This is a genomic window from Marinobacter sp. G5_S1_61_S3 (genome assembly GCF_054968585.1).
This window is the reverse complement of record NZ_JBQKUK010000018.1, coordinates 1-57671: the sequence shown is the minus strand read 5'-3', so window position 1 is coordinate 57671 and position 57671 is coordinate 1. Positions and strand designations below refer to the sequence as shown.

Sequence of the window (57671 nt, the reverse complement as noted above, 5' to 3'; positions counted from 1 at the left end):
GTGTTGACGCGGTTGTTGACCTGAGGCTCCGGGACGTAACTGTTCCCGAAGTTATGGATATCGCCAGTGACCTCTATGGCCTGGATATTCAGCGCAACGGGCGACTGTTTCAGGTAAAGGCCGAAAGCGTCCAGACTCGGATGTTCCCGATCGACTACCTGCACTTCAAGCGCAGTGGCGGCTCTGAAACCCGTGTCAGTTCAGGGCAGGTCAGCAGTTCACGTGACAATTCAACCGGTGCGGGCGCGTCGCAGGACAATTCCGACAACACTTCAACGGCGAATCTCGTTGGCACTCGCATCTCCACCGAGACCGAGTCCGATTTCTGGACCGATATTCAGCGCGCGCTGCAAATGATCGTAGGATCGGAGAATGGTAATCAGGTGATCATCAACCCCGGCGCCGGACTGGTGATGGTGCGCTCCGATGGAAAGTCCCTGGCGCAGGTGGAAGAGTACCTTCGCCGAACTCAGTTGATCATGCAGCGGCAGGTGGTATTGGAAGCCAAGATTCTGGAGATTGGTCTGAATGAAGGCTATCAGCAAGGGGTTAACTGGTCTGATATTCAGAGTGCCTCCTCGGTAACAGCGAGCGATGGCTTGCCGGCCGAGTTCACAGCCCAATCGCTGGCGGGGCAGGCGATACGGACCTCCGATATTGGGGGCTTGTTTTCGGCGACCTTCCGGGAAGGAACCTTCACGGCGCTTATTGAACTTTTGGGCGAGCAGGGCAATGTGCAGATTCTCTCCAGCCCCCGAATTTCGACCATCAATAATCAAAAAGCGGTGATCAAGGTTGGCACCGACGAGTTTTTCGTAACGGACATCGACTTCGACGACAACAACTCGGCAGTGACAGCCACTGACCGGACCTCCACCTCAGTGGAACTGACCCCGTTTTTCTCCGGGATTTCGCTCGACGTTACCCCACAGATTTCAGAAGACGGCGCCATTACCCTGCATGTGCACCCCTCCGTGAGCGAGGTGAATGATCAGGAGAAGGTGATCACGGTGGGCGACCGGGACGTTACACTGCCTTTGGCGCTCAGCACGGTTCGCGAGACCGACAGTGTGATCCGTGCCGAAAGTGGCCAGATTGTAGTGATCGGCGGGTTGATCCAGAACACCAGCGAGGACAACAACTCGGCAGTGCCCTTCTTCAGTGAAATTCCCTTGTTGGGAGAATTGTTTAAACAGCGACGGTTCCAGTCTCGCAAGAGCGAGCTGGTCATCCTGTTGCGCCCCGTGGTTGCCGGCAGCCAGCAGATGAATGCGGATGTATCGGCCAGTCGCGACCGGATGCGGGTTCTGCGGGAACTGCTGGAGTCTTCCGAATCTGTGAAACCCCAACCGGAGAAAGCCAGGCGCTAGCATGTACGAAGCTCATTTCGGACTGCAGGAAGCACCGTTTGCATTGACGCCCAACACCCGGTATTTCCTCCGGGCACGTAGCCACAGCGATGCGCTGGAACTGCTGTTGGTGGCCTTGCGTGAACGGGAAGGCTTTATAAAAATCACCGGCGAGGTTGGTACCGGCAAAACCCTGCTGTGCCGGTTGTTGCTCAATGAGCTGGAGCAGGACGCCCATACGGCCTACATTCCCAACCCGCACCTGACACCGGAGACCCTCTATGAGGCTGTGGCGGAGGAGCTGGGTGTGGACGTTGCGAGTTGCGCCAACACCCACCAGATACTGAAAGCTCTGAACGAGCGCCTGATTGCGCTGGCCATGGAGCAACGCCAGGTGGTGCTGGTGATTGATGAAGCCCAGGCCATGCCCGAGGAAACCATCGAGGCGCTGCGTCTGTTGACCAATCTGGAAACCGAAAGTACCCGGCTATTGCAAGTGGTGCTATTCGGACAACCGGAACTGGACCAGATACTCCAACGAGACAGCATGAGGCAGCTACGGCAGCGGATTACCTTTCAGTATCGCCTGGCACCATTGGATAAGGTGTCGGTAGCACAGTACCTCAGGCACCGCCTGTCCCAGGCCGGGTACAACGGCGGTGACCTGTTTGCACCCTCCGCACTGCGTTTGATTTCCCGCTCATCCGGCGGTATCCCGCGGTTGGTCAATATTATCGCCCATAAGTCCCTGTTGTCAGCGTGGGGCCGGGGCGACCAACAGGTCAGCCGCTGGCACGTGATGCAAGCAGTCAGGGACACTGACAGCGCCCGCGTGCCCAACCTTCTGGTGAGGTGGCTATGAGTTTGCTCAATGATGCTCTGCGGGCCGCCGAACAGCGCCAGGATCGGCCTGTGGCGCCCGGAGTCTATGCGGGAGGTCAGGCGCAGGCTGGCAATCGCAAGCGTGCGTTGGTGAGCGTGTTGGTGGTTCTGGCGATCGTAGTCGCTGGCCTTGGCGGCTACTGGCTGCTCTCCATCGACTCCTCTTCTGCCCCCGCAGAACTCGCGTCAGTTCCCTCTACCGATACTGCGCCCTCGGCAGATGAACCAAGTCAAGCCAAGGTAAGCGATGTTGCCGCTGACGTTTCGCGAGCGGAGCCCGAAGAACCAGCAGAAGCGGTGAAGGCCGTGTCGTCGCCCGCAATGGCTGAGCCGGAACCGGTTCAAATACAAGCATCCACACCGCGGACACCCGCGTCTCAAAACCCGGCACCAGAGCCGTTGTCACCGGAAACCACGGAACCTGATACCACGGAGCAGGAGCCAGCCCAGTCGCCCCCTGCCTCGGTGGCGAAAAGGGAAAAGGTTGAACCGTCATCGACGGAGCCAGAGAAAGAGGCAGAAACAGAAGCTAAGGAAACGGAACCAGAAAAGACTGCCATTGCTGACGTGAAACAGGTGCCGGAAACGCCGGCTGCGACCGATCGCAGCACTGCGAGGGAGCTGGAAAAATTGGTGGCGCAGGGCCGTATTACCGACGCAGAGCGCCGTCTTGCGGCCCTGACCCGGGAGCAGGACGCCCCCCGCAGCCGCTATGTGGTTGCCAGGGCATTGCTGGTTGATGGCAAACAGGATCAGGCCCTTGGCTGGCTGCCCGCGGAGGTTACCGCACAAAACACGGCTTTGCGTTTGCTGAGAGCAAGGGCCCTGCACGCCAACAATGATCTGGGTGCGGCCCTCAACACACTGACGTCGAGCATTCCGCCTGTGGAAGGACATGCCGAATACCGCGTTACGCTGGCAACGTTGCTGCAACAACAGGGTGACAGTGCAGAAGCCGCCCGGCACTGGGCGGCACTGATTGCCTGGGATGACAGCCAGGCTCCATGGTGGGTGGGGCTGGCAATTTCCCTCGAGACACAGGGCGAGCAGGCCGGAGCGGCCAGGGCCTACCAGCAGGCAGCCGAACTTCCGGGGCTGCCCCGGTCGTTGGCCGACTACGTACAGCAACGCCTGCAGGCATTGCGGGCAGGATGATCCATGGCTGAAGCAAAGAAAAAAATCCGCATAGGCGACCTGCTGGTCCAGAACGACGTCATCACTGAGCAACAGTTGATGACCGCCTTGCGTGAGCAGAAAAATACCGGACGCAAGCTGGGCCGTACCCTGATCGATCTGGGCTATGTGGAAGAGGACAACCTCCTCAACATCCTGTCACGCCAACTGGATGTGCCATTCGTTCAGTTGCGCCACTTCCAGTTCAATAACGAGCTGGTCAAGAAGCTGCCGGAAGCCATGGCCCGCCGTTTCCGCAGCATCGTATTGGCGGAACAGAGCGGCGAATTGCTGGTAGGTATGGCCGACCCGCTCGACATCTTCGCCTACGACGAACTGGTGCGGGTGCTGAAACAGCCGATCAAGCAGGCCGTTGTGCGGGAAAGCGAACTGCTGAATACCCTCGATCTGGTGTATCGCCGTACTGACGAAATTGCCTCGCTGGCGGAAGAACTGGAAGACGAACTGGGCGACGACGCCTTTGACCTGGCGGACCTCAGCGCCGAGTCTGAAAGCGCGGAAGCACCTGTGGTAAAGCTTCTGCAGACGCTGTTTGAAGATGCCGTGCAGGCCCGCAGCTCCGATATTCACATTGAACCTGATGAGACTGTGGTACGTATTCGCCAACGGGTGGATGGCGTGCTGCAGGAACAGGTGATGAAGGAAAAGCGGGTTAACTCCGCTCTGGTGCTACGCCTTAAACTGATGGCTGGCCTGAACATTTCCGAGAAGCGGATTCCCCAGGATGGCCGCTTCAATATCCGCGTAAAGGGCCGCAGCATCGATGTGCGGGTTTCCACCATGCCGGTTCAGTACGGCGAGTCGGTGGTCATGCGTTTGCTGGACCAGAGCCAGGGCATGCTGAACCTGGACGTCACCGGCATGCCGGAAACGCTGCTCGAAAACTTCCGCCGTATGATCAAGAAGCCCCATGGCATGATCCTGGTCACCGGCCCGACCGGTAGCGGTAAGACCACAACCCTTTATGGCGCGCTAACCGAACTCAACCGTCCGGAAGTCAAAATCATCACCGCAGAAGACCCGGTGGAGTACCGGCTGCCGCGCATTACCCAGGTGCAGGTAAACCCGAAAATCGGCCTGGAATTCGCCAGTGTACTACGCGCCGCGCTGCGCCAGGACCCGGACGTGATCCTGGTGGGCGAGATGCGGGACCATGAAACCGCCGAGATTGGCCTGCGTGCGGCGATGACCGGCCATCTGGTGCTCTCGACGCTGCACACCAACGACTCCATCAGCAGCGCCATGCGACTGATTGATATGGGCGTGGAGCCTTTCCTGGTGGCCAGTTCCCTGCTTGGCGTTGTTGCCCAGCGGCTGGTGCGCAAGGTTTGTGAGAACTGTCGCGAGGCCTACGAGCCCACCAGTCAGGAAAAAGTCTGGCTGAACCAGTTCGATCTTGATCCGCTCGACCTGGAGGCCGGGTTTGTACATGGTCGCGGTTGCTACCAGTGCAGCAACAGTGGTTACCGGGGGCGTCTGGGTGTGTACGAAATGCTGGAAATGAACGAGGCGATGCTGGACGCACTGCGCCGCCAGGACATCGCCGGTTTCACCCGGGAAGCGCGCAGGAGCCACCTTTACCGGCCGCTTGGTCTTTGTGCCATGGATTTTGCACTGCAGGGCGTGACCACTCTGGAAGAAGTGGCCCGGGTGGCGGCGACCTCTGAGGGCGACGTGTCCCTGGATGAGGTGCCGGTGCTCTCTCAATCCTCTGGTGATGGCGGCGCCGACAACCCTGCTCCCAATGAGGGAGGTGTCTGATGCAGTTTACGTACCGGGGTAAGGACAGCAGAGGAACCGTGCAACAGGGTGCGCTGGCTGCGCCGAGCCCCGAGGCGGCAGCGTCTGAACTCATGCGGCGGGGCATCACACCCCTGGCGATCCATGAGCAGGCACAAGGCGAATCCATCGGCGACCGGCTGAACAACTTGCCGCTGTTCCGCAAGAAAATCACCCTGGACGAACTGATCGTGTTCTGCCGTCAGATGCATGCGTTGACCAAGGCGGGCATCCCGTTGATACGAACCATGCGTGGCCTGGCGGACACGACGCGCTCGCCCGCGCTCAGCGAAGTGCTGGACGACGTAACGGATCGCCTTGAGGCCGGTTCCACGATGGCTACCGCCATGCAGGCGCATCCCAAGGTGTTTCCGGATCTGTTTATCGCCATGATCCATGTGGGGGAGAACACCGGGCAATTGGACGACGCCTTCAAGCGGTTGTCTGAGATCCTCGAGCTGGAGCGGGACACCAAGCGGCGTCTCAAACAAGCCATGCGTTACCCCACCTTCGTGATGATTGCCCTGTTTGGGGCGCTGATGGTTGTGAACTTCCTGGTGATTCCGAAGTTTTCGGCGGTCTTCAGCAAACTGGGTGCCGACCTGCCATTCCTGACCCAGGTACTTGTTGGTACCTCAAACTTCCTGTTGGGCTACTGGTACATCGTACTGTTCGGTATGGCTGCAACGGCGCTTTTGGTGAGGCAGTGGAAAAACACCGACCAGGGACGCCTGACCTGGGACCGCTACAAACTGAAAATGCCTATTATCGGACCGCTGCTGGAGTTGATTACCCTAAGCCGGTTTGCCCGTAACTTCGCCAGTATGCTGTCTGCGGGTATGCCCGTGACCCATGCGTTGACCGTGGTTGCAGACGCCACGGATAACGCCTGGATATCCAAGCACATCAAGGAGATGCGGATCGGTATCGAACGCGGTGAAAGCCTGCTGCGGACAGCCCGGCAGAGCGATATGTTCACGCCGCTGATCTTGCAGATGATTGCGGTGGGTGAGGAAACCGGTTCGGTGGACGACATGCTCGTGAACGTGGCGGACTTTTACGATGAAGACGTGGACTACGGCCTCAAGCGGCTGGCGGAATCCATCGAACCGATACTGATCGTGGCCATGGGTATCCTGGTTCTCATTCTTGCACTGGGCGTGTTCCTGCCCATATGGGACCTGGGAGCGGCCGCCATGGGGCGTGGGTGAATGACCGGCCAGAAGTATTCGGCGATGTCGGTGCTGACCAATTCACATCGCCTGAGGTTTCTGGTGGCCCTGTGCATCCTTTTTACCCTCTGGTGGGTATTACTGGGAGTTGTAGAGCGGGAAGCCGGCAGGGCGGAACAACAAGGTACACGGCTGATGATCAACCAGATCAGAAGTGTGCTGGTCGTAAAAGGGGCAGAGATTCGCCTGCAGGAAGGGGCCGACTTCAGGGCCTGGTCGGGCGGAAACCCTTTCGAATGGTTTGGATCAGAACCGGCCCGGTATGATGGGATTTGTCATGACGGGCTGCCGGAGCCCGGCAGGTGGTGTTTCAAGCCGTTACAAACCGGCGATAAAGGCTACAAAAAAGACACGGCAGGCGCGCAGGGACAGGTTATATTTCAACCACGCCAGCCGATAACCCTTGGAGACAGGCAGGGAAGCGGCGACACACCCATGGCCTGGGTTGTGGCGGTCGAGTTCACGGACAGGAACGGCAACGGACGCCTCGATGGACAGGATCTCCAGTCCGGGCTGAGGTTGCAGCCGGTGGAGACGCAGAATGATCGTGCCGAACATTGATAACAAGCCTCAGGGAGGCCACGCTATGAGGGCAATGACACTAAAAGCGCACCAGACAAAGGGGTTTACCCTGATTGAGCTGGTGGTGGTGATCTCCATACTCGCCATTCTTGCAGCCTTTGCGTTGCCAAGGTTCGCCGAACTGTCGGACGAGGCCCACCGGGCAAGCATCCAGGGCACTTCGGGCGCCTACGCCGCTGCTGTTGCACTGGTTCGTGCCCAGTGGACCGCCCGTGGCGCCGCTGGCGCACAAACTAATCTGCCCGGCTTTGGCGAGGAAAACGTCGACGTGAGTGCTGACGGTTGGCCAACGGGCGTAGGTGGCAACACCGACCCGACCGCCATGAGTGCCACAGAGTGCCAAAACCTCTGGCTGGCCCTGATGCAGTCAAACGCGCCGACCGTGGCAACCTCCGGCGACACAACGGATTACACAGTAACCGCAAGCGGGTCCGTTTGTACCTACGAGTACAACCTCAATGGTGGCACAGACAACATTCAATACGACGCCGACAGCGGCGAAGTAATTCGGGTTATCAATTAATCCATTTTAAAGCAGCAAAAGCAGGAGAAGACCATGAATATGATGAACCAGATGGCCGCAAGAAAAGAGAAAGGTTTCACCCTTATTGAACTGGTAATGGTGATTGTAATTCTGGGTATTTTGGCGGCGTTTGCGTTGCCTAGGTTTGCGGATTTGGGGAGTGACGCAAGGAGGGCGACATTGGAAGGTGCGCAGGGCAGTGTGAAATCTGCTGCGGCCATTGCTCATTCAAAATGGCTTGCTCAGGGCAGTACAGGCAGCGTCGAGTTGGAAGGGTCGACAACTGTGACCATGTCTCCAGAAGGATATCCGACATCGGATGCGGCTGGTATTGGCGCTGCAGCACAATTGTCAACCGAAGACTATACGTTGACAGACGGCACTGACGTGGCGGCCGATCCTGCGACAGTTTCTCCTGTCGGGGCAACCACCGCAGCTTCATGCATCTTCTCGTATGATCCGACGACCGGCCAGACGTCTGGCTTTGATGCGGACGGTTGTTAACTACAGACGTTGTTTAGACACGCATCATAGGTCGGATTACGCTTTTACTAACCCGACCTGCGTGCTGCGCTGGGGATACGGGCAATCCGGGAGTGGGGCATGAGAAAAAGAATCGCCCCGATGTCATCGGGGTTCACCCTTGTTGAGTTGGTCATGGTCATCATCCTGATCGGGGTTCTCTCCGCTCTGGGTGTTGGCCTGTTTGCCAGCCGCTCCGCCTTTTCTCCCTTGTTGGCTACCCAACAACTTGCCTCTGCAACGCTGCTTGCCCAACAAGCAGCGTTGGCAGGCAACTCTTCTAACAGTCTGACCATTTCACAGAGTGCAGAGCACTTCCGGTTTACCGTCGGGGCGAGGACGTTTGAGCTGCCACGGGCGGAAACGTCTTTGTCTGTTGCTAGTGGCTTGCCACTGACGGTGACATTCGGAGCAGACGGTTCACCAGGGGCCGGGACCAATATCGAGTTTGCCTTTACTGGCGACAGCACCTTTGAATCCTGCCTGAGTTCCCTCGGTGCGGTCTATCGCGGGAGATGTCAGCTGTGATGTCTGACCAGCGCGGTGCCACCCTGGTGGAGCTGGTGATGACCATTGTCATTATCAGTGTGGCCATTGCCGGAGTGGTGGGAGCGTTCGCCCTTATCAGTGGTCGCAGCGCTGATCCCTTGAACCAGACCCGGGCCGTAGAGCTTGCACAGCTGTACATGGATGAAATCATTACCCGGAAGTACGACGACTCAGTGCCTCAGGGAGGTATGCCGAAATATTCAGGCGGCTGCAATATAGGAGCAGAACCTGGTGAAGAACGCGGTACCTACGATGACGTCGATGACTACAACGACTTGACGGATAGCCCGCCGAAAAACGCCCGCGATAACGATGGTGAAGTTCTTGATGGCTATGCGGGCTTTTCAGTTTCAGTTTCGGTGGTTTGTGCTGGTGCTGATGTGGGACTCCCCGGTTCTGAGGCCAAAAGGGTCGATCTAACGGTTCTTGCTCCGGGAGGGCAATCGTTTTCATTTTCGGCCTACAGGGCAAATTTCTGATGAGGCGTGTGGCAGGGTTTACCCTTGTGGAGCTGGTCATCGTGATCGTTCTGCTCGCTATTGTTGCTACGATTTCGGTGCAGTTTGTAGCACTCTCCACCCGTGGTGCCATTGATGTGGGATCTCGTCAGCAGCGGGCGCTTACTGGCGTGGTTGTCAGCGAGCATATCAGCCGGGGGCTGAGGGAAGCCCTGCCGACTTCGGTTCGGACCAATTCGAGCGGCTCCTGTATTGAATGGATGCCGATCATTGCTGCGTCGAACTACGAGAATTTGCCCGGCGGGCCGACTCCTGATTCGTTTGAAGCGGTGCCGCTTCCGGATGGAGGTTCCGCAAGGGGCCGGGTTGTGGTCTATGGATACGGCAGTAATCTCTACGATGTGACCAATCCCGGCCCGGTGTCGCCGTTGGCGACTATGCCTGCCGGTGCTTCACCGGTGACGGTCACTCTGGACTCGCCCCATCGTTTTTCCGCTAAATCGCCTGAGAAGCGATTTTATGTTGTTGGTGACCCGGTAGCACTCTGCCAGTCTGGCCGCTGGCTATACCGATACAGAAACTACGGTATCAACGAGCCGGTGGCGTCCGGCTTGCCAATCGCGTATCCGGGGCGCGAGGTCCTGGCAGCAAACCTTGAGGCGGCATCACTGTTGTTTGAGGTTACGCCCCCTACCTTGCAGCGTGGTGCGGTAGTGTCCTTCCGTCTGGTGCTGGAAGATACTGGAACCGGAGAGTCCACCGCCATCAGTCAGGAGGTACAGATCCGCAATGTTCCCTGACAGATCTCGACATCATCAGGCTGGTGCAGGCCTGCCCGTTGCCCTCTTTGTTATCACCGTGCTGTCGCTGCTGGTTTTGGGCATGTCTCAGATGCAGCAGATCAGCGGTGAGTCAGTCAGCCTGCAGATTCAGTCACAGCGGGCATTCTTTGCGGCTGAGAGCGGTGCGCAGGTCGCGGTTCGTGACGTGCTCGAGGCCTCCGACTGCGCTGGGCTGAACAGCCCACTGGTTTTTAATGATGCAGTCGGACTGCAAAGCTGTCGTTCCCGCATGACCTGCGAGTCGGTAACGGCCAGTATTGGCGGTTCCGGTGGCAACACGGTGTATACCATAACCAGTACCGGGCAATGCGGTGCTGGGCCGGATGAATCAACCAGGGTGGTAGAGGTGCGTGTACGATGATGTCTGTTCTGCGCGAGTTACCACGGATCGTGGTTATTGTTCTGTGTTCGATGATTGCTCCATTGGCGTATGCGGCACAATGTAGCGATGTGTTCAGTCAACCGGATGGTGTCAATGACAACCTGCAGGCATCGGGAAACACCCTTGACCTTACCGGTGTGAACTGGGCCAACGGAACCTGGCCTCCCTCAGGAGTTCCCCAATTGGGAGGTGAGGAATATGTCTCCTCTCAGCCAGGACCTAGCTATGAGCTTGTGCTTCAGCCCGGGGCGCAAAAGGTCATATTCGTCAACGGCAACCTGACAATTGATCGCGGCACTCGGTTGAACGAATCCGGCTCTCCGGACCAACTGCTTATTGTTGTGCGCGGAAGCCTCAGCATTGCAGGTGGCGGGAATAGTGCAAACAACCGGGTTGTGATTAATGGTCTGATATACGCAGCTGACTCGGCGTCGATTGGGAACAACGTCTACATCGACGGTGCTGTAGCCGCCGGAGGGGCGATTTCCACTGGAAACAGAGACGTAGAGTTTTCTGACTCTGACGTCAATACGGACCTGTTGGAAGGGCTGTGTGATTCAGGAGCAGCGGGGCCCGTGGATTTGTCGGCCAACGGTGAGTCAGTGGGCCCAGTGTCGATAGGCGTCGACGATAGCGTTTCGTTTTCTGCTGATGTGGCAGGTTGCCCTCCAGTGCCGACTCTCTCGACTCAGGACTGGCGTGAAACATGGTTGGTCGATGGACAGCAGGTGGCTCAGTCTGTATCTGGATCATCCAGCTGCTCAAGGTCGCCGCTTATCCGGACAGATACGTTCGATACGGAAGGACAGTACGCGGTCCTGTTAACGGTTGAGTACCGGAACTGTTTTTTAGGCTTCTTTTGTGGTGGGTGGCAGGAGCATGGTGGCGACACGATCACTATGGATGTGAGCGACGACGATGCGCTCACCTGCTTCACTGATGATTATCTTGATGGCAGCCTGTCTGCAGACGATTGGGTGACATCCGTGTCGAGAGGAAATTTCACGCCAAGTATTGTGAACGGTCGTCTTCGTATGACAGAAGCCCGTTCTAACCAGGCCACGGCTGCAACTATTCAGCGCGAGATTCCGGGTGCGGAAAATCTGGTGATCATTGAATTCGATTACTACGCCTATGGGGGAAATGGCGCGGATGGTCTGGCAGTCGTACTTTCTGATGCGAGGGTGACGCCTCAGCCTGGAAGTTATGGCGGGTCCCTGGGGTACGCCCAGAGGAGTAATGGAGATCCGGGATTTGCCGGCGGGTGGCTTGGTATAGGTCTTGATGAGTTTGGTAATTTTTCTAACTCCAACGAAGGCCGTGTTGGAGGGGCGGGATTCAGACGGGATGCAGTCGCCGTCAGGGGGGCAGAGCAGGGTGGGTACCGGTATTTGCGGGGAACCGGCAGTGTATCTCCGGGTATTGACCAGCCGGGAAACAATCCGTCTGCCCATCGTTACCGGGTCACCGTAGATTCACGTGTTTCCGGCGAGGCCCTGGTATCGGTGGAGCGTGATGTGTCCGGTACTGGTGACAATTACCAGATCCTTGTGGAAAGTTTTAATGCGCTGAACGAACCTGGGCAGCCCGCTGTGCCAGAAAATTTCCTGTTGTCGTTGACGGGCTCCACCGGCGGTTCTAACAATATCCATGAACTGGACGGCTTCCAGTTGTGCGCCCTCAAGCTGAACCCGGTGGGCGCCCAGGTTGATCATTTTGAAATCCTTCATGATGGCGTGGCGCTGACCTGCCAGCCAGAAACGGTCACCATCCGTGCCTGTGCCACTGCAGGGTGTAACGACAACGAACTCTTTACCGACCCGGTTGAGGCAACGCTTGAGCCTACTGAAGGCTGGCAGGGCGGCAATCCGGTGACGATTGTTGGTGGGACGGGCGAGTTCGTATTGCAGAACACAGTCGCCGGTGAGGTCTTCCTTGATGTGGTGGGCTCGCAGCCATCAACTCGTCCTCAATCCGTAACGCTGTGTCGGCGCGGCAGCAGTCCTCTGTCTTCTGAAAACTGCAAGCTGGAGTTTTTTGAGTCAGGGCTGGCTTTTGATATTCCCGATCTGACATCCCACAAGCCTTCGGGCCCGGTGCAGGTTCAAGCCGTACGGCAGGACGATACAAGCCAAGCGTGTGTTCCAGCGTTTGAAAACGCTGAGCGGGAAGTCCATTTCTGGTCAACGTATGTGGATCCCGGCCCGGGAGGCCGTCCTGTTGATCGCCCCTTGTCGGTGAACAACACGGATATCAGTGGGGACGAGAGTGCGCCTACACCTCTGAACCTCTCATTTGGTGATGACGGTATCGCCGAGATTGAAGTCAGCTACCCGGATGCGGGGCGTCTGGACCTCGGTGCCCGGTATGACGGATCACCCGCGAATAACGACGAAGGCTTGTCGATGCCAGGCTCAGATGCCTTTGTCAGCGTCCCGGCGGGGTTTTGTGTCAGTAGCGCAGGAGCGTGTGCGGCGGGCGATTCTTCTTGTGACGTATTCGTCAGGGCCGATGAGCCTTTTGATCTGTCGATCACCGCTGTTGGCTGGCAGAGCGACACTGACACCGATCTATGTGATGCAAACCCTGTTACTCCTAACTTCCGGATGTTGACGGTCCCCATTGCCTCGGAACTGGTTGCGCCCTCGGGTGGTGTCAATGGCACTGTGTCGCCCTCTAGCTATTCCCATTCCCGGTCATTGGATGCGACTGAAACGGTCAGCGTAAAGATGTCAGAGGTTGGCGTGTTCCGTTTTACAGCGACGCCGGTAACCGGTGGGTATCTTGGTAAAACGGTGCCTAAGGGCACCAGTGCACCTACGGGGCGTTTTTACCCCGATCGTTTTAACGTCACCATTGACGAAGGTGCACTGGGCGCTCATTGCGGTGCACCAACGCCTTTCAATTACACCGGGCAGGACATTTCATGGTTATTGGCGCCAACACTGACAATTGAAGCCCTGTCGATGGATGGAGCTCGTACCAGGAACTACACCGAGCCCGGATTCCAGAAGCTGGTCAAGGAGGACGTGATTCGAACTTTTCCCGTCGAAGACAGCTCGGCAGTGAACCGTGAGAATGAGAGCATTGACGTCAGTACCAACGTATCCCCAGGGGAGGAGCTGTCGGTGGCCGAGCCCGGTCTTCTGCAGTTCAACTATGCTGCTGGTGATACCGTTCGTTACCTGAAGGTCCCTGAAGCGAGGGTTGCCCCCCTTACGCCGCCACCTTCCCCACCCGACCTTCCCGGCCCAGCGAATCATCTTCTGACCTATGGTGTGACTGATATCACCGACGCTGATGGCGTCAGTGCCGACGGTGCGCCGTATAAATTTTCACCGGCAGCGGCTTTCGACATCCGTTTTGGCCGGTTGTCCATGGACAACGTGTATGGTCCTGAAAATGTTCAAGAGCTACGGATGCCTTTCAGGCTGGATTACTGGAATGGCTCGCGGTACGTAACCAATACGGCCGATAACTGCACCAGCTGGACGACAGCCACCATTTCGAGCGCTGCCAATCACCACACACTCGTTTCGGATTCGGGCACGTATACCGCGGGTGAGGCCGGACCACTACGGCTTCAGGCGACCGGCTCCCAAGGTACAGATCGACTGACATGGACAGTTGACGAGTGGCTCCGCGAGGATTCAGACGAGGATGGTACTGCCGAAGCGCCCTCAGCCCTGGCCACCTTCGGCGTCTACCGTGGCCACGACCGCGTTATATACTGGCAGGAAAAATAGCGGGAAGGGGGGTCAGTCCTCCTCCCCCTCCGGGTGATCCATCCCGAGTTCATTAATCTTGCGGGTCAAGGTATTCCGTCCCCAGCCCAGCAGGATGGAGGCATCACGCCGGCGCCCGCCGGTGTGCTTCAATGCGGTCTCGATCATGATGCGCTCAAACTCCGGCACGGCGGTATCCAGAATGCCTTTGTGGCCGCGTTTGAGCTCCTGTTCCGACCAGTTGCGCAGGCCTTCCTGCCAGGTCTGGCCGGTGGCCGGCGCTTCGGCCTGCTGCATCAGCTCGGGCGGCAGGTCATCGATGTGAACCTCGCGGCCACTGGCCATCACCGTCAGCCAGCGACAGGTGTTCTCAAGCTGGCGGACGTTACCGGGCCAGGGCAGGGTGGTGAGGTATTCCTCGGCTTCCGGGCGCAGTATTTTGGTTTCCACTGCCAGTTCCCGGGCAGCCCGCTTGAGGAAATGTTCCATTAACCGCGGGATGTCCTCGCGGCGCTCCGCGAGTTTTGGCAGGTGCACCCGGATAACATTCAGGCGATGGAACAAATCTTCCCGAAAGGTGCCCGCCTGGACGAGCTTTTCCAGGTCCTGGTGTGTAGCCGCGATGATGCGGACGTCCACTTTGATAGGCGTGGTGCCGCCCACCCGATAGAACTCCCCATCCGCAAGCACCCGCAATAACCGTGTCTGGGTGTCGGCGGGCATATCACCGATCTCGTCGAGGAACAGGGTGCCTCCGTTGGATTGCTCGAAGCGACCCTGCCTGGCGGCAGCCGCTCCGGTGAAGGCGCCTTTCTCATGGCCAAACAGCTCGGACTCAATCAGGTCCTTTGGAATCGCGGCCATGTTGAGTGCGATAAAAGGGTGGCTGGCCCGGGGGCTGTGGTTGTGAAGGGCCTGGGCAACCAGTTCCTTACCGGTACCACTTTCGCCATTGATCAGTACGGTGATGTTGGAGTGGGACAATCGGCCGATGGCCCTGAACACCTCCTGCATCGCAGGCGCTTCACCAATGATTTCGGCATTTCTCTGTGCGCTTTCAGCTTGCGGCTCCGAGGTGGCCCGGCGTTCGTGGCTGTGAGCAACGGCCCGCTTTACCAGTGCGACGGCATCATCCACGTCAAACGGTTTCGGAAGGTACTCGAAGGCGCCCGTCTGGTAGCTGGTCACCGCGCTTTCCAGGTCGGAATGGGCGGTCATGATGATCACCGGCAGATCCGGGTGTGAGTCAACAATCTGTGAGAGCAAGGTGATGCCGTCGACGCCGGGCATACGGATGTCGCTGATGATGGCATCGGGCTGTTCGTGCTCCAGCCTCATCATGATGCTTTCGCCACTTTCAAACACCCGGGGCTGCATACCGGCCTGGTTCAGGGCGCGCTCCAGCACCCAACGTATACTGCGATCGTCGTCAATTATCCAGACGTTTGCCGGTTGGCTCATTGGTTTTCCTCCAGAGGCAGGAAGATGATGAAGTCGGTTTTTCCGGGCTCGCTCTCGCATTCAACAAGCCCGTGATGTTGCCCGATGATGCTTTGGGTGATGGACAGGCCGAGGCCTGTGCCGCTGGCTCGCCCACTGATCATCGGGTAGAAAACGTTTTGCAACAGATCCGGTGGTATGCCCGGGCCGTTATCAATCACATCCACGCGGCACACCAGGCGATGGCGTTTGTGGCCGATGGTGAACTGTCGCAATGCGCGTGTGCGGAAGGTGATCGTCGGCTGTTCGTCGCCGGTCATCTCCGCCTGGTTCTCGAACGCGGCTTCCATGGCGTTGCGGGCGATGTTAAGGAAAGCCTGAATCAGCTGTTCCTTGTCGCCCTGGAACTCGGGCAGGCTGGGATCGTAATCTCTTCGGAAGTTCAGGCGGCCGCGGCTCTCAGCTTCCAAAAGGGTTTTGACGCGCTCCAGAACCTCATGAATATTGGTGGACGCCATTTTTGGGGCTTTGTTCGGGCCGAGCATGCGGTCCACCAGGGTTCGCAGGCGGTCCGCTTCTGCAATGATCACCTGGGTGTATTCTTTCTGGTCTTCGTTGTGCAGTTCGCGGTCCAGCAACTGGGCGGCCCCGCGAATACCTCCAAGAGGGTTTTTGATTTCATGGGCCATGCCCCGGACCAGTATCCGGGTGGTTTCCTGCTGGGAGATGATGTCTTCTTCCCGGCTGATCCGTAGCAAGCGGTCCCTGGGCTGGATTTCGATCAACAGTTCCGTTGGCTCAAGGCTTATGGGGGACACGGAATAATCAACCGTTAGCCGCAATCCGCTTGTCAGTATGAACTCCGCTTCGCGTCTGGTGTACGACTGGCCATTCTCGGCTGCCGCATACAGTGTTTGCAGGGCATCTTCAGAGTCGATCAGGATGTCGTTGATCGGGGCTCCCTTACTTCTGGTTACGCTGGTTTCAAACAGACTTTCGGCCGCCGGATTCAGGTACTGGACCCGCAACCCGTCACTCAGCACCAGTACGGCTGTGGTCAGGCTGTCCAGTATGCTTTTGTATCCGGCCGGTATTGCCATTCGTTTGTCCCTTTTGATGGGCCTTGCGGGTTGCTAAGGCAGTTTTGCAAAAAACGAACCACATTGGCTGTTCGTGGCTATGACAGTGCGCATTTAGCGGGCATGCGGGTTACAGGCCTGTGAACACGGCGTGGTGTAGTGCAGAAATATCATTGCGTAAAGCCTGCCCGCGGATATCCGCCCTGGGAATGGTCAGAGTATGGCTTTTTTATGGTGCGATCGCACTAAAGTGGTGCAATCAAGAATGGCGTGGTGGTTCGCTAACCGCTACAGGTCTGCGTTTGTATGGCGCCCCGGCTCGAAGCGGTCGGGGCCCCGGAAGGGTGCATCAGTTGTTGACGCTGGGCCGGTGGATGGTGAAGGTAATGGTTTCGCCGCTCTTGACGGTAACACCGTTGCTGTCGACGATATTGACGCCTGCATCGTGGGTGCCGCGAAACACATTGCGCACCATCACTGTCCCGGACGCGCTCTGGCCAACCGGTTGGCCGTCGAGTGTCACTTCGTACTTGTGGCTGCCCCGAAGGCCAGGTGAACTGGTCACGCGGAATTCCACGTCGCCGCTGCCACTGTGGAAGGCCTGGTCATCGCCCGGCGCGAGGAAACGGACGCTGTCGTAGACGGAGCCTTCCTGTTGCACTTTTTCCCGCAACCGCTCTGGCTCACGAACCGCTTCGAGTTTTGGCAGGGTGACCGTGGTGACCGGTTTCACTTTGATCTCCTCAGCAGGCGTGCCTTCCGAGGGTTCGTCGGTATAGGTAACGTTGCCCTGAGCATCCACCTGGCGATAGACCTCGGCGGAAACCGGAAACGCCGCGAGAGCGACAATGCCTGAGAGTAGTGCGAACCGTGCATTCATAGAGACAACCTGTTTGATTGTTTTATCCGATTATCAGCGCCAGTCATGAGTATTTCAACGCCATTACCCGGTAGCTTGGTTACATTCCGTTAAGGCTGGCCGAAATGTGCGGTCGTACACGAAAAAGCCCCGCACGAGGCGGGGCTTTTCTGGGTTGCTGATCCTTACGAACGGATTAGCAGGAGTAGTAGAGCTGGAACTCGACCGGATGTGTGGTCATGTTCAGTTTCTCAACTTCACCGCGCTTCAGATCGATGTAGCCGGCAATCATGTCCTCGGTGAACACGCCGCCGCGGGTCAGGAATTCATGATCTTCAGCCAGGCAATCCAGAGCTTCGGACAGGGTTTCAGCAACCTTCGGAATGTTCAGCGCTTCTTCCTTCGGCAGGTCGTACAGATCCTTGTCCATGGCATCGCCCGGGTGGATCTTGTTCTGGATACCATCCAGGCCGGCCATCATCAATGCAGCGAACGCCAGGTACGGGTTGGCCGCCGGGTCAGGGAAACGCACTTCGATACGACGTGCTTTCGGGCTGTTCACGTATGGAATACGGATGGAGGCCGAACGGTTACGGGCGGAGTAGGCCAGCATAACCGGTGCTTCGTAGCCCGGAACCAGACGCTTGTAGCTATTGGTTGCAGGGTTGGTAAAGGCGTTGATGGCCTTGGCGTGCTTGACGACACCACCGATATAGTAAAGCGCTGCTTCGCTCAGGCCGGCATAGCTGTCACCTGCGAACAGGTTCTTGCCGTCTTTGCTCAGGGACATGTGTACGTGCATGCCGGAGCCGTTATCACCAACCACAGGCTTGGGCATGAAGGTGGCGGTTTTACCGTAGGCGTGGGCCACGTTGTGTACGCAGTACTTGAGAATCTGCACTTCGTCAGCCTTGCGGGTCAGGGTGTTGGCGCCAACGCCGATTTCACACTGGCCAGCGGTGCCGACTTCGTGGTGATGAACCTCAATTTCCAGGCCCATGGATTCCATAGCGGCACACATGGCGCCACGCAGGTCGTGCAGGCTATCCACTGGCGGAACCGGGAAGTAACCACCTTTAACACCCGGGCGGTGACCGATGTTGTTGCGATCGAAGTCTTCGCCGGATACCCAGGCGGCTTCTTCAGAGTGGATGTGGTAGGAAGCGCCCTGCATATCCACATTCCATTTAACAGAATCGAAAACAAAGAACTCAGGTTCCGGACCAAACAGGGCACCGTCAGCGATGCCCGTGGACTTGAGGTACTCTTCCGCACGGCGGGCAACGGAGCGTGGGTCACGCTCATAGCCCTGCATGGTGGAAGGCTCTACGATGTCACAGGTAATGTTCAGTGTGGTTTCTTCGGTGAACGGGTCCAGCACGGAGGTGCTGTCGTCCGGCATCAGAATCATGTCGGATTCATTGATGCCTTTCCAGCCGGAGATTGAAGAGCCGTCGAACATCTTGCCGTCGCTGAAAAAGTCCTCGTCCACCTCGGTGGCCGGCAGCGTTACGTGTTGTTCTTTGCCACGGCTGTCAGTGAATCTCAGGTCGATCCATTTGACTTCGTGTTCCTTGATCAGATCAATCGTCTTGGACATTGTGCATGCTCCGTCTGTTATCCCGCCGTGCGGGCGATTTCTGTGTACATTGTTGCCGGATCGTTCAGCAGTGCTGACTCCCGATCTTTCTTTCAGGTAGGGCAGCTTAACAAAAGCTGTTGCGAGTTACCTGCAAATTCGGCTGCTTAAGGTTTAGCAATAGCCTTGCCAGTTTTTGATGCATGCGCCACAAGTGCGCAATACCAAGGCGTTCGGGCTGTTTTGGAGCGATATGTGCTGATTGGGTGGCCCTATCGCTCTTTCGTGGTGCGTTAAAACGGTGCGATAGCTGAAATAATGCACCAAAATGATGCAGATGGGTTGTTGCTTCGATAAGCGTTTTTCTTCATATAAACGCAAGTGAGTTTGCTATATACTGCGCGCCACTTCATTTTTGCCTCAGGTATTCAGCACAGACGCTGAGTTTCTTCAGGGGGTATTCGGGCTTCCCGGCCCGACAAATGAAATTCATTTTACGGATTTGAGACGGCATGTAAGGGGCTTTGCGCCTACTGAAGACCTCTCAGGTCATTCAGTGCATGCTGCAGGATTATAGTTGTGATTGATAAACTTCGTAATATCGCCATCATCGCCCACGTTGACCATGGCAAGACCACACTGGTTGACCAGCTTCTTCGCCAGTCCGGCACTCTGGATCGCAAAGAGCTCGAAAACGAGCGTGTCATGGACTCCAATGACCAGGAAAAAGAACGTGGTATTACCATTCTGGCCAAGAACACGGCGCTGAAGTGGCACGACTACGACATCAATATCGTGGACACCCCGGGTCACGCCGATTTCGGGGGTGAAGTCGAGCGTGTCATGAGTATGGTCGATTGCGTGTTGCTCGTGGTTGACTCTATTGATGGCCCGATGCCACAAACCCGGTTTGTCACCCAGAAAGCGTTTGATGCGGGCCTGCACCCGATTGTCGTCGTGAACAAGATTGACCGCCCTGGAGCTCGCCCGGACTGGGTAGTGGATCAGGTGTTCGACTTGTTCGACAACCTTGGCGCCAGCGATGAGCAACTGGATTTTCCGATTGTCTACGCCAGTGCCCTGAACGGCATTGCCGGAATGGATCACGAAAAGCTGGACGACAACATGGACGCGGTTTTCCAGGCCATCGTTGATCACGTACCTGCACCCAACGTCGACCGGGATGGTCCGTTCCAGATGCAGATTTCCCAGCTGGACTACAACAGCTTCCTGGGCGTCATTGGCATCGGCCGCATTATGCGCGGCAAGATTAAAACCAACTCTCCGGTTACGGCCATTGGTGCCAACGGCAAAAAGCGCCAGGGCCGTATTCTCAAGATCATGGGCCATTCCGGGCTGCAGCGTGTTGAAGTCGACGAAGCGCAGGCGGGCGACATTATTTGCGTCAGCGGCATGGATGAGCTGTACATCTCTGACACCTTGTGTGACCAGGCCAATGTTGAAGCCTTGCCGCCGTTGACGGTGGATGAGCCGACGGTTTCCATGACGTTCCAGGTCAACGACTCACCGTTTTGTGGCAAGGAAGGTAAGTTTGTCACCAGCCGCAACATCAAAGAGCGTTTGGAAAAAGAGCTGCTGCACAACGTTGCTCTGCGAGTTGAAGAAGGTGAGTCGGCAGATAAGTTCAAGGTATCCGGCCGTGGCGAGCTGCACCTCTCAGTGTTGATCGAAAACATGCGTCGCGAGAACTTTGAGCTCGCCGTGGGTCGTCCGGAAGTGGTTATCCGTGAGATCGATGGTGTTAAACAGGAGCCGTACGAAAACGTCATCATCGACATCGAAGAGCAGCACCAGGGTGCGCTTATGGATCAGATGGGGCTCCGCAAGGGTGAAATGACCAACATGGTGCCGGACGGAAAGGGCCGTATGCGTCTTGAGTATACGATTCCGGCGCGCGGGCTGATCGGTTTCCGTAACGCCTTCCTGACCATGACCTCCGGTTCGGGTATTCTGACTTCAACCTTCAGCCATTACGGCCCTATTAAGAGCGGTGATGTGACCAGTCGTCAGAACGGTGTGCTGGTGTCAATGGCAACTGGTGCCGCGCTGACTTATTCGCTGGAAACACTACAGAGCCGGGGCAAGTTGTTTCTGGATCCCGGCCAGGAAGTGTACGAAGGTCAGTTGTGTGGTATTCACAGTCGTGACAACGATCTGGTAATTAACCCCACCAAGGGGAAGAAGCTGGACAATATGCGTGCGTCCGGCAAGGACGAGGTCATCGGCCTGGTGCCGCCGATCAAGCATACCCTTGAGCAGGCTCTGGAGTTTATCGATGAAGATGAATTGGTGGAAGTGACGCCCAAGTCGATCCGCCTGCGCAAGAAGCTTCTGACCGAGAATGAGCGTAAGCGCGCTCATAAGAAGTAATCTTCAGTACGTGATATTAAGGGGCGGTGCCAATGTGGCCCGCCCCTTTTTCGTTGTCTTCAGCTAAACTCCGGTTAAATCCTTTGTCCGGAGCGCCTCATGCTCACCCTGTTCCCTGATATCAAGCCCAACGCCCAGCATCGCATTGCGGTTGATCCGCCCCATGAACTGTATGTTGAAGAAAGCGGCAATCCGAATGGTATTCCCGTTCTGGTTGTCCATGGCGGGCCCGGCGGCGGATGTGAGGACTATCACCGCCGTTTTTTCGACGCCGAGCGCTACCGGGTTATTCTTATGGATCAGCGGGGCGCCGGCCGTTCGAGCCCGCTGGCCGAGTTTTCAGGAAACACCACGCAAAAACTGGTGGACGATATGGAAACGGTGCGGGCCTTTCTTGGGGTAGACCGATGGATACTGTTTGGCGGTAGTTGGGGATCTACATTGAGCCTGGTGTATGCCCAGTCGCACCCGGACAGGGTGCTTGGCCTGGTGCTGAGGGGGATTTTTCTTTGCCGGCCCAGGGATATCCACTGGTTCTACCAGGAAGGTGCGAGCCGCGTGTTCCCTGATTACTGGCGCGATTTCCTGGCACCCATTCCTGAGGATGAACGTGGCGATCTCGTGACGGCCTACTACCGTCGCCTGACGAGCAGCAACGAACTGGAGCAGATACAGGCCGCCAAGGCGTGGTCCATCTGGGAGGGGCGGTGTGCAACCCTGCATCCGAACCCTCGTGTGGTTGAGCACTTCGGGCACCCCCATGTGGCTATTGCCCTGGCCCGAATCGAATGCCATTACTTCATGAATAATGCGTTTCTGGACGATAATCAGATCGTACGTGACGCGGCGTTACTCAAAGATATTCCAGGCATCATTGTCCATGGCCGTTACGACATGGTGTGCCCGCTGGACAATGCTCTGGCTTTGAGCCAGGCCTGGCCGGAAGCCGACTTGAGGATCATACGGGACGCAGGACACTCAGCGTCCGAGCCCGCCATCATTGATGCCCTGATGCGTGGGGTCGATGAGGTCGCCGCGAAGCTTGAAGGTAGGGATACGTAAAGTCACATGAAGAAGGTTGCGGCGAGCCTGGTGCGTGGATAAACTTCGTTCCGAATTTTGAGTCCTTGTGCAGGGAGCTTGATGAAAGGGCTGATACAGCGGGTTACCCACGCCAGCGTCACCGTCGACAATGAGGTCATCTCCGAGATTGGTTCGGGGCTGTTGTTGTTGCTCGGAGTTGAGAAGTCAGACGACTCCAGCACGGTGCGGGAACTGTGTCGAAAACTACTCGCCTACCGGGTATTTCCCGACGACCAGGGACGGATGAATCGCAGCCTGCTCGATATGGGCGGCTCCCTCCTCGTTGTTCCCCAGTTTACGCTTGCTGCTGATACCCGGTCCGGGTCTCGCCCGGGATTTTCGGTGGCTGCGCGTCCGGAATCCGCCGAAGCCCTGTTTCATGAATTCGTGGCGTCGTGTGAGTCGCGGTTGGGCGCAGATCGGGTTGGGCAGGGGCAGTTCGGTGCGGACATGAAGGTGGCCTTGGTAAACGATGGGCCGGTCACGTTTCTTCTGGAGGTGTCGGGTGTGCCAGGGCGGGGTTGAGGTGTCGCCCTATTGCGAGGCATTGCAACGGTGGTTGTTCTTTTCTGGTGCAGCAGTAGCCAGCAGGCTGGGTTCCTAGTTCGCCCGTGAAGCGATTTTTGGCCATTAATTTTCTGATTTTAAATAAATTAATGGTTTCTGGCCCCGGATTTGAAGAGAAAGTTTCGCGAAAGCAGATGACAGTTCATGGCATAAATAGTTTCCCTTTTAAGCTTAATTGAGCTAAAAAGTCTCGATTAAAAATTTGCAAATTCGACATCATTGTATTAAAACAGGTTCATCACTCAGTGCTTTAAAAAAGCAATGTAAGTGACTGAGCTGTAAAGAGCCTGATGAGCTCTTTACCGACAAGAAGAAAAATGAATTGTTATGGCCTTGTCACAAAACTGACATGGTTAATAAACAGAATAGGGCTCAACCAGCCCGACTGGTGAAGTCTAAAGAGCGGGAAACTAACCCGACGCTAAAACCTGAGTTAACTCAAAAGGAAGACGCAACATGAAAAAAACGCTCCTCGCATCTGCAATCGCCGCAGCGACCTTCTCTGGTTCCGCGCTGGCTATGGAGAGTGCTTCTGAACTGGCAGCCCGTATGGACTCCATGCCGGAAGTTTACGGTAACATCCAATATGTTGTTTACCATGCGGACGTTAAAGGCGGTGAAAACGGCCTTGAGCACGCCGACAATGGTTCAACCATCGGTGTGAAGCACGACCACGAAATTGCTCCGGGTATCACTGGCTTCTTCAAGCTGGAACTTGAAGGCCTGGCCGCTGACGATAAGGATCGCGAGAGCGGTCTGGAAGACGTTGATGAGGCTTACATCGGTGTGAAAGGCGACAGCTTCGGCCAGGTTTGGGTTGGTTCTGACGACTCCACATACGAAAGCTCTATCGACAAGATTGCCAACTTCTACGAGTTTGCTGCCTATAACTTCGGTGGCGGCTACGAAACTGGCGAAGGCGATCTGGTTCAGTACATGACTCCGTCTTTCGGTGGTCTGACCCTGGGCGCTGCTGTACAGATCAATGGTGATCTTGATGACGCTAGCCTGCCTGATAAGGGGAGCGACAAGTCTTATCCCTATCAGCTGGCCGCTACCTACGCTGTTGACAACGTAGAGCTGGCTGTCGCCATGGACTCCAACGATAGCGCTGGTGGCCCGAACAACGAAAACACCTACGGCCTGCGTGCCACTGTTGGCCTGGACGCCCTGAGCCTGACTGGTCAGTACCAGACTCGTAAAGACGTTGGCGATCGCTACGGCGTTCACGCTGTATACGCTGTTGGTCCGAACCAGTTCGCCGCGACTTACGAGCTTGACGTAGCTGATGATTCAGACGACACCGAGCGTAGCACCATTACTCTGCAGGCGCTGCACAACCTGTCTGACCACATGTACGTTTACGTTGAAGGTTACCTGGGTGACGGTGACGACGGCGTTTACGGTGTTGCCGACGAAAGCGAGCGTTCTGCGCTGGCCGTTGGTGGTGTTTACTACTTCTGATCAGCTAACCAGCTAATCTATTAAGTAGTCGAAAACCGGCAGCCTTCGGGCTGCCGGTTTTTTTATGTATGCTGAAATCAGAATTCACACGGCAGGAGGGCGGATGGCTCAGGAACTGGAAATCAAACTCAGCGTGGCGCAGCCTGATCTGGACCGAGCCGTTGACTGGCTTTTGGGTCAGCCAAACACTTATGAGTCCGGGACCCTACAGTTGGGAAACACCTACTACGACACGCCCGACGGGGATCTCAACCGCCAGAAGATTGCCCTGCGAATCCGGAAGTTGGGTGACAGGCACATCCAGACCCTGAAAACCCGCGGTGAGTTCGTTGATGGTGCTCATCGTCGCCAGGAGTGGGAGTGGCCGCTGATCGGTACCACGCTCAATATGGGGCTCATCGCGGACACCCCTGTGGGGCAGAGCGTGAACCTTGCCGAACTGCAACCGGTGTTTGAGACCAACTTTCAGCGTCGTGTGGTCATGATTGAGCAAGGGGAAAGCCTGGTTGAAGTGGCCATTGATTCCGGGGAAATCGTGGCGGGTGGGCAGTCCCGCCCGCTCAGTGAAGTTGAATTTGAGCTTAAGGCCGGAGATGCCTCGTTGTTACTAGCGTGGGCGCGACGTCTGGCGGATGAAGTGCCGGTGTTTCTGAACCTTGTCAGCAAGGCGGAGCAAGGGTACTACCTCGCGGGGCTCTATCAACCGGTTCCGAAAGCAGAGCGGGATGCCGAGTTGTCGGTGAATGAGTTTCTCTCGCTCCTCAGCGTGTCATGGCTCATCGGGCAGCCCGCTCCCGTGAAGGAAGACGATTTTCGAGCGATAGCTCGGATGGCTCGCGAGCGCGGCGCCGAGGAGTTTTGCCAGTGTGTGTTCCGTATGCTGGCAGAGGGGAGGTCCATCGGCGATATGACAACCAGCAAGGAACTCGGCCAGCTGCAACTGGCCATCGCAGCGGCATAGCTTATGGCTGATCGGCCGCTTTGGAGACGTTGCTATCCTCTTGAGTGGCCTGTTTTTGCAGGTTGTGCCATTTGTTAATGAAATCGCGATAATGGGACAAGGCTTCTTTCACCACTTCCACGTCCGGGGTCTCACTGGACTTCACCAGAACGATCAGGCCCTTACCTTCAATTTCCTTGTCGGTGGGCGGGTGGCAAACGACTTCGTTGTTGTCGTCAATATAGGCGAGTGCGGTGCCGATGCCATGCCGAATCAGCGCGCTGACGATATCCGCCCAGTTCAGGTCGTCCAGTTCAATTTCGTAGCGGTGGGGGTGGTCGTGTTGATAATTAAACAAGTCCTCAAGGACCTTCTCTGAGCCTGGTGCAATGACCGAGCGCACCATGATCTCCGGATAGGTTCTAACCGGTCGGATAACGGTGCGGACACCCACAGAAGTAAAGCGATCCCGATTTTCATCCCGTACGCACTCCACCGTGACTTTCTGGCCAAGGTTGGACTCACTCAGCCTGTGGGCGATATCGAAAGTCAGGCTGTCGGAGGTTGGGTCGGATTCGTCGGCGGCCAGCACGATAATATGTCGGGCCGCACCCGCGTGCACCGCCTTGAGAGCTTCCGGATCGCTGCCGGAGCCATGGAAGTGAACCAGTCCGTTGTCTGCCAGTTCGGGCGGAAGCCCGTTCGGAAACTGGCTGGTCAGTATGATGATGGGAACGGTTTCATAGCCGGGTACGGCCCGCATCTGGGAGGCAAAGCGGGAAAAATACTGTTCCCCACCCGTCTGCGGTGTGTTGATGATAACGATGTGGTCTTTCATGGCGTATATCCAACGTCCGGTTAAAATGCGTTCCCGGCGGTAGAACCGGTATTCGATGTAATCACTGACGATAAGTGTCAGCAGCGTGATGGCGGCAATGAACATCAGGAAAACGGTGCTGAGCCGTCCGATGATGGTTTGCGGCGCAAAATCACCGTAGCCCACGGTAACCAGCGTTGTCATGGTCATCCACGCAGACTCGAAGAGTGTGAGGTCCTCGGCCGCCCAAATGATCACCACCTGGGTGATCAACAGCCCGCCAAGAATGGTAAAAAGCCGCTTGATGCGTGACCGGATAATGCCAGACATGGGCAAGTGAGAAAGCTGGTGTTCCGGGTTCAGCGGACGGCGATTCCTCTGCATCGGTTTCCTTACAACGGTTCAGTCGGGGGAGCGTTCGTTATACAGTACGGGAAATATAACAGAGACACAGGGGTTTGCATTATGTCCGAGCCGTGGCGCTCCTTACCGAAGAGTCTGGCAGATGAGGTTGGTGGTGCCTGGTCTTCGGTATTTCCCGAGGGAGTGCCCAGCTTTTTGGGCGCTCAGGGTGGTGTGTCCGATGAGGATGTAGCCCAGGCCGTCGCGCGCAGCCTGTTTGTCAGGCGCACCCTTGAGCGCCATCCGGAGCAGGTCGCGGCGCTATGTCAGTCCCGCCCCCTGGCTGAGCCCACAACCTCGGATTACCTTCATCAGCGCTGGCAGGAGTTTCTTTCAGAAGTGGTTGATGAAGGCAGTCTACAGTCGGCTTTGCGGCGATTCCGGACGGAAATACAGTTCCGGATTATCTGGCGGGATTTGATGCGGTGGGCTGATCTTGCTGAAACCATGGCGGCCACAAGTGATTTCGCCGATACCTGTATCCAGGGTGCCCTGGAATGGTTGTACGAAGACACTTGCGAACAATCTGGAACGCCGTGGGGAGTTAATCCTGCGACGGGTAAGGAAGGCCCGCAACCCCTGATTGTTCTGGGTATGGGGAAGTTGGGAGGGCACGAGCTTAACGTCTCTTCTGATATTGATCTCATCTTCGCGTTCCCGGGGAAGGGCGAAACTCGTGGCGGGCGCCGATCCATTGATAACCAGCAGTTTTTTATCCGCCTGGGTCAGAGATTGATCCAGGCGCTGGACCAGATCACCGCCGACGGCTTCGTTTTCCGCGTGGATATGCGCCTTCGCCCCTATGGTCAGAGTGGGGCATTGGTGCTGAGTTTCGCTGCGCTGGAGACCTATTACCAGGATCAGGGGCGGGACTGGGAGCGCTATGCCATGGTAAAAGCGCGGGTTGTGGCCGGTGACCAGCAGGCGGGGCAAGTCCTGATGGATAGCCTGAAGCCCTTTGTCTATCGCAAGTATATCGACTTCAGTGCGTTTGAGTCCCTACGTGCCATGAAGTCCATGATCGGCCGGGAAGTGCGCCGTAAAGGCCTGGAAAATAACATCAAGCTCGGCAATGGAGGCATCCGCGAGATTGAGTTCGTGGTACAGGCCTTCCAGTTGATCCGGGGCGGCCGTGATAGGGAATTACAACAGCGGGAGCTGTTGGTAATCCTGAAGGAGCTGGAAGAATTGGAGTTGTTGCCATCACCGGTGGTAAAGGAGCTGAAGGAGGCCTATGTCTTCCTTCGCAATCTTGAGCATGCCCTTCAGGGCATGGAAGACAAACAGACCCAACTGCTGCCGGACGATGGTCTGTCGCAAGCTCGTGTAGCGCTGATCATGGGGTTTGATGATTGGCCAGCCTGCGTTGCGGAACTGGAAAAGCACCGCGAACGGGTGGCCACGCATTTTGCGGATATCATCGCCATCGAAGATGAAGAACACGAGGTGGCGGCGCTTGATGAAGGCTGGCAGGAACTTTGGCTGGGTGAAATGGACGAGGAGGCGGCGACCGCCTGGCTCGATGAACATGGTTTTGAGGACGCCGAAGGCAGCTATGCTGCCCTCAGCGACCTGCGCGAAACCCGCACATTGCAGACGCTGCAGACCCAAGGGCGACAGCGGTTAAACAAGTTCATACCGGTATTGTTGGAAGCGCTTACTCACGTGGAGGGGCCGTCCCAGACGCTGGTGCGGGTTCTTCAACTGGTTGAAGCGATTCTGCGCAGAACCGCCTACATGGTGTTGCTGTTGGAGAATCCGGGAGCCAGGACCCAGCTGGTCCGCCTGTGCAGTGAAAGCCCTTGGATCGCAAGCCAACTGGCGGAAACGCCCTTGCTGCTCGACGAGCTTTTGAACGCAGAGAGTCTGTACAGCCCGCCGGCAAAAACCGAACTTCAGGATGACCTGCGCCAGCAGATGCTGCGGATTCCCTATGAGGATCTTGAGGAGCAGATGGAGACTCTGCGGCACTTCAAGAAGGCCCACATACTGCGAGTGGCCGCCTCGGAGATACGGGAAACCCTGCCATTGATGAAGGTCAGTGACTATTTGACGTGGATTGCCGAAGTGGTGCTGGACCATGTGGTAGACGTGGCGTTCGCTAATCTGGTCAGCCGCCATGGCTACCCACGACGCAAGGATGGCTCAGCCTGTGACACCGATTTTGCCGTCGTTGGCTATGGCAAGTTGGGGGGTATCGAGCTTGGCTACACCTCGGACCTCGACCTGGTCTTTATCCACGATGCCGATCCGGAGCAGTCAACGGATGGTGACAAGCCCATCGACAACGCCGTTTTCTACACCCGGCTCGGGCAGCGAATTGTGCACATTCTCAACACCCAGACGCCGTCCGGCCAGCTTTACGAAGTGGATATGCGCCTGCGACCCTCGGGCAGCTCGGGGTTGTTGGTCAGTACGCTGCCCGCCTTCGAGAAGTACCAGCGTAGCGATGCCTGGACCTGGGAACACCAAGCGCTGGCCCGCGCCCGTGGTGTGGCAGGCTGTCCGGAAACGTTGGAAGCCTTTGAAAAGCTACGTGCAGACATCCTGTGTCAGCAAAGGGATCGGGGAAAGCTGAGGGAAGAAGTGGTCGGCATGCGAGAGAAGATGCGCACCGCCCTGGGCACCCCGCAAATCGAAGGCAAGGTGCCAGAGGTTTTCCATATCAAACACGACTATGGCGGCATTATCGATATCGAGTTCATGGTGCAGTACCTGATGCTGGCCTGTTGTTCCGAGCATCCGGAATTGACGCAGTGGTCCGATAATATTCGCCAGATGGAGGAGCTGGGCCGGGCGGGGGTATTGCCGGTGGAAGACACTGAGAAACTCAGGGAAACATTTATTACCCTGCGCTCCACGATACACAGGCGGGCACTGCAGAACCTGAATAGCCAGGTGGCGGGTGACGCGTTTCCCGAAGAGCGTGATTACATCCAAAGTATGTGGAATCGGGTTATGTTGGGGTGATTGAGAGGTGATGGAAGAGTGATTGCGCCCCTTCGTAAGCCCGAGTTTTCCTGCTAGAATGCCGGTTTCCCGAATAGAGTGCTTTAGGAGCAGAAACAATGTCGATGGCTGATCGCGATGGCCTGATCTGGCTGGATGGTGAAATGGTTCCCTGGCGGGAAGCCAAAACTCACGTGCTGACCCACACCCTGCACTATGGTCTGGGTTGTTTCGAGGGTGTCCGCGCCTACAGCACTGAAAAGGGTGCTGCGATTTTTCGGCTGGAAGATCACACCAATCGTCTTTTCCGCTCCGCGCATATCCTCAACATGACCATGCCGTTCAGCAAGGACGAGTTGAATGCGGCACAGACCGCCGCCGTGCGGGAAAATAATCTGGACGAAGCCTACCTGCGCCCGATGGTGTTTCTCGGCTCTGAAGGTATGGGGCTGCGTGCCGACAACCTCAAGGTTCATGTGATGGTCGCCGCCTGGAGCTGGCCGTCCTACATGTCACCGGAAGCGAAGGAGTTGGGCATCAAGGTTCGCACCTCTTCCTACACGCGGCATCACGTCAACATCACCATGTGTAAGGCCAAGGCCAACGGTAACTACATCAACTCCATGCTGGCTCTGAATGAAGCCATTGCCAGTGGCTGCGAAGAAGCCCTGTTGCTGGATAATGAAGGCTACGTGGCTGAAGGTTCCGGCGAGAATATCTTCATTATGCGTGATGGCGTGCTCCATACACCGGAACTGACGTCCTGCCTGGAAGGCATCACCCGCCAGACCATCCTGGATTTCGCGAAAGAGCTGAACATTCCGGTGAAAGAGCGCCGTATCACCCGAGATGAGGTCTATATTGCGGATGAAGCCTTCTTTACTGGCACCGCTGCAGAAGTGCTGCCGATCCGTGAGCTGGATGGCCGTTTGATCGGCGCTGGCAAGCGCGGCCCGCTGACCGAGAAGTTGCAGGGTATGTATTTCGATGCTGTGAAGGGCAAGAGTCCTGCGCATTCACACTGGCTGACAGCGGTTAACGGCTAACGCCGTGGTCCACTAACAACACCTGCAGGAAGAGCAAATGGCAGACGTTATCAAAGTGCCGGTCTCCTTCGGCGAAGTGCTGGACAAGATCACCATTCTGGAGATCAAGTCTGAACGCATAGCAGACGCGGAAAAGGTCAAAAATGTTCGGCTCGAGCTGGACGAACTGAGCGCCACCTGGAACGAGGCCGTTCAGGATCAGGCAGCCATCGCAGATCTGCGCAGGCAGCTTAAGGAAGTGAACGAGGCGCTCTGGGAAATCGAAGACGACATTCGTGATCAGGAAGCTGCTCAGGATTTCGGCGCAAAGTTTATTGCACTGGCTCGTGCCGTCTATGTCACCAACGACAAGCGCGCCGCTATCAAGAAGGACGTGAACCTGGCCCTGGGGTCACGGTTTGTGGAAGAAAAGTCCTACCAGGATTACACCGCCCGCAAGTAAAGCGGTGCTTTCACTCGCCTGGATTGTCATACCCTCTCCCCTCGCGGGAGAGGGTTAAAGAGAAGGCCCGAGAGAGCCGTAGACAGTGGCGCGGCATCAGTGCTGAGCAACCCACTGATCCAGCATCCCCGTCACGTCCTCCACCGTCACCAGTTCCATCGCCCCCTCGAATTCTGCCTTGGCGCCCCAGCGAGCCTGCTCAACAGTCTTGCCAGTGAACCGCTTCAACGCTTCCGGATATCGATTCACGCACCATTGCAGCGAGTTGTAAGGGCCGGAACGATTGGGATTGCTGGCCGCGAAAATACCCAGCACATCCGTGCCCATTGAGCTGGCAATGTGGGCCGGCCCGGTATCCGGTGCGACGACTAGATCGGCGCGTTCCAACAGAGCGGTGAGCTGTTTCAGTGTATCCTTGCCACAGATGTTGTGCGCTTGTTCCGCCATAGCGTTTTCGATGTCTGTGCAAAATTCCGCTTCAAAAGGGGCGGGACTGCCCACCAGAATCACCTTCATGCCGTGAGTGCGGATGGCGTGATCAGCCAGACGCGCATAGCGCTCGGCAGGCCAGTTGCGAAGGGTGTGGCTGGCACAGGGGCTGATCACGAGGTTCCTGCGGTCCGTTGCGAGGTGTTGCCCGGCAAACTCATGATCTTCGGAGGTTAATGGGATGACCCATTTTGGTGCGGCGGGCTTCAGGCCAAGTGGCTCCAGGAAACTCGCCAGGCAATCCCGCACGTGCTGTTGCGCTGCCGGAGCAATTTTCCGGTTTATAAACAGGCTGTGAAGGTCTTTGCTACGGGCACGGTCGTACCCCACTTTCACCTTTGCCGGAATCATCGCCGCCGCAAGATTGGCCCTGAAGGCCACCTGCATATGCAGCAAGGCATCAAATTTTCTGTTTTTCAGGGTGTCATGCAAGTCCGCATAACCTTTTCGACCGGCTTTCTTGTCGAAAACGACAAACTCGACACCGTGCAGGTCGCCAATCAGCTTTGCTTCAATCTTGCCGATTACCCAGGTGATTTTAATGCCGGGCACCTGTTCCTGAAGGCTCAATACCACGGGAATGACATGGGTGACGTCGCCAATGGCGGACAGGCGCAATATACAGATGGAGTTAATCAAGTTACGGTCCGTTTCCAATCTTTCACTGCCGGATGTGGAGCCGGGCGGGGCTCGTTGGTAAACTGAGCGCCATTCTAGCCTACTGGGCTTTTAACGTCTTTACCCGCAAACCTATGGTTTGCCGGGCCGAGGGTAACGATCTTTTGACATTGGCAACGGGCACTCATTCAGATTCCGGAACGTCATTGCTGCTGGTCTCACCGAGGTATGAGGGGGTGACTGCGTCCTGGTTTTCCCCTGACTTCTGGAAGGGAAGGGCGAAACCGGTCTCCTCTGGTGGACGTGGCGGTGCCTGGTTTGTTGATATGGAACCGCCGGGTATGGTGCTTCGTCATTACAGACGTGGCGGCATGATGGCCCGTTTCGCGGAAAAGGCGTATTTGTTTACCGGCTTTGAACAGACCCGGTCTGTGGCCGAGTTCCGGTTGCTGGGCCAACTTCGCTCGCTGGGTCTGCCGGTACCGGAAGCCGTTGCTGCCATTGCCTGGAAATACCGGCTTTTCTGGTATCGGGCCGCTATACTGGTAGAGCGGATACCGAATTCCGTCACGTTTTCCGACAGCGATCGCTTAAGCGATGAGTCTCTGTGGGCTCAGTTGGGGCAGGTCATCCGACGCTTTCACGACAACGGCCTCAATCACGTTGATTTGAACTGCGATAACATACTCGTGACGGGGGATCAGCTTTATCTGATCGACTTTGACCGTTGCAAACTGGTCCCAGAGAGCGAAAATGAAACAGATTCAGCATGGAAGCAGCGAAACCTGGAACGACTCCAGCGTTCTGTCAGGAAGCGGTGCCCAGGTTTATCCCCATCCCAGCGGGAAAACCTCTGGCAGCATCTGCTCCAAGCCTATCATCGCCAGCCCTCCCACTAAATTTCCAATCAGGCCCGATTCACGTTAATGACCACCGTCAAACTCGAAGAAGAGCTTCACTCCAATACTCGTAGAACCCGGATTACCTATCGGGGGCTGGTGGATGGCCGGGTGGCGGCGATCAAGTGTTACCGTAAGCCGCTTTTCGGGTTGGTTCATTGGATTCGTGCGTTGCGCCGTGGCAAGAAAATTCGGCGCGTGGGTGGGCCGGTACCGCCTATTGTATTTGCTGGCTGGCTGGCTTCTGAAAGGTGCTTTGGATACGGAACGGCTTTTCTGGAGGGGTATCGTCCGCTCCGAGCTGTCCTGTTGGGCGAGTCGTCCCGCGTCAGACAAGTCGAGATAATTCGTTTGTTGGGTATCACCATCGCCGATTTGCACAGGCGGGGAATCGAACAGCCGGATGGAAATTTGACAAATTTCCTGATGGGGGAGAGCGATACGATTTGCATGGTTGATGAGGATGACGTCCGAATATACTCACGCATGCTCCCACTCGGAGTAGCTGTATCCAATTTGGCCAACGTCGCGGCTCGTTTGCCAGATGAAGACTTGGTGGAGAGCCTGCTGATGGCATACCTCGATGTCGCCTTTGTAGGGAAAGGGTCCGAGTGGGATGACGGAGCTTTCTGGGCGGGTGTTAAGGGCTGGAGGGCCACACTGGAAGCCAAGCGGGCTAGTCGAAATATTCGACCCCGGCAGTTTGATTAAATCTATACGCAATTGACTATATCGGGTTTCCTGATGACTGGAGCATGAATGAAGCCGCCAGAAGGAGTTATGCAGCTACACAAAGCTGTTGATAATCCATTAATAATCTCTCCCCCGCCTTATCGGTGGCTCGTACTGCTGTTCGCAGTAGCTTTTTTGGCTACCCCATTGCTTTCGGTTGATTGGTTTGAATCAATCAAGATCCCGTTCTATCTATGCGGCGCCTTTGTCCTATTTCGTTATTCTGCTGTTGCCAGGTCATCCTACCCGGTTTGGCTGATGCTATTAGTTATAGTGCAAATGACATTCACGTGGGTTTCTTTGCTGATTGACCATCCGGAGATTGCCCGAAGTGGCCCTTCAATCGAGGACTATCTGGATAAGTTTGCTTTTCTGATCGTTGCAATTGCTCTTGGAGGGCGTACCAGTAATCTCACGGCATTGGTTTTCTTGATGGCCGCATTGATATTTATGATTCCTTGGGTTCTGGGGGATGGATTGGACGATTTCTTCCATGGTTTGAGTGGGGGGCGAGAAGGTCTTGGGCTTAACCCAATCAGGACAGCGTTGTATCTTTCTCTCGTCGTACTTGGGTTGCTTGCTTTTAGAAAACGTTTTTTTGGAATTCACTCCATTGTGTCTTTAGGGGCGTTGATTTGGGCAGCTCTATTCCTTCTGTGTATTGGCACACTTCTTATGACGCAAACGCGCGGGGTTTTGGCATGCCTGCTATTGGTCGTTTTCGTCTTTGGCTTACATGGCGCATTGAAGAAGCGAAGGGTTCTTCTGCGAAACAAGCGCTATACCGGAATAGCGCTGCTGTCATTTCTTCTAATTCTTTTTGTCGGCATTCAGACTGATCTGGCGGGTAAGAATTATGACAAGTTTGAGAGGGAGCTATCAACGGTCCAAACCATCTTCGAGGGTGACTTGGACTCTCTTCCGAATAGCAGTTGGGGGTTGCGAGCACAGTTCTGGCTAGTCGGCGCAAAGTGGATTTCTGAGCGCCCGTTTTCTGGCTGGGGCTACCGAGCTGGGCGGTATGTGTTAGGGCAGGAATCGAAGACCAATGAAAAGTTCAAAGACTATCGTCAGTTACATAATTCCTATCTTGAGTTGACTGTTCGCTATGGGGTCGGCGGGCTGGCTATCATTCTTTCTCTGTTTCTCTGGGTGCTATATCAATCTCACCAGGCATGCAAACGAGGGAATATGTCAAAAGAGCTTCGGAACTTCACCTTTACTTCCGTTGCCCTGTTTATGCTCGCAGCCAACTTCTATGGTCTGTTTTTCGACGACGTTTACGGTCTGCATATAATGACTCTCTTGTTGGGCGTTCCTGTTTCCTTTATCTATAAAGATCTCCAGGTAAAGAGGTCTGAGAGCATGCAAGCCTCATCTGTGGAACCCTGAAGGAAGGCGGATGTCATCTGACAATCCGCCTGTAGCCTTGGGCTAAGCACATCAAAGCTCCCAGTTTACGAGCTATACGGGAAAAGCGTCGTTTTACGAGGGCGACAGTTCGTCGGACACCAAAAGCTGACTTGTATCCCAACTGGGAGCGCTCTTGCTCAAGGTGGCTGCCGGAGAGTTCTTTGGGGTGCTCGAGTTGATCGACATAATATATGTGCGTTTCAGATCCACGAAAGAATGTTCCCCACGCATCGGCCAATCGTAAAGATCGTTTCTGAATGTCGAGAATTTGTTTTGCACTTACTGGAGTTACCACGTAACAACAGGTGCGAAATATATGGCTGTTGGAGTACGGCGGAAGACGAAATAGACCGTCGGTGCTCGTCGGCTTTCCGAAGACATATTTTCGTGCAGGCATTCCTTGCTGCCCACCGCAAATAAGCAATGATTCGGGCGGAAGCGTCGCGACCAACTCCATGATGGCGTCTATGTTGCCATCATTACCAATTACATCGTCCTCCAGAATCAGTGCCGCGTCAGCCCCCGAGCTAAGGAACGACTCCAGCGCGTGTACATGGCTTAAGCTGCACCCAACCTCTCCAGGAAGCATCAGACGATGACCTTGTGCCATCGGAGTGGCAATATATTCGAAGAATTCTTTTGCGCTGAGTTTTCTGCCGTCGACTGCGTTAATCCTTGTCATTGTAGGGAAATGACGGGGAAAGCGATCTTCGAGTGTTTTCCGCTTCGCTGAATCCTGATCCAAAGAAACCAGGTAAATTGGGTATGTTCCAGGCTTCATTCACTTGTCTCGAGTCAATGTCATAGATGTATTAGAAGTCGTACTTCAATAACCTGAAGTCAGGTTCGTAGAAATCACAGATGACGTCTTTAACTGTGCTATTCAGGAAGTACTCTTCGAAGTCTTTTTCTCGAGTACTCGTATTCTTGGTCCCGAGGTCCTTAGCGTCATGGATCATACTCGCGATGTATTGGTAATCCTTCTGGATATTTTCGTGGCGACCAACAAAATCAACTGCAATCTTGTTGTCAATGTAAAGAAAGTCGGCTTGCTTTTTGAAGTGGATGTGCCTCTGCATCTTTTCGTTTTTAGCAAACCCATTCAACACGAAGTCATCGAAATCTTTATACTTATCAATGGCCTCTCTCTTAAAAAGGAGGTCGTGGGAATTGTTCCCTCCGGTTCGTAGATATTCGTAGGCCGAAACGAAACGATCATAAGGGTTGCGTGTGAAGGTGAACTTGAACATCGAGTTGAAGTTCGCATTGCCATATATCTGTAGATATTTTTGGCAAGACACGTGCCCCAGTCCAGCTAATCGACCAAAAAGCCCCTGATTAATGGCGGTGCCTGCCGCCTTTGGTATATGTATGAATATCATGTTGTATTCATTGAACTTTTCAAGGCGATACGAGCGCTGAATTGCCTTGTGATACCGAAGTCTAAGAAGATGTTTGATCTGGGTTCTGGCTTTGGTTTTTGGTCGTGGCATGGCAGGTTCCGTTACTTTGGCGGTTCGCGACCCATGATCCCAGTCGTTGCGCAACAAAACAACATGGTTGGGTACAGAATTCGTGCCTGGCGGAATCTGAATCCATCGAGGAGTTCCGCTACAATCTGCTCCTTAACGTTCGACGCTTCAAGGTATATGACTAAACTATCGATCATTATCCCGACCCACAATCGCCCTGACATGCTCGCAAAGGCCATCGAGTCGGCGGTCGACCAGTCGCTTTCCGATCTGGAGGTAATTGTGGTTGATGATGGCAGCAGCGTGCCAGTTGACTACGAAGGCGAGGATGAGCGGGTTCGTGTGCATCGCCATTCAATCGCCCAGGGTGTATCTGCAGCCCGCAATGCTGGGCTGTCTCTGGCGAATGGGGAGTACATCGCTTTTCTGGACGATGATGACACCTTGCTTCCGGATTATGCTGGCAAAATGCTCGAGTTATTCGAACAATACGGTGACGAAATCGACTTTGCCTGGCCGGCTCTGCGCGTGTTGGATGTTTCCTCGGGTGACACCTCGGAGGCCCAGCAGCATTCTTGCCTTATCCGTCGTCACCACAAGGCCGATGAAGTCGCGTATGCCGCGACAGCATACACCCGTACGACGGGCATGATGTTCAGAGCAGAATCAATACGCCGAATTGGAGGTTTTGACGAATCCCTGACGGTTTCCGAAGATCGGGAGCTGGTTTTTCGAATGTTAAGTGAGGGGAGTGGTTGTGGTTCCGTTCAGGCTCCATTGGTGAACTTTTTCATTCACTCTGGCCCGCGCCTGAGTACCAGCGATAATCTACTCAAGCAGGCGAAGTGCGACACCCTGATTGCGGACCGGCATGCAGGTTTCATTGCCCAGCATCCCAAGTTGGCCTCCCGTTACCTGAATTTACTCGCGCGCAGGCAAAAAGATGCGGGTCTGATTGCTGACTACCGCTCGACGCTATTGCGGCTTCTGCGAATCAGACCTTTGGATGTCAGAGCTCTTAAGAGGCTTATGCTATCGCTTTTCTTGTCGTCGAAAGCTGGCGGATCTTGATTCTGTTAGTTGGCTGTTTCATTCGGTGGCGCATTTCGATAATCAGGAAGTGCAGGTAGACCCTCGATATGAACAACCCCAAGCTGCGCAGGAATGCGGTCAATGCCTGCCGCGATCGCCATCGCTAAACGATGATTGCCTTTCCTGCCGAAGTAGGGCTTGCCGTCTGGACCAATGTTGACGAGTATCCCTCCCTCTTCCCGGAAGTTCCCAGGGATCAGCTCATCTCTGGGGCTCAGGCGCCCTGCTTGTTGCACGCTTTCGTATAGGGCATCAAGCTGCCGGTACCGGAGTTTAACGTCTTCAAGTGTCCTGAGGCGGTCTACCTTTCCGTGCTTCCGTATCTGATCCATCATTGCGTCGTAAATGCCCGTTTCTTCCCACGACAACCCGCCCCGCCAGTGGGCTACACACGCCTTTATGGCGACGGTTTGATCGACGCGCCCCAGCCCCCCGGTGGGCCAGGAACGGATGATTTGTCCGCTTTGTTTTGAGCTTCCCGCCTTGACGGCAAATTCAAGCTCGGAAATCGGCACCCACAGTTGTTCGGCAAACCTCGGCGCGTCTTCCCCATACAATGCCTTGTTCTGTCGATCCGTTTGCCACGCTCGGAGGCGGCTGTTCCAGTTCCTTCGTAGCTGCTCGAATCTGGATTTTTCGGTAATACCCATGCCGCCGTCTGCTCGCCTATGATGTAAACTACGGAGTTTACATCAGGTTTTGTCCCTCGTGGAATCTGGGGATTTGTCGTCAATTGAATGAGTGATTGTTGATTCATGGGAACAACGGAGCGAGCACACCAGACACGCCTCATCATCCTCGGCGCTGGCAAGCCGTTCAGCGGCGAACAGCATAGTGTGCTCCGGGGCACAACCGGTCGCAGGCGGGTACTGGACTGGGTATTGCACTCCATGCGCGCGGTAGAGCCCGACGTTCATTTCGTGGGCGGATACCAGCTGGATGAAATTGCCGAGCGTTATCCCGAGCTTCACTATTCTGTGAACCCTCATTGGCAATCCACCGGTGCGGCGGCGTCGTTGCTGGAAGCGCCACTGAATGATCGCGTCGTTCACTACGTGTCCTATTCCGACGTGCTGTTTCGGGATTCCGCGGTGCAATCTTTATCCTCCAGTGAGGCGGATATAGCCGTTTTGGTGGACAGCAATTGGCGTCACCGGTTTGAGGGGCGCTCTGAAGAGGATTTACAGCGATGTGAAAAAGTGAACGTGCACGGCGGCCGGATCACCCGTTTGGGGCGGGATATCCTTCCCGAACTGGCCGATGCCGAATTCGTTGGTCTGGTTCGGCTGCAGCCCAAGGTTGCGGGTTTTCTGGCGGGGCAGTCGGATTTTCCGGAAGCCATACGCAAGGGCAGCCTCACCCAGCTTCTTGAGCTGTTGCGGGTTCGTGGGTTCAGTGTGGCTGCGGTGGATGTGGCCGGTGGATGGGCAGAACTGAACGAGCCGAACGATCTCAGTCGGTTTATCCTGGGCACCAAGGCGCAGACGCTCCATCGTTTGCAGGGCGTGGTTACGAGAAGTCGTATTGAAGACCAGGTCAGCTTTACGGTTGCCGAATGGCAGGACTTGGACACAGAAGTACTCGCCCGGATCGGGGCGCGCCTATCGGAAACGGAAAAACTGGTTGTCCGCAGCAGTGCCTTGTCAGAGGACGGGTTCGGGGTATCCAACGCTGGCGCTTACACCAGTGTTCTCAATGTCAGTCGCCAGAGTGAAGGCGAGCTTAGAGCCGCCATTGAGAAGGTCATTGCCTCCTATCCCGATGGCCACCCCGACAACCAGGTTCTGGTGCAGCCGATGCTGGAACAGGTGATTGCCAGTGGTGTGGCGTTCACCAAAACCCTGTCCTCGGGGGCTCCGTATTATGTCGTGAATTACGACGATACTACGAATAGCACCGAGTCCATCACCAGCGGTGCCAGCCGGGATCACAAAACCCTCTTTGTTCATCGGGATGCTCCGGAGAAGCTGGTACGGGTGCCGGAGAACCTGGCGGGACTGATGCCAGCGCTGAGGGAAGTCGAGGACCTGTTGGATTTCGATTCTCTCGATATGGAATTCGCTATCACTGAGGGTGGCCTGATCCATATCCTTCAGGTGCGCCCGATTGCGGTTCAGCACGAGCTCACTCAGAGTGATGCGGCAGAGAGCTTGCTGACGAACGCCGTGGATCGATTTCGGCAGTGGCAGGCTCCAGCGCCATTTGTTGTCGGCAAGCGTGCCTATTTCGGTGTGATGCCGGACTGGAACCCGGCTGAAATCATCGGCACCCGGCCGGGACGACTGGCATCCAGCCTGTATCGCTATCTGATCATGGACGACGTGTGGGCAGCCCAGAGAGCGGAATACGGTTATCGGGACGTTCGCCCCCAGCCGTTGCTCAGGATGTTTGCCGGGCACCCTTACGTGGATATTCGCGCCAGCTTCAACTCTTTCATTCCGCAATCCCTGGATGACGGCTTGGCAGGGCGGCTGGTGGACTTCTACATGGAGTGGTTACGTCGCCACCCGCATCTACACGACAAAGTTGAGTTTGATGTGGTGCCTACCTGCTACGCGCTGGATTTTGAGCGCTGGCGGGAACGTTTGATCCACGAGGGTGGTTTTAATGCCGATGAGGCAGATCGGCTTGGCGTGGGATTGAAAACCATCACTGCCTGCGCCATCGCTCGAACCGACGCGGATCTGCAAGTAATTGACCGCTTCGAAGAGCGGCTGGCGTGTTTCCGGAACACTGATGCCTCCAGTCTGGACGATGCACTGTCGCTGCTTGAAGAGTGTCGGCGATACGGAACCCTGGCGTTTGCCCATCTTGCCCGCAGTGCCTTTGTTGCGATCACATTGCTTCGGTCGGCCGTCGAAAAAGGTGTGTTGTCCCAGGGCGCCATGGATGCGTTCCTCAACTCTATCCGCACGGTTTCCCACCGGTTTACCGACGATGCTGCGAAGGTGGCTCGTCAAGAATTGTCCATGGCCGCCTTCACCCAACAATATGGGCACTTGCGGCCAGGTACCTACGACATAACCTCGCCCTGTTATGGCGATAACCCTGAGCATTTCCTGGTTCCGGTGATTGAGCGTTCAGCGTCGGAGTTGCACGCCGACTCGGGTTCCCATATCGCTCTGGACGCGTGGGAAAATGAGAGGCAGACGTTCGCGCAGGCGGTTTCAGATGCCGGTTTGCCCGGTGACATTGAGCAGCTTGAGCGTTTTATGCGTAATGCCATCGAGGGCCGTGAGTACGCCAAGTTTGTGTTTACCCGGCATCTTTCTCTGGCCCTGAATTGCCTGGCGGGTTACGGAGAGCGTCATGGGGTAACGCGGGAGCAGATGGCGTGTATTTCCGTTGAAGCCCTGTCCGCGTTGAGGTCAGGAACCGTGGCGGTGGCCGATGAGGCCTCCTGGCTGGCAGACCAGGCTACCGAAGGTTATGAGGCCAGCCGGGCAGCGGCTATGGTTGAATTACCCCCCTTGCTGCTGTCAGAAAGTGACTTTTACGCCTTCCTGTACACTGATAGCCACGCGAATTTCGTGGGTGCCGGGAAGATCTCCGCCGAGTGCGTCGATCTGCAAAAACGAGCCACTGACGAGCGGAGTAACCTGTCCGGCAAAATTGCCATGATTCCCCAGGCCGACCCCGGTTATGACTGGCTGTTTGGCCATGGCATTGCCGGGTTGGTTACCATGTATGGCGGTGCCAATTCCCACATGGCCATACGGGCCGCAGAGTTTGGACTACCTGCCGCCATTGGCGTAGGCGAGGGGAAGTATGAGGCATTGGCGAGGGCAACCGTGCTGGAACTGGACCCCGTCAACAAGCGAATTGAGGTCATCCGTTAAGATGCGCATTGGAATCAGTCAGCGCGTGGAAGTGGTTGCGTCTTATGGTGAGCACCGGGATTGCCTGGATCAGCAATGGTTCCGGTTTCTTGAGGCACAGGGGTTCACGCCCGTGCCCATTCCCAACTCGCTGTCCAATCTCAACGAATGGCTGGCATCGACGGGAATTGAGGGGCTGATCCTGTCGGGTGGCAATGATCTCACTCACCTGCCTGATGCCATCAACACGTCGGCAGAGCGAGATGAGGCGGAACGAACCCTGCTTTCGCTTGCACGCGAGCGGAGGTGGCCAGTTATCGGAGTCTGTCGGGGACTGCAGATGATGAACGTCTGGCTGGGCGGGCAGCTTACCCCGGTCTCCGGTCATACCGCCGTGCGACACGCGGTGACACCAACTGAACAGACAAATAGCTGGTTTCGCCCCTACCAGGACGTCAACAGTTTCCATAACTGGGGAGTTTCCCCGGAGGGTCTGGTGGCGGAACTCATCCCCCAGTTGCTGAGCCCGGAAGGCGATATCGAGGCGTATGTGCATCGTAGCCTGCCTTGGGCTGGCATCATGTGGCACCCGGAGCGAGAGGCGCCGTTCACTGAGCGCGACAAACAACTTTTCAACTGTATTTTCAGAGGTACCCCATGCAAACACTGATACTGGCCGCCGGGCAGGGCACCCGACTTCGCCCCTACACCAACGACCGCCCCAAATGCATGGTGGCGCTGGCGGGCAAGCCTCTGCTTCATCGTCAGATGGCGGCGATGGCAGCTTGCGGAGTGAGCAATGGCATTACCGTCATCGGCGGCTATCGGTCGGATGACCTGGACACTCTAGGCGGTGATCTCGTCCTCAATCCCGAGTACGCAACCACCAACATGGTCCGCACGCTCTTTTGCGCGCGCGAGAAGATGAAGCCCGGCGAGGATCTGCTGATCAGTTACGGGGATATCGTCTATGAGCCTACGGTTCTGAAAAGCGTTCTGGACTGCGATGCGCCGGTTTGTCTAGCTGCAGACCGTAAGTGGAAGCGCCTGTGGCAATTAAGAATGGAGGAGCCGTTGGATGACGCGGAAACCTTCGTTATGAACGAATCCGGTTTTGTGACTGAGCTTGGCAAGAAGCCCAGTGATTACAGCCAGGTCCAGGCTCAATACATGGGACTGATCAAGATCCGGGGCGATCAGGTTCAGGCGTTTCTCGATGCTTTCGATAGACTGGACCGAAGCGCCACCTACGATGGCAAGGACTTCGATAACATGTACATGACGAGCTTTATCCAGCACCTGATTGACACCGGTTGGCCGGTGAAGGCCTGCCTGGTGGACAACGGTTGGCTGGAAGTGGATACCGCGGATGAACTGGAAGCCTATTCCTCGATGGCGGAAAAAGGTGAGTTGGCATCCTACTGCGCGTTATCGAACTGAGTTCTCAGGTCATATAGTCGGTCGACAAGGGGTTGGTGATCCTTGAGCATACCGCGGATCTGGTCTGTGTCTCCGATGCCGACATTGCGGATGGAGTAGGAAGGATTGAACGGCGCTGACGGCAGTTGCGCTTCCGGGAAATCCAGGAAGTCACAGACTCTCCGGGCTTCCGTTTTGTGGTCTTTCACGAAGCGTTCAAAGCTCACTGCAAGCATATAACTTTCGCCCAACTGCGCCTGAAGCGCCATCAGGCTTTCCATTTTTGCGGCGATGCCTTTGAGCACATAGGCAATGTCGTCGTTCTCGCTATCATCGAACGCGGGGTCGGATTTACGCTTGCCGATCTTGCCCTGGCGGACGACTTCGGCAAACTGATCCACTGGATCTCGGTGAACCACGATCAGTTTGAAGGGGGTAAAGACAGCGGGCCAGGTCCCTTCGTGTTTGCCGACCCAGATCGGCTGGTTCCAGACGATGGCCTTTTCCCCAGCAGCGTACGCCTGGCCGACGGCGTGCATCCAATCGTTCCATATCCGGCTATCCGAGGGCGCACCGCCTTTGGCTAAATGTTTCCGATAGCGGCCAAGGTATTCAAGCTTCAACTGGTTGTGTCTCACCTGCTCCTTTGGAGCAAGCTTGGCCTGGTCTGCGCCTCGCGCTTTTTTAAGCTGTGCTGCAGGCAGTTTGCCCATGGCGGTTTCGAACCACATCATCCTGGCAAGCCATTTTGCCTTGAAGGGTGAGACCGCCTCCAGAAGGCTGCCGATTCGTCCACTCCGTTTGAAGTCGGTAAATTCACCCCGGGGCACGACGCAGTCCGGGTGTCCCTTGAGGTAATCCACTACAGCACCGGAACCGGACCAATAAATGCCCGCTACCAGAATATTGAGAGGTTGGGCGTGCTCAGTCATGTTGGCTTTGCTTTTCCGGGGATTCGAGAAAGTCGCTCACCACCACCCGGCTGCGGAAAGGCGCAAGCCACTCCGGTTTCACGGTGACCGGTAGGCGGTTAACCACGGTTGCGAGCCCGCTTGCCAGACCATCCACGGTGCGTGGCGTCAGGAAATCCTCCAGTTCACCACGGAACACATCCCGCACACCACCGCGACTCTCTACAGCCATGATCGGCGTGTTGCAGGCCAGGGCCTCGGTCAATACGATACCCAGGCCCTCATATTCTGAGGCCAGCACAAACAGTTCCGCCTGCTTCATCCAGGGGTAGGGATTTCTGCGTTTGCCCGCGAAGAAGACGCGGTCAGCGATGCCTAGGGCCTTCGCTTTCTCCTCCAAATCGTTTTTCAACGGACCCTCGCCTACAATGACCAGCTTGTGAGCGATTCCTGATTGCTTGTAGGCTTCCAGCAGCAAGGCGTGGCCTTTCTGAGGCACGAGCCGAGCGACATTGAGGATATAGGGCTCCGCTGGAATGTCCGGGTCGGCCTCTTGCGCCAACGCGTTAATCTGCTCCACCGGGCAGGGGTTGGTGATCACCCGCAGGCTTTTCGGTTCAATCTCCCCCTTTTTGAACGCCTCCTGAGCGGAGTCCAGCACACCAGAGGAAACGCAAGCCAGGTGTCGGTTATTGAAGACCAGTTGCCATTCCAGCTTTTTCTGCCACAGAGGGCGATCATAATGAATAACGTTTTCGAGCACGTACACATTGCGGTCATCCCGGAACGACCAGAAATACTTGAAGGTACCCAGGCCTCGGAAAACAATGCGGTCGAAACGCCCGAAGCGCTTTTCCAGGCCGCGAATGTGTACCTTCAGCAGCCACCCGCTTAGCCAGCCAACCCACATAAAGTGGGATTTCGGCAGCAGTACACCCAGTAGAAGGCGGGATAACAGGAAAACTGGAATACCGATAACCGATTTCATCAACGCCTGGAACTGATCGAAGTGATGCAGGTGAACGGCAGAATTGGCAGGGCTGAGATCATTGGGGCGATTGCGGCAGGACAGCAGGTGGCTCTCGTGGCCCTCGTCCGCGAAAGCATCCGCCAGGTTAACAGCCACCCGTTCCATGCCGCCCATTTTCAGGCTGTGGATCACAACCAGGGTTCTCATGCTTCCTTGCTCGGTCATGCCGTGCGGCTCTTCTCAATGCCGTTTTCGGCCCAGAAGGTGCGGTTGTCCTTAACGGCCTTGCGGATAGCCCGGTTCTTCGCCCAGATTTCCGGCTTGGAGTAACCACGGGCATGGTCCAGATGCAGGCACACGGTGCTGTAGCGAATCTGCCGGGACTTGTGACCAAAGTTCCAGAGGCGCTCGCCAAGTTCGCGGTCCAGGCCACCGTATTGCATGTCTTCATTGAAGCCATTAACCGCAACCAGGTCTTTGGTCCAGGTGGAGCTGTTCATGCCGTTCCAGCTGGCGGCAGCGGGCGTGACGGCATTCAGGAATGTCTTCTTCAGGGACGAGCTGGACAGTTTCCAGAGCTTGTGGTTCTTCGGTTGGCCCTTGCTGATCAGCCACCGGGGGTCAAAGATGACACCGTTGCGGATATCGTCGTCGGAAATCGCTTCTGAAACCGGCATGGTGAGTTTGATGTATCCGCCCGACAGGAACACGCCCGGCTCGGCCAGCCGTTGATGGGTGGCGATGAAGTCCGGTTCCGGGATGCAGTCGCCGTCCGTGAAGATCAGATAGTCGCAGTCGGTTTCCCGGATGGCCTTGTTGAGGATCTGGCACTTGCGAAAGCCATCGTCCTCGTGCCACACGTGGTCGATCTGCAGGATACCGCGCTCGCGGAACCGGTCGATGAGGTCGCGGGTCTCGTTGGTTGACCCGTCATCAGCAATGATCACCCGAAAGTCCGGCTGGCTCTGGTTTTCATAGCCCGTCAGAACCTTGCTCAGCCATAGTGGGGAATTGTAGGTAGTGATGACTACGCCAATGCGTTCTGGTGACATGGATCCGGCCCGGCCTTTATTCAGGTAAAACAAGACAGTCTTGGAGACTGCTTCGGTACGCGGATTATACAGTTTTAGTACTCCGCGGGCACCGGCTGTGTAAGGGGGGAATTACTTACACACTCTACCGGGCCGGTAAGGGTGGGGGAGGCCGGGTGGTCGATGGCGAAAGCGTTTGTATTCCCACTGGTATTGTTCCGGCACTTCCCGTACCACATCTTCAATGGATTTGTTCAGGGCAGTTGTGGCGGTCACCGGGTCCGGGTCGGCAATGCCAGGCTCGCACTCGCGAATCACCAGCCGGAAGCCTTCGCCGTCTTTCAGGCGCTCGGAGTACGTGACCAGGGGTTTGGCGCCGGACTTCTGCAACAACTTCGAGACCAGGGTCATGGTGCGCACTTCCATGCCGAAGAAGGGGGCATACGCGTTGCCTTTGCCTCTTGGACTCTGGTCCGGGAGGATGCCGGCGACCTCACCTTCTCGAAGCAGGGTGATCAGTCTTGCCAGCCCGCGACGGTCACCTCGAACCAGCTCCGAGCCCATGCGCCCGCGAACCTGGATCATGTAATCCTCGAATTCCCGAATATGGGGCGGGCTGTAGAGGGCCGCCATGCGGTACCGGGAGGAAAAGTAAAGCCCGGTGAGCTCCCAGTTGCCGAGATGCGGTGCCAGCAGCAACAGCCCCCGGCCGTCCTTTTTTGCCTCTGCGAGCAGTTCTTCGCCTTCGATCTCGCGGATCAGGCCCAGGCAGCGTTCCACTGGCCACTCCCACATCAGGGGGATTTCCATCATGGTCTGGCCGGTGTGCCGCAGGCTGGAGCGCACCATTCGATCATGTTGGTCGTCCGTCAGCTCCGGCAGGCAGATTTTCAGGTTGATGTCGGTAACCGTGCGGTACTGGGATCTGGACATCCAGCTGATCATGCCAAGGAAGCGCCCGATAAGCTGGGCGCCACGCAGGGGGAGTTTACCGGCAAGCCGGAGAGCGGTAATCAGAAACGTTGCTTTGGAAAACGCCATAATCCAGAGGACTATCAACAGGAAACAGGATGAGCGGAAGCTACCACCATCCGGCGTGGGCGGCAAGGTTGATGAATGTCACCGCTGGCCATTACAGCCTCTGTGAGGCTTCCCAGCTGGTGCTTCGGTCGCCGGTTTCCCAGCCAATTCTCAGGTAAAAGCGCCGGATACGACGGCCAATGTATCGCTTTCGCCAAGCGGAGAGGGTGGCCAATTTGTCGGGGATGGTGGGAGCGCCGAGCCCGTCAACCAGAAACAGCTCCGGTTGTCCGCCCCTGTCGGCGATCACCAAGTTGTGGGGCAGCAGGTTCCGGGTGAGGATTCCGGTTTCGAGTAACCAGTTGCAGAAGCGGTCTGCAGCGTCCTGAATCGGTTGATCAAACCCTCGGTGTTTCAGGTAGTGTTCGAGCGTTTCGCCCGGTAGGCCGTGGTCATCGAAGATGAGCTCACTCATGTTTGCCAGGCCGAGCGAGGTTTCTACCGCGCCATGAAATTGCGGCAGGTGCGCCCAGACCAGTTCGTCGTGGCCGTCGTTGATCAGCGCCCGAATGGCTTGCTGTTGATGCGCCCGGAGTTCCTGGCGGTTGTCATCAATCCTCGCTCTGCCGAGCATTTTCTTTGGCCAGGACTGGCGCTGGAAACGCACTTCGATGTTTTCAGGCCGCGTTACTTTGAGACACAATGCCGGATCATCCGGATGCCGGTAGCAGTGTCGGTTGTAGCCAGAGGCGAATGGCTCAATGCCTGACAGGTCAATCATGGATCGTATCCGAATCTCGTTTTATTGCCTTGTGCAACGGAAGCCTCGGGAAGCCACGTTATGAACGGTTGTATTGCCTACGGTGATTGTAATACCGAGGGCCTGAAAGACTATCATGAACCGGTCTGGCCGCAGATCGTTGCGAAGCAATTGGGTCTTTCGCTCACCAATTGTGGTCATACCATGAGCACAACCCGTGAGCTGCTTCAGTATGCTGAGGCCTTCCCGCCCAGGAGCTATCAATTGGCGTTTATTCAGTACGGGCTTGTTGATTCCTGGCTCACCTTTCGTGGTGCGCCCTACGTGCTTTATTACCCGGACAGCCCCCGCAGGAAGCTTGCCCGAAAGCTCGTCAAAAAGCTGAAGAAATGGGCCCGGCGTCTCCACCTGCAGGATCGTTGGGGCGCGGTGGAGCAGGTGCCGCTGGATGAATATCTTGGCAACATTGAGCGTGTGTTGCGCTCGGCCCCCGACACCCTGTTCGCGTTGGTGTCCACGCCGCCGAACCTCGACGAACCCCGGAACCCGCGCATTGAGCGCTACAATGAGGGCCTGCGAGAGTTAGCCGAACGTGAGCCAAATGCGTTTTTTGCTGATGCCTACCACCCATTATGGCAGCAGAAAGCCGAGTCCTTGATGGCAGACGGAACCCACCTTACCGAAACTGGGCATCGACTCCTGGCGGATACGGTGATCAGCGCGCTGTCGACATACTGGCCAACAGGTCCCGATAGAAGGCCTCAGTCTTCGATACCATCGCCTCAAGGCTGAGTTGCTCCCGGGCCCACAGGAAACTGCTGTTTTGGGAATCCCTCATAACCATCGGGTTGCGGAGATTGGTGCGAACCAGTGTGGCGATATCCTCAACGCGGTCAGACGCGGCAATACTCTGTTCAGGCAGGAATTCCCCCACTCCGCTGACTGGCGTTGACAATACCGGGCAACCTGCCATCAGCGCTTCCACCATGATATAAGGAAAACCTTCGCGGCTGGAGCTGATGATGCAGGCGGTGGCGGCTTGGAGCCAGGGCTTCATATGGAGCTCGTGGCCTGGAAGCAGTATGTGGTCTGAGACGTCCAGCTCCTGAATCAGGGTGCCTAGTTGGGCACGCTGGCTACCATCACCCAGGATAACCAGACTGCCATCGCAGTCGGCCCTGGCCCAGGCGCGAATCAGCCGGTCGAACTGTTTTACCGGCTCCAGACGGCCTGCGGCTAACAGGAGAGGGCGATCTGCAGGAATTTCGAAGGTCGGGGCCTCCGTCTTTTCTTCGCCGGAGGTGTCCACAGGCGGTAAGCCATTGTGGATCAGCCGAGCATTGGCGTGGGCAATGGTGTCGGTAATATCACGGCTGACACCAATCACGCCATCCAGCCGCTCAAATCCCTTATGGGAGCGCTTGGTGCCATGAAGCGTACCCACTGTTGCACTGTTCAGATGACGGACTGAACTGACCAGGTTAGCGGCCTTGTTGCCCTGGGCATGAACGATATCCGGGTGGATGGAGCGAAGCTGTCGCCGCAGGCGGTAGTGCAGCCAGGGGTTGCGTCGGCCGAGCTGCACGGGCAGTGGATGGAAACAAACCGGCGAGGCGAAGCGTTCGCTGTAGTGGCTGTGTGCCAGAACGTGAACGGTGTGGCCTCTTGTCGAGAGGGCGTTCGCGAGGTCGGCTGTGTGCGTTTCCATACCGCCCCAGCCTGTGCCGGGTGTGGCGATGATCAGCGCGATTGTCAGCGGGCCTTGCGCATTCATTGGTGCGCAGGCCTCCGCGCAAGAAGGTTCTCATAGACCTTCAGCGTAGTTTCGGTCTGTGCTTCCAGTTGGAACCGCCACGGTATCTCTATCTCAGGTCGGGGATTGTCGAGGAGGGCGAGCGCGGTCTGGGCAAACGCTTCTATATTGTCTGGCGGTACCAATCCGTCGGAGAAACAAGCGCGCAGTGTTTCGGCTGCGCCACCTCGGTCAAAGGCGGCCACCGGTGTGCCGGAGGCCAGGGCTTCGGTAACGGTGCGGCCGAAAGGTTCTGGTTTCGTGGACATGTGGCAGACCACGTCCGCCAGAAGGTAGAGGGTGGTCATATCGTTGCGCTGGCCGAGGAAACTCACCTTGTCGGTCAGGTTCAGGCGGGCACGTTCCTTTTCCAGCTCCTCCAGAAACTGCTCCTTGCCAGGTTCAGCGCCGCCGACAATGATGCCGTGGCAGTCCGGTCGTTTTTGCACCAGCTGCGCCATCATGGCCAGGAAGTCCAGTTGGCCTTTCCAGCGGGAAATGCGCCCGGGCATCATGATGATCTTTTTCTGGGCCAATTGTGGGTACTGCCGGAACCAGCGGTCCAGCCATTGTGGGCTGAGCTCCCGTTGTCGAAAAGCACTCACGTCCACGCCCCGTTGGATGACGGTCAGTTTTTCTTCTGGCACCGGGTATTTGTTCAGCACATAATCCCGAACACAACCGGACACGGCGATGATGTGATCAGCCCGGGTCATGATGGCGCTGTAGGGGGTCACGGAATACATGCCGTGAAAGGTTGAGACGACGGCCGGGCGCTGGTTGGCTGGAATGGTCTTCAGAGCCAGGAAGATGATCCAGGCGGGCATACGGGAGCGGACATGTATGATGTCCGGTTTCAGCTCCAGAAGCAGCTTGCGCATGGGCAGGATTTGTCCGAATGACGCCGGGTTCTTCCGGTGTATTGGCATGAAAATGTGTTCCGAGCCTTGCCCACGAAGCTGCTCCGCCATGGGGCCGCCTTTCGAAACCACATAGGACTCGTGCCCACGTTTCACCAGGTCGGCGGCGAACTCCACGGTGCCTCGTTCCACCCCGCCACTGTATAGCGCGGGTAACGCCTGCAGAATCCTCAACGTTTGCCTCCCCTTAAAAAGTGTTCAATCAGCCACCTTGCGGCCCTATCAGCCTCCCAAAGCTCCTGCGATCCGCGCAATTTTCCAGCCATAACCGAGGCATGGTCACTCCAGTGCGCAACGTACCCTTTCTCTACCAGGCTGGCCATGCCCCGGGCGACCCGGCTGTTATTCTTGGGCGCGAGCTCAAACAGACCCGTAGGCACGCCGGAGGTGGCAGCTTCGCAGGCCATGGAGGCGCTGTCTGGTGTGACCCACACCGCGCGGGAGGCGGCGAGTTGGTGGGGAAGCCAGCTGGCGTGCGTTCGCTTGGAATCCACGACCGTGACCTTCGGGCCTGCCAGGTCGTTCAGTTGCATCAACAGGTTTTCGGGCGTACGGCGAGAGCCGCTGATCGTCCAGCGCCATTCCGGGTAGCGACCCATTAGCTGGGATAACTGTCCGAGAATAACGTCGTCATCCCAGTCGAAATGGGGTGAGGGGCCGCCTACGAGAACAAGGCCTTCGGGTTTGTCGGTAATTCTGGCCAGGGGCGTGATTGCGTTTATGACACCTTCGGTGGCAAGGACATGTCTGGCTGGGGGGACCTTATCGTGTTCTGGAATGATGGCCGCATCGACCCAGCTGAGAGGGAAGCCCGGTTTCATTAAAACCACGGTTTTTACCTTTCGGAGCCGCCGCAGGGATAACAACAGGCGATGAGTACCGCTGCCGGCTGCGATAATCAGGTTTGGTCTTCCCAGGGCTTTATCCATGGCCGGCGCAACGCCAAGCAGCGCCCGCCACAAGGGCGGGGGCGCTTCGGTCGCATCAATTTCACTCACGCTGGCGCCAGCCAGCACCCGAAGCCGGTTGCCCAACCCTTTCAGCTGGTTGTGATGGCCAGGCTTATTATCGGTCAGTAGCCAGACAACCGGGGCGGGTGAACCCGTGTGGGAGCGCATTCAGTTTGCGTCCTTGCTGTACAGGTTGGGATCTTCCCTGGAAGGACGGGTCTTGAAGCGGCGATGCATCCAGAGGTACTGGTCCGGGTGTTTTCGGATTTCGTTTTCGATGGTTTTGTTTACCAATGTGGCGTCCGCCATGTCATCTCCGGAAGGAAAGTTCTCCAGTGGAGGATGGAAGTAGATATCGTACCCTGGAGCGTGTTCCCGTCGGAAATGGCTGAACGGCACCACGGCACAGCCGCTACGGTCGGCTATGCGCGAGGTGGCGGTGATGGACCCCGCAGGCACTCCGAAAAATGGGGCAAAAACGATGCCTTTGCGGCCGTAGTCCTGATCTGTGGCGTACCAGACGATACGGTTGTTTTTGAGCTGTTTGAGCAGGCCGCGCAGGTTCCGGCTGTCCAGTGCCACCCCATAACGACGTTCCCTGGCGCGGGTCATCACCGCGTTCATCAATGGGTTGTTATGGTCGCGCTGCATCACGTCGGCCTCAATGTATTCGGTGACCAGGGCGCCCCCCAAGTCAAGGGTGCTGTAGTGACCGCCCAGCAACAGGATGCCCTTGCCTCTGGCAAGCGCAGCGTCGACATGTTCAAGGCCGTGGATTTCTGTAATGGGCATGAAGCTGGTGGGACTGCGGAACCAGGCCAGCCCAATCTCCATGACACCGATGCCGTTGGCGCGGAATGACGCCTTCACCAGTGTCTGCTTTTCCGTTTCGGATAACTCTGGAAAGCACAGGCGAATATTCACATCGGTGATTTGCTTGCGATGGCCGGCAAAGCGATAGGCGATGTCACCAATCCGTTTTCCCAGCCACCATTGTAACTTCAGTGGCAATTGGGCGCCCAGCCACATGGCAGCGACCCCGATCCAGGTTGGCCACCAGCGCGGATGTAGGTAGCTGGTATAGCGGGTGTCGCGAGTTCTCTGTTTAGCGGTCTTCACTCGTGTCAGTCCCTGATGATTTTTAACGGCAAGAACCGGAGTTTAGCAGGGCCATTATCTCCGGCTAAAGCCGCAATATCCGCAAGTTGCGGAAAATCATGAATTCCAGGTCGCAGACGCCGGCCACCGCTTTATGTAGAATGATCGCCGCATCGACCCGGCCGGAGTTACCATGCTTCATTTTTTCTACTCCCTTTTTTTCCGCATCGCGCTGCCGTTTGTGTTGCTGCGGTTGTGGTGGATCGGGCGTGCCAATCCTGAAGCGTTCGTGCGCTGGCAGGAGCGCCTGGGGTACGTGGAGGCCTTCGATGAGCCGGTCATATGGGTTCATGCCGTATCGGTGGGTGAAACCATTGCCGCCGCCCCCCTGGTGAAAGCCTTGCTGAGGCGTAATCCTGATATCCCCATATTGATGACCGCGATGACGCCGACCGGCTCGGCCCGAGCCAGGGCTTTGTTCGGTGACCGGGTCCACTATGCTTTCTCACCATATGACACACCCGGTGCGGTGCGCCGGTTTGTTGGCCGCGTAAGGCCCCGGGCGCTTGTGATTATGGAAACTGAGCTTTGGCCCAATATGATTGCTCTTAGTCGCCAACGCCAAGTGCCCATTTTCCTCATTAATGCGCGCCTTTCCAGCCGTTCCGCGCGGGGATATGAGCGGGTGGCGTCACTGGTTCGCCCGCTGCTCCGCAGTATTAGCTGGATAGCCGCGCAAGCAGAGGAAGACGCTGGCCGGTTCCTGCGTATTGGGGCCACGCCGGAATCGGTGTCGGTGACCGGCAGTATCAAGTTTGATGTTGAGGTCTCGGACGAAGTACGCGCCGAATCTTCGGGGCTGAGGGCGGCGCTGGGCGCTGACCGTCCGGTTTGGATTGCAGCCAGTACCCACGACGGTGAGGATCGCCAGATATTGGAGGCTCACCAACAAATCCTCCAGCATTTCCCGAACGCATTGCTGATGATTGTGCCGCGGCATCCAGAGCGTTTTGATGATGTGGCCAGGCTCATTGACGCCATGGGGCTCTCTCTTGTCCGTCGGTCCCAGTCAGGAAGTGACGGGGGCGGAAAGGTAGGGCGCGAGGTGTATCTTGGTGACACCATGGGTGAATTGCTAATGCTTTACGGCGCCTCCGATGTGGCCTTTGTGGGCGGCTCGCTGATTGAACGTGGCGGCCACAACCCGCTGGAGCCAGCCGCTTGGGGAATACCCGTTGTTTCCGGGCCGCACATATTCAATTTCGAAAACATTTACGACCGCCTTGATTCAGGACAGGGTCTGTTTATTACGGATTCAGCGGAGTCTCTTGCCCGGTGCGTTGTTCATCTCTTTTCGGACAGAGCTTCTGCGCAAAACGCGGGTCACAACGCGCTGGCGGTTGTGAATGCCAACCGTGGTGCGCTCGAGAAAGTGGTTGATGGGATAGTTGAGCGGGTCTAAGGCGTGATACCGGTGTTTTGTATTGGCCGGGGCATGGTGCCCCGGCCTGATTTTCATCAGTTTACTGGGAGGGGTTGTCGATGGTTTCCTGCTCGTTAGCCATGGCTTCAATCCCCGGTGCTGATGCGCTCAGCCAGTTGTTCAGGTCTACCAGATCCTGAGGGCTGAGGGTGCCAGCCGCCTGTTTCAGGTTCAGGGTGTTAATCACGTAGTCATAACGGGCATTGGCAAAGTCACGCAATGCCACGTAATAGTTCCGTTCCGCATCCAGCACTTCCACGATGTTCCGTGTACCCACTTCGTAACCGGCGCGGGTGGCATCCAATGCACTACGGCGGGAAATGATGGTTTGTTCCAGCGCAGAGGCAGACTCGATGTTGGTATTCACGGTACGGAACAGGCTGCGCGTGTTTACCCGGACATCCCGACGTACTGTCTCTAGCGACTGCTCCGCCACCGTCACCTGGGAGCGCTGCTGTCGCACGCCGGCCTGGGTTCCGCCGCCCATATACAGGGGAACGTTGAGGGTAAGGGCGATGCGACCCTCGGTCGTTGTGCCATCGCGCTGGCCCTGTGTCAAAGTTGGCTGCTCCAGCCCATCAATCTCCGTGTTGCCGTAGGACGCATTCAGGTCAAGCGTTGGCAGGTGACCGGCTTTCGCGCTCTTCAGGTTGGCCTCGCTGGTGTTCAGGTCATAGAGGGCTGACTGGATCTGCCAGTTCTGACTCAGTGCGGTGTTTTCCCAGGCTGAAGGGTCCATGGGCTCCGGGCGGCCGAGGGGGAAGTTCCGGCGCAGGTTGTTCAGGTCTTCAGTGTACTCGCCGGTCAATCGTGCCAGTTGTTCGCGGGCGATATCCAGGTCGCTCTCTGCAGCGATACGCTGGCTCTTGCTGTCGTCATAGCTGGCACGAGCCTCATACACTTCGGTAATGGCAATCAGTCCCACATCAAAGCGTTCCTGTGCCTGCTCGTATTGACGCTGAATGGCCGCCTCGGTAGCGCGGGCAGTGGTTAAGGTGTCTGCCGCCCTGAGGACATTGAAATAGGCGGTGGCGACGTCAAGAATCAGCTGCTGCTGAGCCAGGTTGTATTCGGCCTGCGCGGCTTCCGTCTGGAATTTGCTGGCGTCGTAATTAAACCAGGTGTCGGCTCGGAACAATGGCTGGGTCAGCTCGACGCCGTAGGCGTAGGTTTTATATGCCGCGTCCTGGCTGGGGCCGTCCACGTCGGTGTGGCTGGCTTCACCAAAGGCACCGATCTGCGGCAGCAGGTTGCTACGGCTGACATCGCTTGCTGCCTGCTGAGCTTCAAACGTGGCGCGGGCGGTTGCAATGCCGGAATCATAGGAGAGTGCTTTCTCGTACGTCTCAACCAGATCCATGGATAGTGCAGGCTGGGCTGCGAGCAGTCCAATCAGCCCGGAAAGCAGTCGTTTCTTCATGATGTCTCCTGTTAGTGAATCACCCGGCGTGTTGGAATACCTGGCCACATATGTTCAGATAACCATTGAGCGTTTCAGGCTCGCCATTATGGACAATAATCGGCCTGAGCTCTACACTTGCAGTCGGCACTGATTGTAAGTGTCAATTACATTGATTTCGCGTCTTGACGGGGTGCTGGCGTCAGAACATCTGACCGCCGGCTGAGATTGCCATGCAGAACCCGCAACCTGATCCGGATAATACCGGCGTAGGGATTTGAGACAATATGCTGCAACGACACAGAACCGTTCTGTGATCACTGCCCGTCATGCGCGACCCGTATACCTAATCAACCCGGGGACGCACTATGACAACAATACCTTCCTATCTCAGCGATTCAGCAAAAGTCGATTCTGCAGCCATCAAGCCGCTGCCCCAGTCCCGAAAAATCCACGTACAGGGTAGCCGACCTGATATTCGGGTGCCCATGAGGGAAATTACTGTGGGCGACACGCCGACCGACATGGGTGGCGAGAAAAATGCGCCCGTCGCCGTTTATGACACCTCCGGTCCGTACAGCGACCCTGAAGCCACTATTGATCTGCGTAAGGGACTCAAGCCCATCCGTTCCGCCTGGATTGAGGAGCGCGGAGATGTAGAGCAGCTATCCGATTACACCTCTGAATTCACGCGTCGCCGGATGAAAGACCCTCTGCTGGACCCACTCCGTTTTATGGACGAGCGCAAGCCGCTGAGGGCCAAGCCCGGCAAGAACGTCAGCCAGATGCACTATGCCCGCCAGGGGATCATCACGCCGGAAATGGAATTCATCGCCATTCGCGAGAATATGAAGCTGCAGGAAGCCCGGGAGCAGGGGCTCCTGAAAGACCAGCATCCGGGCCAATCATTCGGAGCGTCTCTGCCCCAGGAAATTACCCCTGAGTTTGTACGGGACGAAGTTGCTCGCGGCCGGGCTATTATTCCCAACAACATCAACCACCCGGAAACAGAACCGATGATCATCGGCCGCAACTTCCTGGTGAAGATCAACGGCAACATCGGCAACTCAGCGGTCAGCTCTTCCATCGAGGAAGAAGTCGAAAAGCTTACCTGGGGCACCCGTTGGGGTTCTGACACCATCATGGATCTGTCCACCGGCAAGAACATCCATGAAACCCGTGAATGGATCATCCGCAACTCGCCGGTTCCCATCGGCACCGTGCCCATCTACCAGGCATTGGAAAAAGTCGGCGGCGCTGCCGAAGACCTGACGTGGGAAATTTTCCGCGACACGCTGATCGAACAGGCAGAGCAGGGCGTGGATTACTTCACCATCCATGCCGGCGTACGCCTGCATCACGTGCCAATGACGGCCAAGCGTACCACTGGCATTGTGTCCCGTGGCGGCTCCATCATGGCCAAGTGGTGTTTGGCTCATCATCAGGAAAGCTTCCTGTACGAGCACTTCGAAGACATCTGCGAAATTATGAAAGCCTATGACGTGGCTTTCAGTCTCGGTGACGGCCTGCGTCCCGGCTCCATTGCCGATGCCAACGACGAAGCCCAGTTCGGCGAGCTCGAAACCCTGGGTGAGCTCACCAAGATTGCCTGGAAGCACGATGTTCAGGTAATGATCGAAGGGCCGGGCCATGTGCCCATGCAGCTGATCAAGGAAAACATGGACAAGCAGTTGGAATGCTGTGATGAGGCACCGTTCTACACACTCGGGCCACTGACCACGGACATTGCCCCTGGCTACGACCACATCACCTCCGGTATCGGCGCGGCAATGATCGGTTGGTACGGCTGTGCCATGCTTTGCTACGTTACCCCGAAGGAGCATCTGGGCCTGCCCAACAAGGACGATGTAAAGACCGGCATCATCACCTACAAAATCGCAGCTCATGCCGCTGATCTGGCAAAGGGCCACCCCGGTGCCCAGATCCGCGACAACGCGCTGTCCAAAGCCCGCTTCGAGTTCCGCTGGGAAGATCAGTTCAACCTCGGCCTCGACCCGGACACCGCTCGTGCCTTCCACGATGAAACCCTGCCGAAGGACTCCGCCAAGGTGGCCCACTTCTGCTCCATGTGCGGCCCGAAGTTCTGTTCCATGCAGATTTCCCAGGAAGTTCGGGAGTATGCCAAGGAAAATGGCCTCGACGAGGTGTCGGCGGTGGATGCTGGCATGAAGGAGAAATCCCGGGAGTTTGTGGAGGCTGGGTCCAAGCTTTATGACAAGGTTTGACCTTTTGTAAGACTGCTTGGTTCGGAGCGTGAGCCAGGGTGGTGGCCCCGTTCAGAAAACGA

Annotated in this window: 50 protein-coding genes and 1 riboswitch (1 of these 51 running past the window's edge); of the genes, 31 read left to right on the top strand and 19 right to left on the bottom strand. The window is 56.5% G+C overall.

Annotated elements, in window-relative coordinates; genetic code table 11:
• The 13 genes from mshL to ACTRWH_RS17070 all read left to right on the top strand — a co-directional run.
• Nucleotides 1–1370, top strand: partial view of a pilus (MSHA type) biogenesis protein MshL gene (gene mshL / locus ACTRWH_RS17130; protein ID WP_036203391.1) — the 3' portion only. 367 nt of this gene lie to the left of the window's left edge; only the last 1370 of its 1737 coding nucleotides appear in the window; its start codon lies off the left edge, out of view; its stop codon occupies nt 1368–1370.
• Nucleotide 1371: 1 nt separating this feature from the next.
• On the top strand, nt 1372–2211 hold the full coding sequence (locus ACTRWH_RS17125; protein ID WP_036203392.1) for an ExeA family protein: 840 nt from the start codon (nt 1372–1374) through the stop codon (nt 2209–2211).
• A complete protein-coding gene (locus ACTRWH_RS17120) occupies nt 2208–3386 on the top strand; it encodes a tetratricopeptide repeat protein (RefSeq protein WP_085681644.1) in 1179 nt (392 codons plus the stop codon). Before ACTRWH_RS17125 ends, ACTRWH_RS17120 begins: the two co-directional genes overlap by 4 nt.
• Nucleotides 3387–3389: 3 nt before the next feature.
• Complete coding sequence (locus ACTRWH_RS17115; RefSeq protein WP_462826679.1) at nt 3390–5186, top strand: ATPase, T2SS/T4P/T4SS family; 1797 nt, start codon at nt 3390–3392, stop codon at nt 5184–5186.
• A complete protein-coding gene (locus tag ACTRWH_RS17110) occupies nt 5186–6415 on the top strand; it encodes a type II secretion system F family protein (RefSeq protein WP_462826678.1) in 1230 nt (409 codons plus the stop codon). Before ACTRWH_RS17115 ends, ACTRWH_RS17110 begins: the two co-directional genes overlap by 1 nt.
• Nucleotides 6416–6997 carry a hypothetical protein gene (locus tag ACTRWH_RS17105; protein WP_051946555.1) on the top strand — a complete coding sequence of 194 codons (582 nt, stop codon included), beginning with the start codon at nt 6416–6418 and terminating at the stop codon, nt 6995–6997.
• 25 nt (nt 6998–7022) lie between these two features.
• The gene (locus ACTRWH_RS17100; protein ID WP_127402445.1) at nt 7023–7541 is read left to right on the top strand and encodes a prepilin-type N-terminal cleavage/methylation domain-containing protein; all 519 of its coding nucleotides are present in this window, start codon (nt 7023–7025) and stop codon (nt 7539–7541) included.
• 33 nt (nt 7542–7574) lie between these two features.
• Nucleotides 7575–8045, top strand: a complete 471-nt coding sequence (locus ACTRWH_RS17095) for a type II secretion system protein (RefSeq protein WP_085681643.1) — start codon at nt 7575–7577, stop codon at nt 8043–8045.
• 99 nt (nt 8046–8144) lie between these two features.
• On the top strand, nt 8145–8591 hold the full coding sequence (locus ACTRWH_RS17090; RefSeq protein WP_462826677.1) for a prepilin-type N-terminal cleavage/methylation domain-containing protein: 447 nt from the start codon (nt 8145–8147) through the stop codon (nt 8589–8591).
• Nucleotides 8591–9091, top strand: a complete 501-nt coding sequence (locus ACTRWH_RS17085; RefSeq protein ID WP_085681641.1) for a type II secretion system protein — start codon at nt 8591–8593, stop codon at nt 9089–9091. The genes ACTRWH_RS17090 and ACTRWH_RS17085 overlap by 1 nt, the downstream gene beginning before the upstream one ends.
• Nucleotides 9091–9870: a PulJ/GspJ family protein gene (locus tag ACTRWH_RS17080; RefSeq protein WP_036203405.1), complete on the top strand. Its 780-nt coding sequence runs from the start codon at nt 9091–9093 to the stop codon at nt 9868–9870. The genes ACTRWH_RS17085 and ACTRWH_RS17080 overlap by 1 nt, the downstream gene beginning before the upstream one ends.
• On the top strand, nt 9860–10273 hold the full coding sequence (locus tag ACTRWH_RS17075) for a pilus assembly PilX family protein (protein ID WP_462826676.1): 414 nt from the start codon (nt 9860–9862) through the stop codon (nt 10271–10273). The genes ACTRWH_RS17080 and ACTRWH_RS17075 overlap by 11 nt, the downstream gene beginning before the upstream one ends.
• Nucleotides 10270–14040: a DUF6701 domain-containing protein gene (locus tag ACTRWH_RS17070; RefSeq protein WP_462826675.1), complete on the top strand. Its 3771-nt coding sequence runs from the start codon at nt 10270–10272 to the stop codon at nt 14038–14040. Before ACTRWH_RS17075 ends, ACTRWH_RS17070 begins: the two co-directional genes overlap by 4 nt.
• A 12-nt stretch (nt 14041–14052) precedes the next feature.
• Here the strand turns inward: ACTRWH_RS17070 and ntrC are convergent, their stop codons facing one another.
• From ntrC to glnA, 4 genes are all read right to left on the bottom strand, one after another.
• Nucleotides 14053–15480: a nitrogen regulation protein NR(I) gene (gene ntrC / locus ACTRWH_RS17065; RefSeq protein ID WP_041335667.1), complete on the bottom strand. Its 1428-nt coding sequence runs from the start codon at nt 15478–15480 to the stop codon at nt 14053–14055.
• The gene (gene glnL, locus ACTRWH_RS17060) at nt 15477–16559 is read right to left on the bottom strand and encodes a nitrogen regulation protein NR(II) (protein ID WP_036203423.1); all 1083 of its coding nucleotides are present in this window, start codon (nt 16557–16559) and stop codon (nt 15477–15479) included. The genes ntrC and glnL overlap by 4 nt, the downstream gene beginning before the upstream one ends.
• Nucleotides 16560–16887: 328 nt before the next feature.
• Nucleotides 16888–17418, bottom strand: coding sequence for a DUF4124 domain-containing protein (locus ACTRWH_RS17055; protein WP_036203426.1), 531 nt, complete (start codon nt 17416–17418; stop codon nt 16888–16890).
• 175 nt (nt 17419–17593) lie between these two features.
• Nucleotides 17594–18997 (bottom strand): glutamate--ammonia ligase, encoded by a 1404-nt coding sequence (gene glnA, locus ACTRWH_RS17050; protein ID WP_036203429.1) that lies wholly within the window; start codon nt 18995–18997, stop codon nt 17594–17596.
• A 558-nt stretch (nt 18998–19555) separates the two neighbouring features.
• Here glnA and typA point away from each other — a divergent pair.
• The 5 genes from typA (at nt 19556) to ACTRWH_RS17025 (ending at nt 25442) form a co-directional block, all read left to right on the top strand.
• Nucleotides 19556–21367: a translational GTPase TypA gene (gene typA, locus ACTRWH_RS17045; RefSeq protein ID WP_036203432.1), complete on the top strand. Its 1812-nt coding sequence runs from the start codon at nt 19556–19558 to the stop codon at nt 21365–21367.
• A gap of 99 nt (nt 21368–21466) precedes the next feature.
• Nucleotides 21467–22429 carry a prolyl aminopeptidase gene (pip, locus tag ACTRWH_RS17040; protein ID WP_036203435.1) on the top strand — a complete coding sequence of 321 codons (963 nt, stop codon included), beginning with the start codon at nt 21467–21469 and terminating at the stop codon, nt 22427–22429.
• Between the two features lie 81 nt (nt 22430–22510).
• Nucleotides 22511–22975, top strand: coding sequence for a D-aminoacyl-tRNA deacylase (gene dtd / locus ACTRWH_RS17035; protein WP_085681635.1), 465 nt, complete (start codon nt 22511–22513; stop codon nt 22973–22975).
• Nucleotides 22976–23473: 498 nt separating this feature from the next.
• Nucleotides 23474–24481, top strand: coding sequence for a porin (locus tag ACTRWH_RS17030; RefSeq protein WP_085681634.1), 1008 nt, complete (start codon nt 23474–23476; stop codon nt 24479–24481).
• A gap of 103 nt (nt 24482–24584) precedes the next feature.
• The gene (locus ACTRWH_RS17025; protein WP_085681633.1) at nt 24585–25442 is read left to right on the top strand and encodes a CYTH domain-containing protein; all 858 of its coding nucleotides are present in this window, start codon (nt 24585–24587) and stop codon (nt 25440–25442) included.
• 1 nt (nt 25443) lies between these two features.
• Here ACTRWH_RS17025 and ACTRWH_RS17020 read toward each other — a convergent pair whose 3' ends face one another.
• Complete coding sequence (locus ACTRWH_RS17020) at nt 25444–26622, bottom strand: potassium channel family protein (protein WP_228210944.1); 1179 nt, start codon at nt 26620–26622, stop codon at nt 25444–25446.
• Between the two features lie 81 nt (nt 26623–26703).
• Between ACTRWH_RS17020 and glnE the strand changes: the two genes are divergently transcribed.
• The 3 genes from glnE (at nt 26704) to ACTRWH_RS17005 (ending at nt 31077) form a co-directional block, all read left to right on the top strand.
• On the top strand, nt 26704–29610 hold the full coding sequence (gene glnE, locus ACTRWH_RS17015) for a bifunctional [glutamate--ammonia ligase]-adenylyl-L-tyrosine phosphorylase/[glutamate--ammonia-ligase] adenylyltransferase (protein WP_085681631.1): 2907 nt from the start codon (nt 26704–26706) through the stop codon (nt 29608–29610).
• Between the two features lie 98 nt (nt 29611–29708).
• The gene (locus ACTRWH_RS17010) at nt 29709–30635 is read left to right on the top strand and encodes a branched-chain amino acid transaminase (protein ID WP_041336053.1); all 927 of its coding nucleotides are present in this window, start codon (nt 29709–29711) and stop codon (nt 30633–30635) included.
• A gap of 37 nt (nt 30636–30672) precedes the next feature.
• Complete coding sequence (locus tag ACTRWH_RS17005; RefSeq protein WP_085681630.1) at nt 30673–31077, top strand: DUF6165 family protein; 405 nt, start codon at nt 30673–30675, stop codon at nt 31075–31077.
• Nucleotides 31078–31173: 96 nt separating this feature from the next.
• Here ACTRWH_RS17005 and ACTRWH_RS17000 read toward each other — a convergent pair whose 3' ends face one another.
• On the bottom strand, nt 31174–32202 hold the full coding sequence (locus ACTRWH_RS17000) for a glycosyltransferase family 9 protein (protein ID WP_085682054.1): 1029 nt from the start codon (nt 32200–32202) through the stop codon (nt 31174–31176).
• Between the two features lie 116 nt (nt 32203–32318).
• Between ACTRWH_RS17000 and ACTRWH_RS16995 the strand changes: the two genes are divergently transcribed.
• Genes ACTRWH_RS16995 through ACTRWH_RS16985 form a run of 3 tightly spaced genes read left to right on the top strand, consistent with a single transcriptional unit; the run spans nt 32319 to nt 35207 of the window.
• On the top strand, nt 32319–33083 hold the full coding sequence (locus ACTRWH_RS16995) for a 3-deoxy-D-manno-octulosonic acid kinase (RefSeq protein ID WP_227517799.1): 765 nt from the start codon (nt 32319–32321) through the stop codon (nt 33081–33083).
• A gap of 27 nt (nt 33084–33110) precedes the next feature.
• Complete coding sequence (locus ACTRWH_RS16990) at nt 33111–33794, top strand: BUD32 family EKC/KEOPS complex subunit (RefSeq protein ID WP_085681628.1); 684 nt, start codon at nt 33111–33113, stop codon at nt 33792–33794.
• Nucleotides 33795–33842: 48 nt separating this feature from the next.
• Complete coding sequence (locus ACTRWH_RS16985) at nt 33843–35207, top strand: O-antigen ligase family protein (RefSeq protein WP_085681627.1); 1365 nt, start codon at nt 33843–33845, stop codon at nt 35205–35207.
• A 13-nt stretch (nt 35208–35220) separates the two neighbouring features.
• Here the strand turns inward: ACTRWH_RS16985 and ACTRWH_RS16980 are convergent, their stop codons facing one another.
• Complete coding sequence (locus tag ACTRWH_RS16980) at nt 35221–36009, bottom strand: glycosyltransferase family 25 protein (RefSeq protein ID WP_085681626.1); 789 nt, start codon at nt 36007–36009, stop codon at nt 35221–35223.
• 31 nt (nt 36010–36040) lie between these two features.
• Entirely contained in the window at nt 36041–36721 is a 681-nt protein-coding gene (locus ACTRWH_RS16975) for a sulfotransferase family 2 domain-containing protein (protein ID WP_085681625.1), read from the bottom strand.
• Between the two features lie 156 nt (nt 36722–36877).
• Here ACTRWH_RS16975 and ACTRWH_RS16970 point away from each other — a divergent pair, with 156 nt between their 5' ends.
• Nucleotides 36878–37771, top strand: coding sequence for a glycosyltransferase family 2 protein (locus tag ACTRWH_RS16970; protein ID WP_157665622.1), 894 nt, complete (start codon nt 36878–36880; stop codon nt 37769–37771).
• Between the two features lie 5 nt (nt 37772–37776).
• Here the strand turns inward: ACTRWH_RS16970 and ACTRWH_RS16965 are convergent, their stop codons facing one another.
• Nucleotides 37777–38442, bottom strand: coding sequence for a hypothetical protein (locus ACTRWH_RS16965; RefSeq protein WP_085681624.1), 666 nt, complete (start codon nt 38440–38442; stop codon nt 37777–37779).
• Between the two features lie 105 nt (nt 38443–38547).
• On the opposite strand from ACTRWH_RS16965, the gene ACTRWH_RS16960 reads away from it, so the two are divergent.
• From ACTRWH_RS16960 to ACTRWH_RS16950, 3 genes are read left to right on the top strand one after another with little or no spacing between them, the layout of a single operon-like run.
• The gene (locus ACTRWH_RS16960; protein WP_228210939.1) at nt 38548–41631 is read left to right on the top strand and encodes a PEP/pyruvate-binding domain-containing protein; all 3084 of its coding nucleotides are present in this window, start codon (nt 38548–38550) and stop codon (nt 41629–41631) included.
• A 1-nt stretch (nt 41632) separates the two neighbouring features.
• Complete coding sequence (locus ACTRWH_RS16955) at nt 41633–42280, top strand: gamma-glutamyl-gamma-aminobutyrate hydrolase family protein (RefSeq protein WP_462826674.1); 648 nt, start codon at nt 41633–41635, stop codon at nt 42278–42280.
• Nucleotides 42268–43050 (top strand): NTP transferase domain-containing protein, encoded by a 783-nt coding sequence (locus tag ACTRWH_RS16950; protein WP_462826673.1) that lies wholly within the window; start codon nt 42268–42270, stop codon nt 43048–43050. Before ACTRWH_RS16955 ends, ACTRWH_RS16950 begins: the two co-directional genes overlap by 13 nt.
• Here the strand turns inward: ACTRWH_RS16950 and ACTRWH_RS16945 are convergent.
• The 5 genes from ACTRWH_RS16945 to ACTRWH_RS16925 all read right to left on the bottom strand — a co-directional run bounded on the left by ACTRWH_RS16945 (nt 43029) and on the right by ACTRWH_RS16925 (nt 47742).
• On the bottom strand, nt 43029–43961 hold the full coding sequence (locus ACTRWH_RS16945; protein WP_434050276.1) for a sulfotransferase family protein: 933 nt from the start codon (nt 43959–43961) through the stop codon (nt 43029–43031). The genes ACTRWH_RS16950 and ACTRWH_RS16945 overlap by 22 nt on opposite strands.
• Entirely contained in the window at nt 43954–45135 is a 1182-nt protein-coding gene (locus tag ACTRWH_RS16940; protein WP_462826672.1) for a glycosyltransferase, read from the bottom strand. Before ACTRWH_RS16940 ends, ACTRWH_RS16945 begins: the two co-directional genes overlap by 8 nt.
• Nucleotides 45132–45962, bottom strand: coding sequence for a glycosyltransferase (locus tag ACTRWH_RS16935; protein WP_462826671.1), 831 nt, complete (start codon nt 45960–45962; stop codon nt 45132–45134). The genes ACTRWH_RS16940 and ACTRWH_RS16935 overlap by 4 nt, the downstream gene beginning before the upstream one ends.
• 111 nt (nt 45963–46073) lie before the next feature.
• Nucleotides 46074–46982 carry a lysophospholipid acyltransferase family protein gene (locus ACTRWH_RS16930; RefSeq protein WP_136634098.1) on the bottom strand — a complete coding sequence of 303 codons (909 nt, stop codon included), beginning with the start codon at nt 46980–46982 and terminating at the stop codon, nt 46074–46076.
• Nucleotides 46983–47073: 91 nt separating this feature from the next.
• Nucleotides 47074–47742, bottom strand: coding sequence for a YrbL family protein (locus ACTRWH_RS16925; protein ID WP_462826669.1), 669 nt, complete (start codon nt 47740–47742; stop codon nt 47074–47076).
• Nucleotides 47743–47802: 60 nt separating this feature from the next.
• Here ACTRWH_RS16925 and ACTRWH_RS16920 point away from each other — a divergent pair, with 60 nt between their 5' ends.
• Nucleotides 47803–48513, top strand: coding sequence for a GDSL-type esterase/lipase family protein (locus ACTRWH_RS16920; protein ID WP_462826668.1), 711 nt, complete (start codon nt 47803–47805; stop codon nt 48511–48513).
• Here ACTRWH_RS16920 and ACTRWH_RS16915 read toward each other — a convergent pair.
• The 4 genes from ACTRWH_RS16915 to lpxL are packed head-to-tail and all read right to left on the bottom strand — an operon-like array spanning nt 48437 to nt 52502.
• The gene (locus ACTRWH_RS16915; protein ID WP_462826667.1) at nt 48437–49495 is read right to left on the bottom strand and encodes a glycosyltransferase; all 1059 of its coding nucleotides are present in this window, start codon (nt 49493–49495) and stop codon (nt 48437–48439) included. The genes ACTRWH_RS16920 and ACTRWH_RS16915 overlap by 77 nt on opposite strands.
• Nucleotides 49492–50607: a glycosyltransferase family 4 protein gene (locus tag ACTRWH_RS16910; protein ID WP_136634094.1), complete on the bottom strand. Its 1116-nt coding sequence runs from the start codon at nt 50605–50607 to the stop codon at nt 49492–49494. The genes ACTRWH_RS16915 and ACTRWH_RS16910 overlap by 4 nt, the downstream gene beginning before the upstream one ends.
• Nucleotides 50604–51551, bottom strand: a complete 948-nt coding sequence (locus tag ACTRWH_RS16905; RefSeq protein WP_085681612.1) for a mitochondrial fission ELM1 family protein — start codon at nt 51549–51551, stop codon at nt 50604–50606. The genes ACTRWH_RS16910 and ACTRWH_RS16905 overlap by 4 nt, the downstream gene beginning before the upstream one ends.
• The gene (gene lpxL, locus ACTRWH_RS16900) at nt 51552–52502 is read right to left on the bottom strand and encodes an LpxL/LpxP family Kdo(2)-lipid IV(A) lauroyl/palmitoleoyl acyltransferase (protein WP_462826665.1); all 951 of its coding nucleotides are present in this window, start codon (nt 52500–52502) and stop codon (nt 51552–51554) included.
• Between the two features lie 172 nt (nt 52503–52674).
• Between lpxL and waaA the strand changes: the two genes are divergently transcribed.
• Nucleotides 52675–53943, top strand: coding sequence for a lipid IV(A) 3-deoxy-D-manno-octulosonic acid transferase (gene waaA, locus ACTRWH_RS16895; protein ID WP_462826664.1), 1269 nt, complete (start codon nt 52675–52677; stop codon nt 53941–53943).
• 61 nt (nt 53944–54004) lie between these two features.
• On the opposite strand, the gene ACTRWH_RS16890 is transcribed toward waaA, so the two are convergent.
• On the bottom strand, nt 54005–55384 hold the full coding sequence (locus ACTRWH_RS16890; RefSeq protein WP_085681609.1) for a TolC family outer membrane protein: 1380 nt from the start codon (nt 55382–55384) through the stop codon (nt 54005–54007).
• 158 nt (nt 55385–55542) lie between these two features.
• Nucleotides 55543–55657: riboswitch (TPP riboswitch) on the top strand.
• 74 nt (nt 55658–55731) lie between these two features.
• Here ACTRWH_RS16890 and thiC point away from each other — a divergent pair.
• Nucleotides 55732–57609, top strand: a complete 1878-nt coding sequence (gene thiC / locus ACTRWH_RS16885) for a phosphomethylpyrimidine synthase ThiC (protein WP_462826662.1) — start codon at nt 55732–55734, stop codon at nt 57607–57609.
• The last annotated feature ends 62 nt before the right edge of the window (nt 57610–57671 follow it).

Excerpts from the sequence above, each read along its gene's own strand:
- ACTRWH_RS16985 (WP_085681627.1), top strand. The coding sequence starts at position 33,843 with ATGAAGCCGCCAGAAGGAGTTATGCAGCTACACAAAGCTGTTGATAAT.
- dtd (WP_085681635.1), top strand. The coding sequence starts at position 22,511 with ATGAAAGGGCTGATACAGCGGGTTACCCACGCCAGCGTCACCGTCGAC.
- ACTRWH_RS17125 (WP_036203392.1), top strand. The coding sequence starts at position 1,372 with ATGTACGAAGCTCATTTCGGACTGCAGGAAGCACCGTTTGCATTGACG.
- ACTRWH_RS16935 (WP_462826671.1), bottom strand. The coding sequence starts at position 45,962 with ATGTCACCAGAACGCATTGGCGTAGTCATCACTACCTACAATTCCCCA.
- ACTRWH_RS17025 (WP_085681633.1), top strand. The coding sequence starts at position 24,585 with ATGGCTCAGGAACTGGAAATCAAACTCAGCGTGGCGCAGCCTGATCTG.
- ACTRWH_RS17075 (WP_462826676.1), top strand. The coding sequence starts at position 9,860 with ATGTTCCCTGACAGATCTCGACATCATCAGGCTGGTGCAGGCCTGCCC.
- ACTRWH_RS16945 (WP_434050276.1), bottom strand. The coding sequence starts at position 43,961 with ATGACTGAGCACGCCCAACCTCTCAATATTCTGGTAGCGGGCATTTAT.
- ACTRWH_RS17110 (WP_462826678.1), top strand. The coding sequence starts at position 5,186 with ATGCAGTTTACGTACCGGGGTAAGGACAGCAGAGGAACCGTGCAACAG.
- ACTRWH_RS17090 (WP_462826677.1), top strand. The coding sequence starts at position 8,145 with ATGAGAAAAAGAATCGCCCCGATGTCATCGGGGTTCACCCTTGTTGAG.
- glnA (WP_036203429.1), bottom strand. The coding sequence starts at position 18,997 with ATGTCCAAGACGATTGATCTGATCAAGGAACACGAAGTCAAATGGATC.
- ACTRWH_RS16905 (WP_085681612.1), bottom strand. The coding sequence starts at position 51,551 with ATGCGCTCCCACACGGGTTCACCCGCCCCGGTTGTCTGGCTACTGACC.
- ACTRWH_RS16960 (WP_228210939.1), top strand. The coding sequence starts at position 38,548 with ATGGGAACAACGGAGCGAGCACACCAGACACGCCTCATCATCCTCGGC.
- ACTRWH_RS16915 (WP_462826667.1), bottom strand. The coding sequence starts at position 49,495 with ATGAATGCGCAAGGCCCGCTGACAATCGCGCTGATCATCGCCACACCC.
- glnL (WP_036203423.1), bottom strand. The coding sequence starts at position 16,559 with ATGGCAATACCGGCCGGATACAAAAGCATACTGGACAGCCTGACCACA.
- ACTRWH_RS16975 (WP_085681625.1), bottom strand. The coding sequence starts at position 36,721 with ATGCCACGACCAAAAACCAAAGCCAGAACCCAGATCAAACATCTTCTT.
- ACTRWH_RS17010 (WP_041336053.1), top strand. The coding sequence starts at position 29,709 with ATGTCGATGGCTGATCGCGATGGCCTGATCTGGCTGGATGGTGAAATG.
- pip (WP_036203435.1), top strand. The coding sequence starts at position 21,467 with ATGCTCACCCTGTTCCCTGATATCAAGCCCAACGCCCAGCATCGCATT.
- ACTRWH_RS16955 (WP_462826674.1), top strand. The coding sequence starts at position 41,633 with ATGCGCATTGGAATCAGTCAGCGCGTGGAAGTGGTTGCGTCTTATGGT.
- ACTRWH_RS16980 (WP_085681626.1), bottom strand. The coding sequence starts at position 36,009 with ATGAAGCCTGGAACATACCCAATTTACCTGGTTTCTTTGGATCAGGAT.
- ACTRWH_RS16965 (WP_085681624.1), bottom strand. The coding sequence starts at position 38,442 with ATGGGTATTACCGAAAAATCCAGATTCGAGCAGCTACGAAGGAACTGG.
- ACTRWH_RS17105 (WP_051946555.1), top strand. The coding sequence starts at position 6,416 with ATGACCGGCCAGAAGTATTCGGCGATGTCGGTGCTGACCAATTCACAT.
- glnE (WP_085681631.1), top strand. The coding sequence starts at position 26,704 with ATGTCCGAGCCGTGGCGCTCCTTACCGAAGAGTCTGGCAGATGAGGTT.
- ntrC (WP_041335667.1), bottom strand. The coding sequence starts at position 15,480 with ATGAGCCAACCGGCAAACGTCTGGATAATTGACGACGATCGCAGTATA.
- ACTRWH_RS16995 (WP_227517799.1), top strand. The coding sequence starts at position 32,319 with ATGGTTTGCCGGGCCGAGGGTAACGATCTTTTGACATTGGCAACGGGC.
- ACTRWH_RS16950 (WP_462826673.1), top strand. The coding sequence starts at position 42,268 with ATGCAAACACTGATACTGGCCGCCGGGCAGGGCACCCGACTTCGCCCC.
- ACTRWH_RS17020 (WP_228210944.1), bottom strand. The coding sequence starts at position 26,622 with ATGCAGAGGAATCGCCGTCCGCTGAACCCGGAACACCAGCTTTCTCAC.
- ACTRWH_RS16890 (WP_085681609.1), bottom strand. The coding sequence starts at position 55,384 with ATGAAGAAACGACTGCTTTCCGGGCTGATTGGACTGCTCGCAGCCCAG.
- ACTRWH_RS17055 (WP_036203426.1), bottom strand. The coding sequence starts at position 17,418 with ATGAATGCACGGTTCGCACTACTCTCAGGCATTGTCGCTCTCGCGGCG.
- ACTRWH_RS16930 (WP_136634098.1), bottom strand. The coding sequence starts at position 46,982 with ATGGCGTTTTCCAAAGCAACGTTTCTGATTACCGCTCTCCGGCTTGCC.
- ACTRWH_RS17070 (WP_462826675.1), top strand. The coding sequence starts at position 10,270 with ATGATGTCTGTTCTGCGCGAGTTACCACGGATCGTGGTTATTGTTCTG.
- ACTRWH_RS16925 (WP_462826669.1), bottom strand. The coding sequence starts at position 47,742 with ATGATTGACCTGTCAGGCATTGAGCCATTCGCCTCTGGCTACAACCGA.
- ACTRWH_RS17100 (WP_127402445.1), top strand. The coding sequence starts at position 7,023 with ATGAGGGCAATGACACTAAAAGCGCACCAGACAAAGGGGTTTACCCTG.
- ACTRWH_RS17095 (WP_085681643.1), top strand. The coding sequence starts at position 7,575 with ATGAATATGATGAACCAGATGGCCGCAAGAAAAGAGAAAGGTTTCACC.
- ACTRWH_RS16990 (WP_085681628.1), top strand. The coding sequence starts at position 33,111 with ATGACCACCGTCAAACTCGAAGAAGAGCTTCACTCCAATACTCGTAGA.
- thiC (WP_462826662.1), top strand. The coding sequence starts at position 55,732 with ATGACAACAATACCTTCCTATCTCAGCGATTCAGCAAAAGTCGATTCT.
- waaA (WP_462826664.1), top strand. The coding sequence starts at position 52,675 with ATGCTTCATTTTTTCTACTCCCTTTTTTTCCGCATCGCGCTGCCGTTT.
- ACTRWH_RS17005 (WP_085681630.1), top strand. The coding sequence starts at position 30,673 with ATGGCAGACGTTATCAAAGTGCCGGTCTCCTTCGGCGAAGTGCTGGAC.
- ACTRWH_RS17115 (WP_462826679.1), top strand. The coding sequence starts at position 3,390 with ATGGCTGAAGCAAAGAAAAAAATCCGCATAGGCGACCTGCTGGTCCAG.
- ACTRWH_RS17120 (WP_085681644.1), top strand. The coding sequence starts at position 2,208 with ATGAGTTTGCTCAATGATGCTCTGCGGGCCGCCGAACAGCGCCAGGAT.
- ACTRWH_RS16940 (WP_462826672.1), bottom strand. The coding sequence starts at position 45,135 with ATGACCGAGCAAGGAAGCATGAGAACCCTGGTTGTGATCCACAGCCTG.
- ACTRWH_RS17085 (WP_085681641.1), top strand. The coding sequence starts at position 8,591 with ATGTCTGACCAGCGCGGTGCCACCCTGGTGGAGCTGGTGATGACCATT.
- ACTRWH_RS16970 (WP_157665622.1), top strand. The coding sequence starts at position 36,878 with ATGACTAAACTATCGATCATTATCCCGACCCACAATCGCCCTGACATG.
- ACTRWH_RS17030 (WP_085681634.1), top strand. The coding sequence starts at position 23,474 with ATGAAAAAAACGCTCCTCGCATCTGCAATCGCCGCAGCGACCTTCTCT.
- ACTRWH_RS17080 (WP_036203405.1), top strand. The coding sequence starts at position 9,091 with ATGAGGCGTGTGGCAGGGTTTACCCTTGTGGAGCTGGTCATCGTGATC.
- ACTRWH_RS16920 (WP_462826668.1), top strand. The coding sequence starts at position 47,803 with ATGAACGGTTGTATTGCCTACGGTGATTGTAATACCGAGGGCCTGAAA.